Origin of the sequence: Shewanella sp. M16, from assembly GCF_018224605.1 — a bacterium.
GTDB lineage: Bacteria > Pseudomonadota > Gammaproteobacteria > Enterobacterales > Shewanellaceae > Shewanella > Shewanella oncorhynchi.
Map to the genome: position 1 here is coordinate 173,015 of NZ_JAGTUL010000003.1, position 57,671 is coordinate 230,685.

At 46.2% G+C, this 57,671-nt stretch carries 45 protein-coding genes and 1 riboswitch (2 of these 46 running past the window's edge); of the genes, 32 read left to right on the forward strand and 13 right to left on the reverse strand.

The window, feature by feature from the left end:
- The 12 genes from KFE26_RS03280 to KFE26_RS03335 form a co-directional block, all read left to right on the forward strand.
- Positions 1-577, forward strand: the final stretch of a protein-coding gene (locus tag KFE26_RS03280) for a cytochrome bc complex cytochrome b subunit (protein ID WP_105250274.1). The gene continues 638 nt to the left of window position 1, outside the view; the window shows 577 of its 1,215 coding nt (coding positions 639-1,215); its start codon lies off the left edge, out of view; its stop codon occupies positions 575-577.
- On the forward strand, positions 577-1,275 hold the full coding sequence (locus KFE26_RS03285; RefSeq protein ID WP_212599650.1) for a cytochrome c1: 699 nt from the start codon (positions 577-579) through the stop codon (positions 1,273-1,275). Before KFE26_RS03280 ends, KFE26_RS03285 begins: the two co-directional genes overlap by 1 nt.
- A gap of 96 nt (positions 1,276-1,371) precedes the next feature.
- Positions 1,372-2,001, forward strand: a complete 630-nt coding sequence (gene sspA, locus KFE26_RS03290; protein ID WP_006080065.1) for a stringent starvation protein SspA — start codon at positions 1,372-1,374, stop codon at positions 1,999-2,001.
- Entirely contained in the window at positions 2,001-2,438 is a 438-nt protein-coding gene (locus KFE26_RS03295; RefSeq protein ID WP_105250272.1) for a ClpXP protease specificity-enhancing factor, read from the forward strand. Before sspA ends, KFE26_RS03295 begins: the two co-directional genes overlap by 1 nt.
- Positions 2,439-2,616: 178 nt before the next feature.
- Positions 2,617-3,201, forward strand: coding sequence for an aminodeoxychorismate/anthranilate synthase component II (locus tag KFE26_RS03300; protein WP_212599651.1), 585 nt, complete (start codon positions 2,617-2,619; stop codon positions 3,199-3,201).
- Positions 3,202-3,380: 179 nt separating this feature from the next.
- Positions 3,381-5,861, forward strand: a complete 2,481-nt coding sequence (locus KFE26_RS03305; RefSeq protein ID WP_212599652.1) for a prolyl oligopeptidase family serine peptidase — start codon at positions 3,381-3,383, stop codon at positions 5,859-5,861.
- A gap of 205 nt (positions 5,862-6,066) precedes the next feature.
- Positions 6,067-7,212, forward strand: coding sequence for an HDOD domain-containing protein (locus tag KFE26_RS03310; protein ID WP_105250269.1), 1,146 nt, complete (start codon positions 6,067-6,069; stop codon positions 7,210-7,212).
- Positions 7,213-7,266: 54 nt separating this feature from the next.
- On the forward strand, positions 7,267-8,178 hold the full coding sequence (locus KFE26_RS03315; protein ID WP_212599653.1) for an alpha/beta hydrolase: 912 nt from the start codon (positions 7,267-7,269) through the stop codon (positions 8,176-8,178).
- 308 nt (positions 8,179-8,486) lie between these two features.
- Positions 8,487-9,704: an aspartate aminotransferase family protein gene (locus KFE26_RS03320; RefSeq protein WP_105250267.1), complete on the forward strand. Its 1,218-nt coding sequence runs from the start codon at positions 8,487-8,489 to the stop codon at positions 9,702-9,704.
- A gap of 127 nt (positions 9,705-9,831) precedes the next feature.
- Positions 9,832-10,851 carry an arginine N-succinyltransferase gene (astA, locus tag KFE26_RS03325; RefSeq protein WP_105250266.1) on the forward strand — a complete coding sequence of 340 codons (1,020 nt, stop codon included), beginning with the start codon at positions 9,832-9,834 and terminating at the stop codon, positions 10,849-10,851.
- Positions 10,852-10,860: 9 nt separating this feature from the next.
- Positions 10,861-12,321: a succinylglutamate-semialdehyde dehydrogenase gene (gene astD, locus KFE26_RS03330; protein ID WP_212599654.1), complete on the forward strand. Its 1,461-nt coding sequence runs from the start codon at positions 10,861-10,863 to the stop codon at positions 12,319-12,321.
- 209 nt (positions 12,322-12,530) lie between these two features.
- Positions 12,531-13,334, forward strand: coding sequence for a DUF1338 domain-containing protein (locus KFE26_RS03335; protein WP_212599655.1), 804 nt, complete (start codon positions 12,531-12,533; stop codon positions 13,332-13,334).
- A gap of 102 nt (positions 13,335-13,436) precedes the next feature.
- Here KFE26_RS03335 and KFE26_RS03340 read toward each other — a convergent pair whose 3' ends face one another.
- From KFE26_RS03340 to crp, 4 genes are all read right to left on the reverse strand, one after another.
- Complete coding sequence (locus KFE26_RS03340) at positions 13,437-14,765, reverse strand: ATP-binding protein (RefSeq protein WP_212599656.1); 1,329 nt, start codon at positions 14,763-14,765, stop codon at positions 13,437-13,439.
- Positions 14,762-15,436 (reverse strand): response regulator transcription factor, encoded by a 675-nt coding sequence (locus KFE26_RS03345; RefSeq protein WP_131523983.1) that lies wholly within the window; start codon positions 15,434-15,436, stop codon positions 14,762-14,764. Before KFE26_RS03345 ends, KFE26_RS03340 begins: the two co-directional genes overlap by 4 nt.
- Entirely contained in the window at positions 15,417-15,764 is a 348-nt protein-coding gene (locus KFE26_RS03350) for a PepSY domain-containing protein (RefSeq protein WP_105250261.1), read from the reverse strand. The genes KFE26_RS03345 and KFE26_RS03350 overlap by 20 nt, the downstream gene beginning before the upstream one ends.
- An 82-nt stretch (positions 15,765-15,846) precedes the next feature.
- A complete protein-coding gene (gene crp, locus KFE26_RS03355) occupies positions 15,847-16,482 on the reverse strand; it encodes a cAMP-activated global transcriptional regulator CRP (RefSeq protein ID WP_006080082.1) in 636 nt (211 codons plus the stop codon).
- 431 nt (positions 16,483-16,913) lie between these two features.
- On the opposite strand from crp, the gene KFE26_RS03360 reads away from it, so the two are divergent.
- Positions 16,914-17,693 (forward strand): tetratricopeptide repeat protein, encoded by a 780-nt coding sequence (locus KFE26_RS03360; RefSeq protein ID WP_105250260.1) that lies wholly within the window; start codon positions 16,914-16,916, stop codon positions 17,691-17,693.
- 123 nt (positions 17,694-17,816) lie between these two features.
- Here KFE26_RS03360 and thpR read toward each other — a convergent pair whose 3' ends face one another.
- The gene (gene thpR / locus KFE26_RS03365) at positions 17,817-18,362 is read right to left on the reverse strand and encodes an RNA 2',3'-cyclic phosphodiesterase (RefSeq protein ID WP_212599657.1); all 546 of its coding nucleotides are present in this window, start codon (positions 18,360-18,362) and stop codon (positions 17,817-17,819) included.
- A gap of 200 nt (positions 18,363-18,562) precedes the next feature.
- Here thpR and KFE26_RS03370 point away from each other — a divergent pair, with 200 nt between their 5' ends.
- The 7 genes from KFE26_RS03370 to KFE26_RS03400 all read left to right on the forward strand — a co-directional run bounded on the left by KFE26_RS03370 (position 18,563) and on the right by KFE26_RS03400 (position 28,299).
- Positions 18,563-20,782 carry a putative bifunctional diguanylate cyclase/phosphodiesterase gene (locus KFE26_RS03370; RefSeq protein WP_198571945.1) on the forward strand — a complete coding sequence of 740 codons (2,220 nt, stop codon included), beginning with the start codon at positions 18,563-18,565 and terminating at the stop codon, positions 20,780-20,782.
- Positions 20,783-20,885: 103 nt separating this feature from the next.
- Positions 20,886-23,459, forward strand: coding sequence for an ATP-dependent helicase HrpB (hrpB, locus tag KFE26_RS03375; protein WP_212599658.1), 2,574 nt, complete (start codon positions 20,886-20,888; stop codon positions 23,457-23,459).
- 91 nt (positions 23,460-23,550) lie between these two features.
- Entirely contained in the window at positions 23,551-25,869 is a 2,319-nt protein-coding gene (mrcB, locus tag KFE26_RS03380) for a penicillin-binding protein 1B (RefSeq protein WP_168827694.1), read from the forward strand.
- 160 nt (positions 25,870-26,029) lie between these two features.
- The gene (locus KFE26_RS03385) at positions 26,030-26,308 is read left to right on the forward strand and encodes a peptidylprolyl isomerase (protein ID WP_006084190.1); all 279 of its coding nucleotides are present in this window, start codon (positions 26,030-26,032) and stop codon (positions 26,306-26,308) included.
- 79 nt (positions 26,309-26,387) lie between these two features.
- Positions 26,388-26,783, forward strand: coding sequence for a DUF2391 family protein (locus KFE26_RS03390; protein WP_105250257.1), 396 nt, complete (start codon positions 26,388-26,390; stop codon positions 26,781-26,783).
- Between the two features lie 159 nt (positions 26,784-26,942).
- Positions 26,943-27,173 carry a hypothetical protein gene (locus tag KFE26_RS03395; protein ID WP_105250256.1) on the forward strand — a complete coding sequence of 77 codons (231 nt, stop codon included), beginning with the start codon at positions 26,943-26,945 and terminating at the stop codon, positions 27,171-27,173.
- 424 nt (positions 27,174-27,597) lie between these two features.
- Positions 27,598-28,299, forward strand: coding sequence for a DUF3581 domain-containing protein (locus KFE26_RS03400; protein ID WP_131525486.1), 702 nt, complete (start codon positions 27,598-27,600; stop codon positions 28,297-28,299).
- Positions 28,300-28,382: 83 nt separating this feature from the next.
- On the opposite strand, the gene KFE26_RS24175 is transcribed toward KFE26_RS03400, so the two are convergent.
- The 4 genes from KFE26_RS24175 to dsrO form a co-directional block, all read right to left on the reverse strand.
- Positions 28,383-29,687 carry a PAS domain-containing methyl-accepting chemotaxis protein gene (locus KFE26_RS24175; protein WP_113939130.1) on the reverse strand — a complete coding sequence of 435 codons (1,305 nt, stop codon included), beginning with the start codon at positions 29,685-29,687 and terminating at the stop codon, positions 28,383-28,385.
- Positions 29,688-29,990: 303 nt separating this feature from the next.
- The gene (locus KFE26_RS03410) at positions 29,991-33,098 is read right to left on the reverse strand and encodes a tetrathionate reductase subunit A (protein WP_212599659.1); all 3,108 of its coding nucleotides are present in this window, start codon (positions 33,096-33,098) and stop codon (positions 29,991-29,993) included.
- 35 nt (positions 33,099-33,133) lie between these two features.
- Complete coding sequence (nrfD, locus tag KFE26_RS03415) at positions 33,134-34,216, reverse strand: NrfD/PsrC family molybdoenzyme membrane anchor subunit (protein WP_105250252.1); 1,083 nt, start codon at positions 34,214-34,216, stop codon at positions 33,134-33,136.
- On the reverse strand, positions 34,206-34,988 hold the full coding sequence (gene dsrO / locus KFE26_RS03420) for a sulfate reduction electron transfer complex DsrMKJOP subunit DsrO (RefSeq protein WP_011790755.1): 783 nt from the start codon (positions 34,986-34,988) through the stop codon (positions 34,206-34,208). The genes nrfD and dsrO overlap by 11 nt, the downstream gene beginning before the upstream one ends.
- A gap of 281 nt (positions 34,989-35,269) precedes the next feature.
- On the opposite strand from dsrO, the gene KFE26_RS03425 reads away from it, so the two are divergent.
- The 7 genes from KFE26_RS03425 (at position 35,270) to KFE26_RS03455 (ending at position 46,364) form a co-directional block, all read left to right on the forward strand.
- Entirely contained in the window at positions 35,270-37,282 is a 2,013-nt protein-coding gene (locus KFE26_RS03425) for a PhnD/SsuA/transferrin family substrate-binding protein (protein WP_212599660.1), read from the forward strand.
- A complete protein-coding gene (locus tag KFE26_RS03430) occupies positions 37,282-37,893 on the forward strand; it encodes a response regulator transcription factor (protein ID WP_212599661.1) in 612 nt (203 codons plus the stop codon). Before KFE26_RS03425 ends, KFE26_RS03430 begins: the two co-directional genes overlap by 1 nt.
- Before the next feature lie 368 nt (positions 37,894-38,261).
- On the forward strand, positions 38,262-41,936 hold the full coding sequence (locus KFE26_RS03435) for an ATP-binding protein (RefSeq protein ID WP_212599662.1): 3,675 nt from the start codon (positions 38,262-38,264) through the stop codon (positions 41,934-41,936).
- Positions 41,936-42,589, forward strand: coding sequence for a hypothetical protein (locus KFE26_RS03440; protein WP_011790751.1), 654 nt, complete (start codon positions 41,936-41,938; stop codon positions 42,587-42,589). The genes KFE26_RS03435 and KFE26_RS03440 overlap by 1 nt, the downstream gene beginning before the upstream one ends.
- A gap of 48 nt (positions 42,590-42,637) precedes the next feature.
- Positions 42,638-43,858, forward strand: a complete 1,221-nt coding sequence (locus tag KFE26_RS03445) for a phosphoenolpyruvate carboxylase (protein WP_131525493.1) — start codon at positions 42,638-42,640, stop codon at positions 43,856-43,858.
- The gene (locus KFE26_RS03450; protein ID WP_212599663.1) at positions 43,846-44,718 is read left to right on the forward strand and encodes a Wadjet anti-phage system protein JetD domain-containing protein; all 873 of its coding nucleotides are present in this window, start codon (positions 43,846-43,848) and stop codon (positions 44,716-44,718) included. The genes KFE26_RS03445 and KFE26_RS03450 overlap by 13 nt, the downstream gene beginning before the upstream one ends.
- Before the next feature lie 401 nt (positions 44,719-45,119).
- Entirely contained in the window at positions 45,120-46,364 is a 1,245-nt protein-coding gene (locus KFE26_RS03455; RefSeq protein ID WP_212599664.1) for a dicarboxylate/amino acid:cation symporter, read from the forward strand.
- A gap of 117 nt (positions 46,365-46,481) precedes the next feature.
- Here KFE26_RS03455 and KFE26_RS03460 read toward each other — a convergent pair whose 3' ends face one another.
- Positions 46,482-46,973: a TIGR00645 family protein gene (locus KFE26_RS03460; protein ID WP_105250244.1), complete on the reverse strand. Its 492-nt coding sequence runs from the start codon at positions 46,971-46,973 to the stop codon at positions 46,482-46,484.
- Positions 46,974-47,369: 396 nt separating this feature from the next.
- Here KFE26_RS03460 and KFE26_RS03465 point away from each other — a divergent pair, with 396 nt between their 5' ends.
- Complete coding sequence (locus tag KFE26_RS03465; RefSeq protein WP_212599665.1) at positions 47,370-47,939, forward strand: DUF7010 family protein; 570 nt, start codon at positions 47,370-47,372, stop codon at positions 47,937-47,939.
- Positions 47,940-48,156: 217 nt separating this feature from the next.
- Entirely contained in the window at positions 48,157-48,504 is a 348-nt protein-coding gene (locus KFE26_RS03470) for a BON domain-containing protein (protein WP_105250242.1), read from the forward strand.
- A gap of 854 nt (positions 48,505-49,358) precedes the next feature.
- Here the strand turns inward: KFE26_RS03470 and drt2 are convergent.
- Complete coding sequence (gene drt2, locus KFE26_RS03475) at positions 49,359-50,642, reverse strand: antiviral reverse transcriptase Drt2 (protein WP_012588592.1); 1,284 nt, start codon at positions 50,640-50,642, stop codon at positions 49,359-49,361.
- Between the two features lie 821 nt (positions 50,643-51,463).
- On the reverse strand, positions 51,464-52,456 hold the full coding sequence (locus KFE26_RS03480; RefSeq protein WP_212599666.1) for a class 1 fructose-bisphosphatase: 993 nt from the start codon (positions 52,454-52,456) through the stop codon (positions 51,464-51,466).
- Positions 52,457-52,722: 266 nt separating this feature from the next.
- On the opposite strand from KFE26_RS03480, the gene KFE26_RS03485 reads away from it, so the two are divergent.
- Positions 52,723-55,035 carry a S9 family peptidase gene (locus KFE26_RS03485; RefSeq protein WP_212599667.1) on the forward strand — a complete coding sequence of 771 codons (2,313 nt, stop codon included), beginning with the start codon at positions 52,723-52,725 and terminating at the stop codon, positions 55,033-55,035.
- Positions 55,036-55,125: 90 nt separating this feature from the next.
- Here KFE26_RS03485 and arcA read toward each other — a convergent pair whose 3' ends face one another.
- Complete coding sequence (arcA, locus tag KFE26_RS03490; RefSeq protein WP_006080127.1) at positions 55,126-55,842, reverse strand: two-component system response regulator ArcA; 717 nt, start codon at positions 55,840-55,842, stop codon at positions 55,126-55,128.
- 588 nt (positions 55,843-56,430) lie between these two features.
- Here arcA and KFE26_RS03495 point away from each other — a divergent pair.
- Both KFE26_RS03495 and lysC read left to right on the forward strand, forming a co-directional pair.
- Positions 56,431-56,865, forward strand: coding sequence for a DUF3293 domain-containing protein (locus KFE26_RS03495; RefSeq protein WP_173247481.1), 435 nt, complete (start codon positions 56,431-56,433; stop codon positions 56,863-56,865).
- A 100-nt stretch (positions 56,866-56,965) separates the two neighbouring features.
- Positions 56,966-57,140: riboswitch (Lysine riboswitch) on the forward strand.
- A gap of 150 nt (positions 57,141-57,290) precedes the next feature.
- Positions 57,291-57,671, forward strand: partial view of a lysine-sensitive aspartokinase 3 gene (lysC, locus tag KFE26_RS03500; RefSeq protein ID WP_212599668.1) — the beginning only. 975 nt of this gene lie beyond the right edge of the window; only the first 381 of its 1,356 coding nucleotides appear in the window; it begins with the start codon at positions 57,291-57,293; its stop codon lies off the right edge, out of view.

Here is a 57,671-nt window from a genome sequence, read left to right on the forward strand (position 1 = left end):
TAACAACCCTGACGGTATCGAAATCAAGAAGAACAAAGACGAAAATGGCTGGCCAGTTGACGGTATTCCATTCCACCCATATTACACTGTAAAAGACATCATGGGCGTCGCGGGCTTCCTGATAGTGTTCTGCTATGTGTTGTTCTTTATTCCTGAAGGCGGTGGTTACTTCCTTGAAAAGCCAAACTTTGAAGCGGCTAACTCGATGAAGACTCCTGAACACATTGCACCCGTTTGGTACTTCACTCCTTTTTACGCCATTTTACGTGCAGTGCCTGATAAATTGGGTGGCGTGATAATGATGGGTCTGTCGATTGCAGTACTATTCGTATTGCCTTGGTTAGATCGCTGTAAAGTGAAGTCAGTTCGCTACCGTAGTACGCTACATAAGCTGAATATTGCTCAATTTGCTATATCTTTCATAGTATTGGGTTATTTAGGGGTAGTGCCTGCCACGCCGACGCTGACGATAGTTGCACAGGTGTTTACTTTCACTTACTTTGGTTTCTTTGTGGCGCTGTGGGTATACAGCAAGAATGAAAAAACTAAACCTGTTCCAGCGAGGTTGACACACTAATGAAAAAATTATTGATTGCATTAGTTACCTTGTTGCCGACGTTGGCTATGGCCGCGAGCGGACATAAAATTCATTTAGAAGATGCCAATGTTGATCTGCATGATAAAGCTTCTTTAGAGCGTGGTGTGGACCTGTTCCAACATTACTGTTCTGGTTGCCACAGCACTCAGTATCAACGTTATGAACGTGTAGCGACCGATATCGGTATCTCTGCGGATGATATGCGTAATAAGTATATGTTCACCGATGCTAAAATTGGTGAGTTGATGCAAAACGCTATTCCACCTAAAGATGCTGCTAAATGGTTTGGTGCTACACCGCCAGACTTAACTTTAATTGCTCGTGTGCGTGGTGAAGATTGGGTTTATTCCTATCTGAAAGGCTTCTATAAAGATCCAAGTCGCCCATTTGGTGTGAATAACACAGTATTCCCATCTGTTGGTATGCCACATGTACTCGAAGAGTTACAAGGCACACCAGTTAAACAAGAAGATGGCACTATTGTGGTGACTGGCGGTAAATTGAATGCGGAAGAATACGACCAAGCAGTACGTGATATCACAGGCTTCTTAGTTTATTCGGCTGAACCTGTTAAGCTAGAGCGTCAAGCTATGGGCTGGTGGGTACTCGGATTCCTATTTATATTCTTTATTGTGGCCTACCTCTTGAAGAAAGAGTATTGGAAAGATGTACACTAGGCACCAATAACGGGTAAAATGTAATATCCGCATAGTGTAAACGGGGGGCTTTGCCCCTCGTTTACTTTTGTTTTATTTCGATTCTGGAGGGTATCAATGGCTGTTGCTGCCAACAAACGCTCTATCATGACACTGTTTTCAGGTGCTGATGATCTGTATAGCCATCAAGTACGTATCGTGTTAGCTGAGAAAGGGGTTACTGTTGATGTTTTACAGGTCGACCCTAACGAAATGCCTGAGGATTTGCTCGAAGTAAATCCATATAACTCAGTGCCAACTTTGGTAGACCGTGAACTCGTTTTATATGAATCACGCATTATCATGGAATATTTGGATGAGCGTTTTCCTCATCCGCCTTTGATGCCAGTTTATCCAGTGTCTCGCGGCCAAAGCCGTTTGATGATGCATCGCATCGATACTGACTGGTATTCGCTCGTTGACCGTATCCGTAAAGGTGATCGTGTTGAAGCGGCTCGTAAAGAGTTGACTGAAAGCCTGATCGCAATTGCGCCTATCTTCGGTGAAGTGCCTTACTTCATGAGCGAAGAATTTGGTCTAGCGGATTGCTACCTTGGCCCATTGTTGTGGCGCTTACCTGTATTAGGTATTGAGCTAGATAGCCGTGTAGCTAAAGATATCAAAGCGTATATGACACGTATTTTTGAGCGTGAATCGTTTAAAGCTTCTTTAACTGAAGCCGAACGCGAAATGCGCATGGGTATGTAATGAAACCTTTGACTCCAAATCGTCCTTATTTACTAAGGGCTTACTATGATTGGTTGATGGACAACCAATTGACTCCTCACGTTGTGGTTGATGCCTTTGTTGAAGGCACTCAAGTACCGCAGCAATACGTGAAGGATGGCCAGATAGTGTTAAATATCGCTGCTGGCGCAGTGGGCAATTTGCAAATTAGCAATGAGTGTGTGGAGTTCAATGCGCGTTTTGGTGGTGTTCCTCAGCAGGTGATGTTGCCAATGGCGTCGATTGTCGCTATTTATGCCCGCGAAAACGGTGCTGGCACTGTCTTCGATATCGAAGATGCTTACCTGATGGACGATGAAGTCGATTCATCTTTATCCGTTGTTGAAACAACAGATAAAGCGTTTGAACCGACAGATGAGCCCCCTAAGCGTCGCAGTCATTTAACTGTGGTTAAATAACTGTGGTGAAATGCCCAAGTCGTTTAAAAACTAAGCCAGTCTAATGACTGGCTTTTTTGTCGCTGTATTTTATCGCCGTAATTGGTTAAACCTTAAGTACAAGGTGTGATAGCATTTGCGCCCGCATTCATCCGTTAGATATGCGTTACCTTTACCCATTTAGACCAATGGATCTTGTATGTTGCTAATGATCGATAATTACGACTCTTTCACCTTTAACTTAGTGCAGTATTTTCAGCAGCTAGGGCAAGAGATAGTGGTTAAACGTAATGATGGAATTAGCCTAGCCGACATTGAGGCGCTTGCGCCTAGTCATCTGGTGATTTCGCCCGGACCTTGCACACCTAATGAGGCGGGGATCTCCCTCGCGGCGATTGAACATTTTGCTGCGCGCATGCCAATCTTAGGTGTCTGTTTGGGACATCAGGCGATGGCACAGGTTTTCGGTGCCAATGTAGTGCGTGCCGAACGGGTAATGCATGGCAAGGTCAGTGCAATTACGCACACTGGACAGCGGTTATTTAAGGGATTAAATCAGCCTTTAACCGTGACACGTTATCACTCGTTACTGGTTGATGCTGTGCCTGAAGGTTTTGTACTCGATGCTTGGTTTGACGATGCAATTCACGGCCGAGAAATCATGGCCATGAGCCATCAAGACTTACCGCTTTATGGGGTGCAATTTCATCCCGAATCAATTCTCACCGAGCAAGGTCTCGAACTGTTAGCCAATTTTTTAGCGCAACCGGCTGTGCCTGTATAATTTCCTCGCCTTAAAAACTCTCCACATTATCAATTTCTGTTACAAGATTTATCCTTCTTTTAAGCAAGTTTAGCGATTAACTATGCTATAACTGCCGCAAAACTACGCGAATAGGCGAAACCAGCAGATAAGTAGACTGGGTTATTTAGCCATTGCGATAACAATAAAAGGAAGGATAAATGAGAAGCGTAATGCGAAATTTGGGTTTTAGTGCGTTAGCGGTTGCCGTATTGGCTGGGTGCGCAGCGACATCGACTGAAACTGCAACTCCCGTAATAGCTCCGCCAGCATTCCAAGTTCCCTTAGCCCAACCGCCACAAGTTTCACAGGCGCTTACGCTTAATCAAATTATGGCAAATCCTGATTGGATGGGGATCTTTGCCAAAGAGGCTTACTGGAGCGACGATAGCCAAAGCGTGCTGTTTGCCCGCCAAGCGAGTGCTTCACCTCTGCGTAGCTATTATCAGCAAGGCATCAATGACAGTCGCGCCGTCGAGCTAGCTCTCGATAAGTTACATGCGGCAGATCAGCAGTTTGGTGTGTTTGACCGCACTAAGTCCTACAAGGCTTACCTATATCAAGGCAACATTTTTGTTAAGCAATTAAGCACGGGTAAAATTAGCCAATTGACTCGCCAGCGTAGCGCCATTGATGGTGTGCGTTATCTCAATAATGGCGATATTGCCTATTGGCAGGGCGACAATGTTTTCCAAATTCATCAAGATTCAGGCTTAGTCGAGCAACTTGCTGAAATTAAAATGGCGAAAGCACCAGAAGCGGTAAAAGAGCCGACGTCTTATATTGCAAAACAACAGCACAGATTGATTAAGTATGTGGCGCTGCAGCAAGAAAATGCTAAAGCTAAAGCGCAGTACCAAGATGAATTACAAAAAAACGATCCGACGCTCGCCGCCAGCACTTGGTATTTAGGCGATAGCGAAGTGGTGTCAGAGCTGAGTTTATCACCCGATGGCCGCTATATTTTAGTCGCGCTTACAGATAAAAATTACACAGGTAGCAGCGAACACGACATCATGCCTAATTACTTAGGTAGTGAAGGTTATATCGACCCAGTGCCAGTGCGCGCGCGCGTGGCTGAAGATACGCCACCAGGGCAACGTTTTGTGGTGCTTGATTTAAACCAACATAAAAAAGTCGATATCACAATCGAGGGCCTTACTGGTTTTGATGAAGATGTGCTAGCCAAAGTGAAAGCTGAAAATGCTAAAGCGAAAGGCGAAACTTATCAAAGCACTAAATCGCCACGTAAAATTCAGTTGATGCAGGATTGGGGCTGGACTCAGAGTGCGATTCAATGGCATGAGTCGGAAAATAAATTAGCCCTGATGCTAGAAGCAACTGATAACAAAGATCGCTGGATCGCTAGTGTCGATCTTGCTAAGGGTAAATTTATTACCGAACATCGTTTACATGATGATGCATGGGTGAATTACGACTACAACCAATTCGGTTGGTTACCGGATACGGATACCTTGTATTACTTGTCAGAAGAGTCCGGTTATTCGCAGCTTTATATTAAAGCTCAAGGCGAAAAGCCGCGTGCGTTAACCCAAGGCAAGTTTGTGGTGAGTGATATTACGCTGTCACCGGATGCCAATTACATCTATTACAAAGCGAACCAGAGTCACCCCGGTATTTATAATGTTCACCGCGTGAATCTTGCCACAGGTAAAAATGAGCAACTAACTCAGTGGGATGGAAACTTAGATTACAGCTTAAGCCCCGATGGCACTCAGCTATTACTCAATGCTTCACGCCGTACTCAGCCAAATGAGCTTTATGTTCAACCCATTGGCGGCGAGTTAAAGCAGCTGACGTCTTATACCAGTGATGCCTTCAAAAATTACCCATGGCAAGCGCCAGAAGTGGTAGCTGTACCTTCAAATCATGGTGCTGGCAATGTGTACGCTCGAGTTTATCTGCCGCAAGGCTATGATAAGTCCCGCGCTGAGAAATACCCTGCGGTGATTTTCAACCACGGCGCAGGTTATCTGCAAAATGCTGACTATGGCTTTAGCGGTTATTTTCGCGAGTTTATGTTCCACAACCTGCTGACTCAACAAGGTTATGTTGTGATGGACATGGATTACCGTGGCTCTAAAGGTTACGGCCGAGATTGGCGCACCGCTATTTATCGCAATATGGGTCATCCAGAAGTGGAAGACTTAAAGGATGGCGTGACGTGGATGGCGACTCATACCCATGTCGATACTAAGCGTGTCGGGACTTATGGTGGCTCTTACGGTGGGTTCTTAACCTTCATGTCTTTGTTTACCGCGCCAGACTTGTTCCAAGCTGGAGCGGCATTGCGTCCTGTGGCGGACTGGGCACATTATAATGCGCCTTATACCTCAAATATCTTAAATACGCCTGATGTCGATCCTATCGCCTATGAGCGCAGCTCTCCTATTGAGAATGCCCAAGGATTAACTAAACCACTGCTTATCATGAGTGGCGTAATGGACGACAACGTTTTCTTCCAAGACAGTGTGCGTATGGTACAGCGCCTCATTGAACTGGAAAAACCAACCTTTGAAATGGCGATTTATCCTGTTGAGCCCCATGGTTTCCGTCAACCTTCTAGCTGGTTAGATGAATACCGCCGCATCTATAAGTTATTTGAACAAGAACTCAAATAATTCAGTTCGATTTCTGTTAAAGGTCTCCTAGTCGAGGCCTTTTTATTGGGTAACTGACTAGGAAATATCCGATATAACTCTTTGTTTGCGTTCTGCGACTTTGCATTATTGCTAAGATTAAGTGTATGTGCTGAAATTGTAATGATTTTGAGAGTTTGATTGTGTTGACGTCACTCGGGCATTAGCGATATAGGAAAGATTTATAGTGGCGATTTCGGTTGCGGGCGGTGTAAGACCCGGCAAAATTATAGAGATAGAACATAGACTCTATCAACAATTGATCCTCGGAAAGCAAAAAGCGAGCCCGACTCTTTTGGATGAACTCGACCTTGAATTAGAGGCCGATGCAAATAAGTTAGATGTTGAACGCGAAGCGATTTTGGTGCGTTTGATGAAACAAATTAAAGCTAAAGAAGTGTTTGAAGCCGTATCGAGCCAGTTGCATGAAACTGTCATTAACGCCATCGAGCATCAACTCGCGTCCCCTGAATCTGTTCTGGCTAAGTCAGACATCAATGAGTCGCAAATCCTCTTGCTGGAATTATTGCTGGCAAAAAATCTCGATGCAACGCGATTAAGACCACTGATCAGTAACTTAAGTTGGTTGTGCCGCGACTTAACTAACATGGTCAACAGCCCATCTTTTCGCGCTCGCCGGTCTCAGAGCTCAGATGTGCGGGTCACTGATATCAAATTAGTGATGAATTACATCGGTATCGAAAACCTTCGCACTATTATCCCTTACTTTTGTTTGCGAAATTGGCTTCCTAGTGGCAATGCTAAGTTGTTATGGACTACCCGTAAATTATGGCGCTACAGCATAGTCAGTGGCATAGCGGCAAATGCTTTAGCTCAGCTTCATAATACTGACTCAGCCTTGGTTTATAGTAGTGCCTTACTTAATCAGTTAGGCACATCCGTTGTATTGAGTTTAAGTGCCCGTTTATTCGACCAAACATGGGGATCTTGGATAAGAGAAGCCAGTAGCAGCCGTGATAAGGAAGTGTATGATGCGGTGATTGCCACTGAGTTTCCTGCTAAGGCCGTGTTTGAACAAGTGTTAAGCCATGGCCTCAAACTTAATTGGCAATTATTAGAGTTACTTAAGTTTGAAGCGAGTCCCTTAACTCGGTTGTTAAAGGAGTTAGACCAAACCTTAAGTTATCGAGAATTGTCGCCTCAGTCGGCATTAGTCGCGCGGGCAAACTGTTATGCTAAGGTGGTATTACTCGAAGAAATGCGTCAAATCGATCCCCAAGAAAAGCGCTTAATGTTTGATTATTATGAGTTAACTGAGCAAGAAGTACTGCGCTTAAAAGCACAAAACTATAGGAAGTTAGATCTGCTGTAATCCTCGGTCTGCTACGTAGCGCCATGATTGCGGCGTTTAAGTAGAGGAAGGGATATGCCAAGCTGGCAAGCATCTGTACTAAATACCATTTTATCCTATGTCGCTAGGCCATCCATCAGTCGTGGACAGGCCAAAATGCCCTTAGCGCAAGTGCGTGAAAAGTTGCTTGAGCTTGATAGACGTTGGATCCCTTGGCCGGATAAGTTAGTCAGCGCTACCATCCCCTTACAACACTCAAACTTGTTACATTATGTGCTTCTCAACGAACCTCCTCGCCTTGGAAGTCTGTTTTATATCCGTGGTGGAGGCTTCTGTTTTAAAACGCCCCATGCCCATGCAAGACTGGTCGCAGATATCTGCCAGCGTTGTCAATTAGATGCTTATATTCCTGATTATCGTCTCGCTCCTGAGCATCCTTTCCCCGCGCCATTTGATGATGTGCTTGAAGCCTATAGGCGGTTAGTTGAGCTGAAAGGCACGGAGAATTTGATCCTCATGGGTGACTCGGCGGGCGGCAATTTAGCCCTGAGCTTGTTGCTGGAATTAAAGCGTTTAGGCCTGCCTTTACCGACCGCCTGTATCTTGCTATCGCCCGCGTTAGACTTAGCTCTTACGGGGGATACTGAGTTGATACTCGCAGCCGACGATCCCTTCTTCACCATAGAGGCATTGCTGCGCTTACGTGGCGCTTATCTTGCGGGTGCCGATCCTATGTCGGCAAAAGTTTCCCCCTTACAGGGAAACTTGGCAGACCTGCCGCCTATCTTAGTGATTGCGGGTACGCGGGAGTTATTATTACAGGATTCTGAACGTTTAGTCGCCCAAATAAAAGCCTGTGGTGGTGAGATAACAGGCTGCTTTTACCCTAACATGCCCCATGTGTTTCCTCTGTTCAATTTATTACCCGAAGCCCTTGAAGTGAGGTCGAAAATTGGCCATTTTGTGCTTTCACACTTGATTCGTTAAAATGGTGTAGTTATTCACATTCAGTGAATAGCTAGCAAAATGAGGGGTAAATAACTTTTTTTCTGACTAATTATGCTACAAGCCACGGGCTTAACCGCTTGTATAGTTCTTAAACTGCAATCTTTATGCACTTTGGGTGGAAGTGCGTGGATTGATGTTTGTGAAAAACTGGTATTTTGATCACATTTTCGCTAATAATGGTTATTAATAGACACAAGCAATCCCAGTATCACTAACTCTAGATAAAGATACCTATGGGACTCTGACGGTGCAAGGCGCCGTTAAACAAACACAAAGGACGAAGAAGAATGAGCGTTGATATGAAGTTGGACCGTGCCCAGTTTGACGCAGTGATGGTGCCTAATTATGCGCCTGCTGCCGTGATTCCTGTTCGTGGCGAAGGAAGCCGAGTTTGGGACCAAGAGGGTAACGAGTTTATCGATTTTGCTGGCGGTATTGCGGTAAATTGCTTAGGTCACTGTCATCCAGCCCTTGTGAATGCCCTTAAGACACAAGGTGAAAAATTATGGCATCTGTCAAACGTAATGACGAATGAGCCTGCCTTGGCATTAGCGACTAAATTAGTTAATAGCACGTTTGCCGACAAAGTGTATTTTGCCAACTCTGGCGCCGAAGCCAACGAAGCCGCATTAAAACTTGCCCGTCGTTATGCCTTAGAAAAACATGGCGTTGAGAAAGATGAAATCATAGCGTTCGATAAAGCTTTCCACGGCCGTACATTCTTCACCGTTAGCGTTGGTGGACAAGCTGCCTATTCCGATGGTTTTGGTCCTAAGCCGCAGAGTATTACTCACCTGCCATTTAACGATGTTGCCGCCTTAGAAGCCGCAGTAACCGATAAGACTTGCGCCATCATGCTTGAGCCGCTGCAAGGCGAGGGCGGTATTATCGATGCCGATCCTGCATTCTTGAAAGCCGTGCGTGAATTGGCTAATAAGCACAATGCCCTAGTGATTTTTGATGAAGTCCAAACGGGTGTGGGCCGTACTGGTGAACTTTACGCTTACATGGGTACTGAAATCGTGCCTGACATCTTAACCACAGCTAAAGCGCTCGGCGGTGGTTTTCCTATCGCAGCTATGCTGACAACGGCTGAGATTGCCGAGCATTTAAAAGTGGGCACTCACGGTTCTACCTACGGTGGTAACCCATTAGCCTGCGCTATCGGTAATGCTGTGTTAGATGTAGTGAACACACCTGAAGTGTTAGATGGCGTAAAACATCGCGAGCAGTTATTGCGTGATGGTTTGAACAAAATCAATGAAAAATATCATGTTTTTTCAGAAGTACGCGGTAAAGGTTTACTCTTAGGGGCTGTTCTTAATGAACAATACCAAGGTCGTTCACGCGACTTTTTGGTGGCCTCTGTCGCTGAAGGCTTAATGAGCCTGATGGCGGGTGCTAACGTGGTGCGTTTTGCTCCTTCTCTGGTGATCCCTGAGGCAGATATTGCTGAAGGTCTAGCTCGTTTTGAACGTGCTGTGGCGAGCATAGCTGCCGCCTAAATGACCAAAGGAGTGCTGAATTTATTCGCACTCCTTTTTTGTCAGGGAATACTTACCTGCATCACTGCCTGTCTTTTTGAAGAGAGGTGCCTTGATGCACGGTAAGCCAAAGTGAGGAGACACTAAGATGTTAATCATACGTCCTATTCAGGCTGGCGATTTTGAGGCCTTATATCAAATTGCCGAAGAGTCTGGTCATGGTTTTACGTCATTACCTGTGAATGCGGATCTGCTCAGACATAAAATTGCTCGAGCAGAAGCCTCATTCGTCAAAGCCGTAGAGACTCCCTTCGATGAAGGTTATCTGATGGTGCTGGAAGATACCGATACCCGTGAAGTGGTGGGAACGTGCGCCATCGAAGCGGCGGTGGGAATGGAAGATGCGTTCTACCATTATCGACTCGGTACCGAAGTCTATCATTCCGAACAAATTGATGTGCGTAACGAGGTCGAGACACTCACCCTTTGCCATGACTACACTGGTGCTGCTGAGATGTGTACGCTGTTTTTGCGTGAAGCGTATCGCAAGGGCAACAATGGCCGCATGTTATCCCGCAGTCGCTTTCTGTTTTTAGCTCAACATGCGAAGCGTTTTGGCGAAACTGTGATTGCCGAAATGCGCGGTGTAAGCGACGCCGAGGGGCATTCACCTTTTTATGGTTGGTTGCAAAAACACTTTTTGGGCATAGATTTTATTCAGGCGGATTATCTTTCTGGCTTAGGTAAAAAGGCATTTATGGCCGAAATGATGCCACGAAATCCTGTCTACGTTTGTCTGTTGCCGGAAGAAGCGCAGAAAGTGATTGGCGAAGTGCATACCAATACTCGTCCCGCATTAAGTTTACTGCAGGCCGAAGGCTTTCGATGCCGCGGTTACGTGGATATTTTTGATGGTGGTCCAACGGTTGAGTGTCGTTTATCGGACATTCGCGGCGTGCGTGAAAGCCGTTTATTGACCGTCGATATTGGTGACATGGTCGAAGCCGACACTCAATTTATTATCTCAAATACCCAATTAGCCAATTATCGAGCGACGTCTGCTGCACTGGCCGTGGACGACAAATCCGAACATATCATCATTAGCCCTGAGCTGGCCGCGGGTTTGTTACTCGCAAAAGGCGATCAAATCCGTATTTTGGCAATGTAGGAATAACCAATGACACATTATATTCAAGGCCAGTGGCATGCTGGCAAAGGTCATGACGTGACCTCAATTAACCCTGCCAATGCACAATCTATTTGGACCGGTAAAACGGCCACTGCAGAACAAGTTAATGCCGCCGTTGATGCCGCGCGCGCCGCACAGTTTGATTGGTTTATGTTAGGTTTTGATGCGCGTTTAGCCATAGTTGAAGCGTATCGCAGCCAACTCGAAGCCAATAAAGCGGAACTGGCTGAAACAATTGCCCAAGAAACCGGTAAACCTCAGTGGGAAACCGCGACTGAAGTCGGCGCCATGATAGGCAAAATTGCTTTATCGGCCGCGGCTTACAATAAACGTACGGGCACAGAAGCCAATGATACGCCAGCAGGACGCGCGGTTATCCGTCACAAACCCCACGGTGTTGTGGCGGTGTTCGGTCCTTACAACTTCCCCGGTCATTTGCCGAACGGTCACATAGTGCCTGCGCTGCTGGCGGGGAATACTGTGATTTTTAAACCTTCTGAATTGACGCCTAAAGTCGCTGAGCTGATGGTTAGCCTATGGGATAAAGCGGGTCTGCCTGCTGGCGTGCTTAACTTAGTCCAAGGTGAAGTGGATACGGGTAAAGCACTGGCTTCTCACCCGCAACTCGATGGTCTGTTCTTTACTGGCAGCTCACGCACAGGCCATTTTTTACATCAACAATATGCGGGTCATCCGGGCAAGATTTTAGCACTTGAGATGGGTGGCAATAACCCACTGATCATCAAAGGTGTGCAGGATATCAAAGCTGCCGTGCACGATATTTTGCAGTCGGCTTATATCTCCTCTGGCCAACGTTGTACTTGTGCGCGCCGTCTATATGTCGAGCAAGGCGAGCAGGGCGATGTCTTGATTGCCATGTTAGCCGCTGCGGTCAAACAGATTAAAGTTGCCCCTTGGAACGCGCAGCCACAACCTTTTATGGGCTCAATGATTTCTGAAACTGCCGCCAAAGGTATGGTTGCGGCGCAGACGAATTTGCTGAACTTAGGCGGTGTGTCTTTGGTCGAGTTGACCCATCTAGAAGCGGGTACAGGCTTAGTGTCTCCTGGCCTTATCGATGTGACAGCGATCGATGCATTGCCGGATGAAGAATACTTTGGGCCTTTACTGCAGCTGGTGCGTTACAGTGATTTCGATCAAGCGATCAAATTGGCTAACCAAACGCGTTACGGCTTGTCTGCGGGATTACTTGCCGATAGCCGTGAAGATTATGACTATTTCCTCGCGCGTATTCGTGCTGGCATTGTTAACTGGAACAAACAAATCACTGGCGCATCTGGCGCGGCACCTTTTGGTGGCGTAGGGGCTTCGGGTAACCACAGAGCGAGTGCTTTCTATGCCGCCGATTACTGTGCTTATCCGGTCGCTTCGGTCGAGGCTGATGCCGTGAGTTTACCCGCGACATTAAGCCCAGGTTTGAGCTTGTAAGCGGGTAGATATTTGACTTTTATGCGGTAAAGAATATGTGGGAAAGAGGAGGAAGGACTAATGTTCTTCCTTTTTAATAACAAGCAGTAACGTTACTTAAGTTTCTACTGTGGGTATGTGTGACGCTGCAACAGTGGCATTTAGGTCGTTACATTTAGTGTTCGCGGCAAAATAACAGCAATAACCGCAGCACAATAAAAGGAGTTTTTATGCATACCGACATCAACGCGTTATTTGCCGCTCTGTGGCAAGACTATATTCAAATGACCCCTTCTGCGGCAAAAGTGCACGCGTTGTTGGGTCATGGTAAGCCGATCATCAACGACCATATTGCCCTGCGTACTTTCAATATCGCTAAGGTTAATTTGGATGTACTCGCTAAGCATTTCACTTCGTTAGGTTATGTACCTTGCGGTGATTATAAGTTTGAACAGAAAAAACTGATCGCTAAGCATTTTGAACATCCAGACTCGACTCAGCCTAAAGTGTTTATCTCTGAGCTGTTAGTTGAAGAATTTAGCCCTGCGTTGCAAAAAACTATTCAAGGCTTAATCGCCCAAGTGGATGCTGCTGCGACTACCGCTGACAACTTTATTTACTCAGGCCGTCATTGGTCTTTAGATGCTAAAACCTATCAGGACTTATTAACTGAGAGTGAATATGCAGCTTGGGTAGCGGCTTTTGGTTATCGCGCTAACCATTTCACTGTGTCTATCAATCACCTCGACGGTTTTGAGACTTTAGAGTCAGTGAATGAAGCTCTGAAGCAAGCGGGCTTTGTGCTTAATAGTTCAGGTGGCGAGATCAAAGGTTCGCCAGAAGTCTTGTTAGAACAGTCTTCGACTATGGCCGATAAGATTGGTGTTGAATTTACTGACGCGACAGTGGAAATCCCAAGCTGTTTCTATGAGTTTGCGCTACGTTATCCTATGGCTAATGGCGAGCTCTACACAGGCTTTGTGGCGGCATCTGCCGACAAGATTTTTGAAAGCACCAATGTGAATAAAGCCTAACGTCCTCAAATTGCTTTCTGCATAAAAAAACGCCATCAATTCGATGGCGTTTTTTATGGATATTTCAAACAAGGTATTTAATACGATTGGCATAACCTGGGGCTAGCTAAAGGTCAGCTCGATCCTCAATCCACCTAAGCGAGTGCTGTGATTAAAGTGCAGCTCAATCTCGTATTGCTCGGCAATTTCTTTCACTATTGATAATCCTAAACCGTGACCCATCACAGACTCATCAAGCCTTGTTCCTCTTTGTGTGAGCTTATCTAGCTCATCATCAGCAACCCCTGGACCATCATCATCGATACAAAGGCAGAGACGCTCTTGCTGACGCGATAGCTGAATGCTGACTCGGCTCTGGGCCCATTTAAAGGCGTTGTCTAGCAGGTTACCTAAGAGCTCCATGCCATCTTCCCTGTGAATAGGCAGTCTGAGAATATTGGGATCGAGTTCGAAATCACATTCAATGGACTTGTTGCGGTGAACCTTATTTAGCGTGTTGGCTAGGCTATGTAAATCCCTAGGGATCACCAATTGCGCTGCGGGGAGCATGTCGCCAGTGATCCTCGCGGCAGCCAGTTTACGCTCGACCATCTTGTGAATCGAATCAAGTTGCTGCTGCAGGGCAATGGCAGTTTCAGGATCTTTGAGGCCAAGAGCTTCAACCTGTTGCTGCATCACGGCAAGTGGCGTTTTGAGCCCATGGCTCAAATTACCTAAGTTATTGCGGCTACGTTCAATTTGCTTGGCAGTATACTCAAGTAGTTCATTATAGGTTTTTGCTAATGGTTGTACTTCGGGGGGAATATTATTGAGCTCCAGCGCGTTAATTTCCCCTTGTCTTAGCCGAGAAAGTGCGTGCTGTATGTGCTTAACTGGCTTAAAGGATTGACGTAGGATCAAGAATATCCCCGCGATCATAGCAACTAACATCGCCAGATTGACACCAAGCTTAGTGCCATAAACCTCGCTAAACACACGTCTACCGATACTCAAATCTTGCGCAACGGTTAAGGTGGCGCTGACATTGGCACTGCTGGAATTTAATCCCAGTGATAACAACTGCATATCGTTATTTTTTGGCCCTTTAGCTTGCCAGACGCGGGTTTGATTCGGTGCCAGTGGCTCGATATCTAACTGCATATCCCACAGGGAGCGTGAGCGAATCACTTCATTTGGCAGGTTAAGCTGAAAATAACGGCCTGAATAGGCGGGCTTGTAGAAACTGGAAAGCTGGCTTTGATCTATGCTGATCTCCCCATCGTGGATATGGGTTGCCAGCATGATATGTTCGAGATCTTCTTCTAAGCGATTGATAATAGAGTCGTGGAAGGCCTGACGTAGCATGGACTCAAACAGTATCAGTCCAATCACAGTACCTAACACGAGTAAGCCAGTTAACCATAAACTGAGCTTAGTGCGGATCGAGATCATTCAATAATGCCGTGGAAGATGTAACCTTGGCCGCGACGGGTTTCGATCGTGGTTTTACCCAGTTTCTTGCGTAGATGGGTGACATAAACCTCGACCACATTACTCTCTTTTTCATCGTCAAACTGATAGAGCTTATCGGTTAGCTGCGTCTTAGATAGCAGCTTCTTAGGTGACATGAGGAAGATTTTTAACAGCCTGAATTCCATTGCTGTGAGTTCATACAGTTGCTCGGCCACTTTTACCGTTTGCTCTGCTTCATCTAAAACCACGCCACCATAACTCAATTGTTTACTTGAGGTGTTTAGACGACCATGTGCACGGTGGATTAAAGCTTGGATTCGGGCCAATAATTCCTGGGCGTGGAAAGGTTTACCTAAGTAATCGTCGGCGCCAGCATTAAAACCTTCTACTTTTTCATGCCATTGGCTGCGGGCAGTCAGCATGATGACTGGAGTGCTGATCCCTTGATTTCGCCAGCCTTCGAGCAGTTCGAGGCCGTTGCCATCGGGCAAACCTATGTCTAAGATTACGCAATCGTATTGGGTTTCTTTGATCAGATAATCGGCTTCAAGCGCTTTGTCTGTAATATCGGTTACATAGCCAGCGAGTTTGAGTTGTTTCTCCAGCTCGGTGACTAGCATTGGGTTATCTTCAACGAGTAACAGTTTCATGTTTTCGACATTCGCTCGGTAGTGCTATTGATTGATCGGCTTGACCATTTGTTGCATCAATACTGAGATTAACGATTTGGCCACGCTGAACTTTGATTTGCAAATCATAGCGCCATTTATGATCTTCTTGATAGAGATGAGCATCAATTAGTTCACCTTGGCAAAATTGGTTTACTACGGCGAGTGTACCGTTTAAGGACAATATTTGCCCAGAGTTAACTAACGCCTTGGCTTGATAATGTTCTAATTCAATAGGTTCGGCATGCAAGATTATTGGATGCACCAGCGTGAATAGGCTGAAAAAACAGATTAAAAACAGCCGTTTCATTTGAGCTCCCCAATAAAAAATGGCCTAGAATTTATTCTAGGCCACTTTAATAAGGCAGGCTTAAATCAAGCTGAAGACTAACTTAACGGGTACCGTATACCACGATTGTCTTACCATGAGCTTGGATCAAATTCTGTTCTTCTAACATCTTCAAGATACGACCCACAGTTTCCCGTGAACAGCCAACGATTTGACCTATCTCTTGACGAGTGATCTTAATCTGCATGCCATCAGGGTGTGTCATAGCATCAGGTTGTTTAGCCAGATGTAATAGAGTTTGAGCAATACGGCCTGCAACGTCTAAGAATGCAAGGTTACCCACTTTCTGGCTGGTACTTTGTAGGCGATAGGCCATTTGCGCAGACAGCTTCATCAGAATTTCAGGGTTAACTTGAATTAACTGTCTGAATTTCTTATATGAAATCTCAGCGATTTCACAAGCTTGCTTAGCACGAACCCAAGCGGTACGTTCGGCTTGTTCTTCAAACAAACCTAGTTCACCGATAAAGTCACCTTGATTCAGATAAGAAAGGATCATCTCCTTACCTTCTTCATCTTTAATCAATACCGCTACAGAACCTTTTACTATGTAATAAAGGGTATCTGAGTCTTCACCAGCATGGATAAGAGTGCTCTTTGCAGGGTACTTATGAATGTGACAGTGTGATAAAAACCATTCCAAAGTTGGATCAGGTTTTGGCTTACCAATCAGAGCCATGTTGGTGTTCCTCGATTGATTAAAACGAAAGTAAGAGTATTCTAAATAAGCATTTTACGTCAATTAAACTCACAAAAACTTGATGGAAGTCTTAGTTTAGAATAAGTGAATAAATGCAATTAACCATCTAAAATTAGAGCTTATTTTGCTACTTTAGTGATTTAAGTCAACTAAATCGGTATGAAACTCGCTGGATTCACTTAACTCTGTCGAGTTAATCACATCTTACCAGTCTATTTCAGCAGTTTTATTATAGATTATGAATAAAATATGCCACTAAATTACACAATAACATGTTTCACTTTTTAAATTTGACATTCCATTTGGCTTAACTTCCCCCATTATCCTGAGGTTTGTGTGTATTTAGGCTCGACTTATGGGGTTAATTCTGGCTAACTTTGAGGGCAGTTGTTTTTAAGAGAGGTAAGCAAGTGAAATACAGATTATGGGTTTTAGGTGCAGGTTTAAGCTTAACAATAGGGCTGAGCTCTGCGGCGCACGCATTTTCTATCCCGCAGCCAGCTGCTGAACTTGCGGCCAGTAAGTTTGTGCATATTCAGGTGACGGCAGAGCAAGGTGATGCCGATGCTCAATTTTTGCTGGGATTAATGTATCTCTCTGGACGTTTTGTGTCGCAAGAAGTGCCGACTGGATTACATTGGATCTCACTTGCCGCCGAACAACAACATGAAAAAGCGCAGCAAACCTTAGCGGATCTGTCATTTGAAGGCCAATTGATCAAGCGTGACTTGTCAGTCGCTGAGCATTGGTATAAAGCGTTGAGTGAGCAGGGCAGTCGTTGGGCTCAATTCCGTTTAGGCTTTATTTATGCGTCTGGCGGTGACGGTGTGCAGCGCAACTGCGGTAAAGCGGTCGAGCAATTTTCCCAAGTGGGTGATGATGTTGCTTTGGGTAATGTGGCGTGGATTTTAGCAACTTGTCCCGAAGCAGAATATCGTGATGGCAATAAAGCGGTCGAGTTGTCCTTAAAATTACTCAAAGTGAATGAAAACGATCCTACAAATCTTGATAATTTAGCCGCGGCTTATGCGGAGTTAGGCGATTTTGGTGCTGCTATTTCGACGCAGCAGAAAGCGATCGAAGCGTTGAAAATGAATGCTGAAATGACTAAGACTGATGAGTTTATGCTGCGGTTACAAACCTACGAGCAAAAGCGTGCCTATCGCGAAACCTTACGTTTACTCGAATAGGTATTTCTTCATCATCGCTCTCTAGTTAACTGCTATTTTTATTTTAGTATTGATTAATGCATTGATTCATAAATTGAAAAATAAAGCCTGAGTGGATACTCGGGCTTTTTTTTTTGATTAAGGTTAACCGAGTGTCCAAGAATTTAGGATGTGATATTCGACACCCGTGCTTGTGCTTTTTGAATGGTATAAATGCAAATTATCGGGCATTAACGTCAGCGTATTCATACCATTGAGTTGCAATAAAGCCGACTCATCTAGTGTCCATTGTTTTGCTTTTCTAAATAAACTGATGTGCGGGCAAAAGCTGTGCTCACTCCGATGTAATTGCAGTAGGTCGGCAATTTCTTGCGTCTGTTTAGCTAATTGCGCTAACGGCGGCTCAATATCATCACCTTTCAAGCAACATACTTGCGCATTAGGCCATACATCGAGCTGGTTAAGCCGAACGCTAAATCTTGGCTTCACTAAGCGGTCAACCGCATCAAGGAGGGCGATTTTTTGCTCGCTGTTAGCTTGACCCATAAAGCAGAGCGTTAAATGCAGATTGCTGACACTCACCGCTTTCGCCTCAGGATTAAGGTGGCATATCAATTGCTGCTGCAATTCACTTAGATATTCCCTTTGACTATCTGTGGGAGCGAAGCCGAGGAATAGCCTTTGTTGCATCGGTTTATCATCCTTTTGGAGGGCTTAATATGGATTATCTTAGCGAGCACTTTGACGTTAAGCGCATTTGAGCGTTAATCTAGCTGTTGAATTTATCAGCTAATTTGTGACTCAAGCAGACGTTTAATTCACTGTGAGCCTATACTTAATGCACGTCGATAATACCTTAAATGGATTTTTAGGTAAGGAAGAGACTTTTCATGTCAGTAGGTTTAGCTAATCCACTCCAACAGGCTTTGGTCAGTATTTTTAGTGAATCCCCGCTAGAAACCTTAGAGCAGAATGTTGACAGAGCGCTTGAGACTATTACTTTGCAACTGCATTGTGACGGGGTATTTGTATTAACCGGAAGCCAGTCACTGGATCGTTTACGCACGCGTAATCTGTATTTAAAACCTCAATTTGCCCAAGGCCAACAAACCCGAGTCTGGCCCTTGGCACGAATGCCATTTTTTCGCTCTCTTGTCCGTACTCCGCGTCTATTAAATCTGGCTGATGTGAATACCTTGCCTGCCGATGCTCAGGCTGAGCGAGCTTTATTAAGGGATTGGGACGTCAAGAGTCTATTAGTATTGCCGCCAGTCGTGTTTGGCGAAACCCGTATTGCCTTGGGGGCCGTCAATTGCTCCGAATGCTGTGAATGGAGCGAAGAGTTTATAAGTGAGTTTAATCACGCCGCTGTGATGATTGGCTCTGCGATGGAATTGACGCGTATCGCTTTGAGCATGCTTGCCAGTGAACATAAATACTGTGAAGTATTCAACCAGTTGCCCTTAGCTTGCGCCTTGTTAGATAAGCATGATCAATTGACTATGCTGAATAAAGTCGCTCTGCAAACCCTGCCAATTCAACATGGTTATGATTTATTCGACATGGTGCGTGAGGAAGAACACGCCATGCTAACCGATACCTTACATGTGGTACGAGAAGGTGTGCTCGGCCAAGCTTGGTGTGAATTACCTTTAAAATCAATTCATCAATTAACTTGGTTGAAACTGAGTTTTAGCCAGATTAGCGGCGATAAAGATACTTTAGTCATGATTGCCGAAGATGTCAGTGAAAAGTACCGCTTAGCCGATGAGTTATCCTTCCATGCCAATTATGATGCACTTACGGGTTTACCTAATCGGCTACATTTCGAAGCCCTATTAGAAAACCTACTACATGCCCACGACGATATGCCTATTTGCGTGGCATTTCTCGATTTAGACCAATTCCAAGTCATTAACAATATCAGTGGCCATCAGGCGGGCGATAAGCTGCTTTGCCAAGTCGCATTACGTTTGAAACAGCTCGTACGTAAAGGCGATATTGTTGCCCGTTTAGGGGGCGATGAGTTTGGTATCCTGATGCATTACTGCAATGTGGACTCTGCGAAACAGATTGCTAAGCGGATTTGTACCCAGTTAGCAAATCATGAGTTTATTTGGGAAAGTCGTAGTCACAATGTCAGTGTTAGTATGGGGATTGCTAGGCTAGATAAAAAATCCGCCGATATTTATACCGTCATGAGTCAAGCTGACGCTGCTTGTCGATTAGCGAAGGATCAAGGCCGAAATGGCTGGCATTTATACAGTGCGAGCGATCCTAAAATGAACCGTCTCTACACCGAGATGATGGCCTCTGTTGATATCGTCGGCGCACTCGCGTTAAACCAATTCGAGCTTTATTTTCAAAGCATAGTGCCGTTAAACCGCGAGGAAACTGGCTTACATTTAGAGATCCTACTGCGTATGGTGCAGACTAACGGCACTATAGTGTCTCCAGCTATCTTCTTACCCGCCGCCGAGCGATACAACTTGGCTTCTAAGGTTGATCTTTGGGTGATCGATAATTTGCTCAAGTGGGGTGGTAGTCATTTAGATATTTGGCAGCAATTGGATCTTGTGTCTGTGAATCTGTCGGCAACTTCTTTGGGCGATCATGAGTTTATGAATTGGCTAGAAATGCGCTTGATGGCCGAACCTGAGCTGGTGGATAAGCTTTGCATCGAGATCACAGAAACCGCGGCTGTGAGTCAGCTCGATCAAGCGACAAAGCTACTCGAGATACTTCGTCCGCTCAATTGTAAATTAGCCCTCGATGATTTTGGTGCAGGCTTTTCTAGCTTTGCTTACCTTAAGCGCCTCAATGTGGATTTTGTAAAGGTTGATGGCCAATTTGTCGTCAATATTTGCGAAGACTCTGCGGATCAGGCGATCGTAAAATCCATCTGCCAACTTGGTCAAGATATGGGGTTTGATGTGGTTGCTGAATTTGTCGAATCCCAAGAAATAGGGTGGAAATTGCAAGCCTTAGGCGTCGACTATGCTCAAGGTTACGCCATCAATAAACCGATACGCTTAGCTGAACTACAGTCAGGGCTTAGTCAACCTTGGCTCGAAAAGCGTGAGATTTTTGCTCCCTATCCACAGCTGTAATCTTGGGCATGGCAGTCTTGAGCTGTTACTTATGTCAGCACTGACTTGATAATGTTTGCTGCGAAATGGTACTCAAAGCCGATTGTTAGTACACTGACGCCCTGTGTTGGCCGCTGATGTCTTTTTCTTGAACTCTCTACCTATTCATAGCTTATTAGCACCGCTACGCGCGGCTTTTTCTCGTCACGCTCAAGTGATCCTCGAGGCACCGACAGGTGCGGGTAAATCAACGGCGTTACCTTTGGCTATGTTGGATTGGCCAGAAATCAGCGGACGCATTTTAATGCTCGAACCGCGGCGTGTCGCGGCGCGGAGTGTGGCGCACTATATTGCCAGCTGTCGCCAGCAAAAGGTGGGACAAGAAATCGGCTATCGCGTCCGCGGTGAAGCTAAAATCAGCGCCAATACCCGTTTAGAAATTGTCACCGAAGGCATACTGACGCGAATGATCCAACAAGATCCCGAGTTAACTGGGATTGGAATGATCATCTTCGATGAAATTCATGAACGTCACCTCACCACAGATTTAGGTCTTGCCCTAGCGCTCGAAGTGCAAGCTTCACTGCGGGACGATTTAAAGATATTAGCTATGTCAGCGACTCTATCTGGTCTTGCCTTAGCTGAACTCATGCCAGAAGCGGTGACCTTGCACAGCGAAGGCCGGAGTTTTCCTGTCGACATCGAATATCGCCCTGTGCCAACTCAGCAGCATTGGATCGATCACCTCGGCCGCTGCGTGCTCGAACTGGTCTCGGCCAGCAGCAGTGCCAGTGTTGATAAAACGGCTGCCAATAATGCCGTGCTCGTGTTTTTACCCGGTAAAGGGGAGATCTTACGATTACAGCAGTTTTTGCGCGAGCGCTTAGCGGACGATGCTTTTTTGATTTGCCCTCTTTATGGTGAACTTTCGGGTGCCGAGCAAGATAGCGCGATCGCTGCAACTATAGATGGCAGGCGTAAAATTGTGCTAGCCACTAACGTGGCGGAATCGAGCTTAACCATTGAAGGTATAGGGTTTGTTATCGACAGTGGCTATAAACGACAAGCGAGTTTTAACCCTAAAACCGGCGTCACCCGCTTAGGTTTGAAACGTATAAGCCAAGCTTCGGCAACTCAGCGTAGTGGTCGCGCCGGGCGTTTATCAGCGGGTGTGTGTGTTCGCCTGTGGAGCCAAGAAGAACATGGCCGCATGCTCAGGGCCGATGAACCTGAGATCAGCCAAGCGGATCTGGTGGCTATGGCCCACGATTGTGCTTACTGGGGCGCAAAATCCTTTAGCGACTTGATGTTATTAACGCCGCCACCAAGTGTGCATGAGGCGCTGGCGTGGAAACTGTTACAAGATTTAGGCATGGTCGATACTCAAAATAAACTCACTCCCCACGGGAAAGCGGCCTACGAGCTAGGGTGTCACCCAAGGCTTGCTCATATGTTATTGGGCGCAAAAAGTTTGGGCGCAAACAATGGGGGGGTCAATAATGCTAACGAACAAGCAACGCAATTGGGCAGTTTGGCCTGCTTGTTGTCGGGGGTTTTAGAGGCGCGCGGTTTGCCTAAAAAGGGCGCCGATATCATGAATTACCTGCACTTTGCCTGTAATGGACAAGCTGGGCAACAGGCAAAACAGTGGCAGAAAAAGCTAGGATTAGCGGCGGATTTGTCTAAGATAGCGACCCATGCACACCACAGCGATGTGGGGTTATTATTAGCACTTGCGTATCCGGATCGTATCGCTAAAGCCCGCGGTGTTGAGGGCTACCAATTAGCCAATGGTACTGGCGTCGTGCTCGCAGCCGATGATGCATTGGCGCAAACGCCGTGGATGGTGGTGGCGGATTTTCAAGAAATTGAAGGCAGAAATGCTGGGCGGATTTACTTAGCGAGTCAGCTTCAGCCAAGCTTGTTCGACGGCGAGCTAAAAGGTTTGCTGGACATTCATGAGATCTGTGGCTGGGATGAAGCTAAAGGTCGAGTGATTGCGCAGCGCCAATACAAGGTCGGACAAATTTTAGTAAAAACCGAGACGATTGCTAAGCCTGAACGTAAGCAAATTGTCGCGGCCTTACTGGGCTATATTCGCCAGCAAGGATTACAAATCCTTAATTGGAACGCTAACTTAGAACAGTTTCAACACAGGCTCAAACTGGCAACTGAGTTTGACGCGGGTAGTGACTGGCCCAAGGTTGATGATGAAGCATTATTAGCGAGCCTAGAAACTTGGCTGGCGCCTTACCTCGAAAATGTGAATAATCTGCCGCAATTAGTTAAGCTTGATTGCTTTGGTTTTGTGGCAAACTGTTTGAGCTGGCAGCAGAAACAGCGACTTGAAGAGTTATTGCCAACCTCTTGGCCGTTAGTGACTGGTACCTCTGCGCCAATAGCATACGACGAGTCTGGGCGTGCGCTACTGCGTGTGCGTCTGCAAGAAACCTTTGGCATGGCGCAGAGTCCTATGTTGGCGCAGGGCAAACTAAAGGTGACGATGGAATTACTCTCTCCGGCCCAGCGTCCATTAGCCTTGACGGCAGATTTAGCCAGCTTTTGGCAGGGACCTTATGTGGAAGTGAAAAAGGAAATGCGCGGTCGATATCCAAAACATCTGTGGCCAGACGATCCTGTGAATACACTGCCGACAAAATTTACCAAGAAGAAAACCTTGGGTTTAGCTCAGCCCTAGCACCACGCCGCTGGTTTTATAACATTTTGTTATGAAGCACTTTGATTCGCACCACGTTAGCTTTGTGCCTATGGCTGATGTCTTTAAATGCATGAATGATGAAGTAGATATGACAACTAAGACGACAAAAAAATCACCCGCTTCCCGTCGGGCTAATCATGGCCGCGGTTTATTTCGACGAATTTGGTCTATCAGTTGGAAATTAGGCTTGGCTGGATTAGCTGTAGTGACTTTCTACAGCATTTATCTTGATCAAATTATTGCGCAAAAATTTGAAGGCCAAAAATGGCATTTGCCAGCGCAGGTGTTTAGTCGTTCTATGGCGCTGTACCCCGGTGCGGCAGTCAGCCATCCGCAAATGATGGCTGAGCTTAAGTTGCTCGGCTATCGCAAAGTCGCTAACCCACGCCAAGTGGGAGAGTTTTCGGCATCGAGCACTCGTATTGAATTGTGGCGTCGGCCGTTTTTGCATCCTGAAGGCGATCAAGTCGAACAAAGAGTCATGATCAGCTTCGACAGCAATGGCATCAGTTCGGTCACTCGAGTCTCAGACAAGCGTCAACTCGCCGTATTCCACCTTGAGCCTGTATTGCTCGACCGCATTATTACTGGCGACGGTGAAGACAGGCTATTTGTGCCGACCGAAGAAATGCCAAAGTCGATCGTGCAGGCGTTACTGCTGGTGGAAGATCGTAGCTTTTATGAACACCATGGTGTGAATCCATTCGCGATTGCGCGCGCGGCTTTTGTGAACATCAGCGCCGGTCGCACTGTGCAAGGTGGCTCGACGTTAACTCAGCAGTTAGCGAAAAACTTTTTCCTTTCGAGTGAGCGTTCCTTGCTGCGTAAGGTGCGCGAAGCTTTAATGGCGGTCATTATTGATTTTCGTTACAGTAAAGACGAAATCCTCGAAGCGTATCTTAACGAAGTGTATATGGGGCAGGATAAATCCCGCGCCGTCCATGGTATGGGGTTGGCCTCACGTTTCTATTTCGGCCGTCCTATCAGTGAGTTGACTATTTCCCAGCAGGCATTCTTAGTGGCTGCGATTAAGGGACCGTCTTACTACAATCCATGGAAATATCCGGATCGTATTCAAGAACGCCGTGATCTAGTATTGCGTTTACTCATGGATGCGGGGGATTTAACCACGGCTGAGTACAAGGTGGCGGTAGAGTCCCCCTTAGGGATCCGTAATCTCAATAAACCAGCACATCAAAAATTGCCTTCTTTCTTCGCCTTGGTAAAACAGGAAGTGAACGAGCGTTATGGCGATGCGCTATTGAAGCAATCTGGGGTGAAAATCTATACCACGCTCGATCCTATGGCCCAAGAAGCCGCCGAAATTGCGGTGACTCAAACCCTCAAAAGCTTAGATAAGAGCAATAAATCATTGCAGATTGGTATGGTCGTGACCGACAAATACACAGGCGGTATTGCGGCTATGGTCGGCGATAAAACCCCAGGATTTGATGGCTTTAACCGCGCGGTTGAAATTCGTCGTCCTATTGGTTCGTTAATTAAGCCTTTTGTGTATGCTACGGCTTTGGCACCTAATAGCCAATTTACCTTAGCGACACCTCTTAAAGATCAACCTATTACCTTAAAAAGCGAGCAAGGTAAGACATGGTCACCACAAAACTTTGATAAGAAGTTCAGTGGTCAGGTGCCTTTGTTAACGGCATTGAAAAAGTCGATGAACGTACCGACGGTAAACCTTGGGATTGCTGTGGGTGTGGATGCGGTTGCAACAACATTGGCTAAATCGGGTTGGCAGGAGCCGTTAAACGAGTATCCCTCCATGTTACTCGGCGCCGTCAATGGCTCGCCATTAATGGTAGCGCAAGTGTACCAAACCTTAGCTGATAGCGGTGTTTATCGTAAGTTAACCACAGTGACCGCTGTGCTAGATTCTGATAAGAACCCATTACCAGTGACGCGATTGCCTAAAGAGCAAGCTATAGCACCTGAGACAGATTTCTTAATTCAATTTGCTATGCAGCAAGTAGTGAATACGGGAACGGCGACGCGTTTAGGTAATGCTTTCCCTGGCGTTGGACTGGCGGGTAAGACTGGCACCAGTAACGACAGTCGCGACTCTTGGTTTGCGGGCTTTGATGAGCGTAACGTCGCCGCCATTTGGGTTGGTCGTGACGATAACGGCAAAACCAGTTTGTATGGTAGTAGTGGCGCCATGGCCGTGTATCTTGCCTTCTTAAAGGAACGTCCACCTATTAGTCTGCGCTCAATCCCTGTGAACGGCGTAGTGAAGGGCTTTTTTGACCGAGATACAGGTGTGGCTAAGGAATCCACTTGCAGCAATGTTGATGCGCTTCCGGCATTAGCTGCGACCTATCGTCCTGTGAATAACTGCGGCGACCCTTTGCAGTGGTGGCAGAAAATTTTCTAGGTTAATAGGGTCGATAATGGGCCAATAACGCACTTATGCGTTGGATCTAAAACCTTTTAGTCAGTAGAACCTACGCCGATGGAAGTGGTGTGATCGAGGACAAAACTCGGGGCGCCAATCTTCCCTTTGCACGGGACGTTAATCCAAAGTGAGAAATGACATGTTTAAAACCGCTGCCGCTGTGCATATTTTAGTTAAACACAAAGAACAGGCTGAGGATATTGTTAAGCAGCTGAATAATGGTGCTAATTTTGCTGTGCTCGCTAAGCGTTTTTCCTCTTGCCCCTCGGCCAAAAAAGGTGGCGATTTAGGCGAGTTCAAAAAAGGCCAAATGGTGCCACAGTTCGATAAGGTTGCATTTTCAGGTGAATTACTGGTGCCACATATAGTGAAAACCAAGTTTGGCTGGCATGTGGTTAAAGTGCTGTATCGCACTTAATACCCCAGTAATAAGCGCATCTTCACCGAACGTTATTTTCGACTAATCAAATAGATTGGAAGATTAGGGAGCGATCAGCATGAAATTTAGTTTTAACACCGAAGATGCGAGTCAAGTTTGCGTAGGGGCTTTTGCCCTTGCGGTTCCCGTTGCATTTTCTGAGGAAGCGTGGCATCTCGGTGAGACTTTACCTTTATTAAATATCGGTATGCTTTTTAGTTTATCGCTGCTCTTTCTTGGGGTATTCACCTATCACAGCGTGTTCCAACAGAATATTGCTTCCCGCGTTCCTGTGTTTATTTTTCGTATCGTGGTGGCGTATTTGCTCACAGCCCTCGTGGTTTTCCTCGTGCTGCTTTGCCTCGATAAAGTGCCATTTTTTGAGGACCCACTAACCTCTATAAAACGGATCATAGTGATCACTATGCCAGCCTCTATGGGCGCTATTGTTGTGGATAGTTTTGATAAAGAATGACACTGTTTCGCTAAATCTCATGACTTTTGTCACTGGTTGATTGCGGTTGTCTTGCGCATACTTATTTCCATGTTCTGACTTTGACATTGATTAAGCGTCATAAGCAGATCTAAATTTTGAGCTTGATAACGATAACGCCAATAGATAAAGGAAATGACTATGAACACTGGTGCCCTCGCTTTACTTATCCCAATATTTGCAATTGTTGGCGGATATGTGGTCGCTATAATGAAAATTCGCAACAAACAAGGTGTGTCGACGCGTGAGCAAGTGGCAGAAAACCAAGCTTTTCAGACCGAGTTAGCCATCCTTCGTCAGCGTATCGAAGTGCTAGAGCAGTTAGCCACTGACGATGGTTTTCAGTTAAAGCGTGAATTTAAAAAGGTCTAACGATTTATTCCTTGGCTTATCGGTGGCTAGGCAATACTTACGTTTTAGATGTTATTTGTTCTGACAAGGTATTGCTCGCCAAACGATAAATGATGTTGAGTTATTTTAAATGAGTCACGAGTGATGAAAACGGCCTTATTTTGCTAACATTTCTGCGGCATTATCGGCTGTTATATGTCGCGTCATCATGCTATACAGGCTCTATCTTGCATAAAATTCCGCCTAATATCTGCAGAATAAACCTGAAACGTCAACAGATCCTGATACCCCTGTCATTTGTTTGGCTTTACAAATGTGGGCAGGGTGTTACTTTGTACGCCTTACGTGGGTCAAGTCATCGGGTGAGTTAAATACCTATTTTAAGGTAGACTCGTGATAATTTTGTTATCCATCCCTGTATTGAGTTATTACAAATAGAGTTTATATGTTTCTAGCGCCTTATTTTTCTAAGCAAAATCAAGCTATTTCCGTTTCAGCACAACAAGCCAGTGACTTCGCGAAGAAAATTGCGCAGGACTTTAATCCTATCCACGATGTGGGGGCAAAACGCTTTTGCGTACCGGGAGATTTACTGTTTGCCCTAGTATTGACTCAATATGGTTTGAGCCAGAGCATGAAGTTTAGCTTTGCGGGTATGGTGGGTGATAGCGTCGAACTGCAATTCCCTGAACAAGTGAGCGAGAGTTTTTCGATTCGCGATAGTCGTGAAAAAACCTATCTTAATGTCAGCCGTCATGGCGATGTGAGTTGTTGCGATGCGCAGACCGAATCCTTTATTCGTCAATATGTTGCTTTCTCTGGGCATAATTTTATCGATATTCTGATCCCTTTGATGAAACAACATCAAGTGATGATCAACCCAGAACGGCCTTTAGTGATTTACGAAAGTATGTCGTTTGACTTAACCACCCTCGATTTTGTGCAAGTGACCTTATCCCTCGTTGGCCAAGATTTAAAAATCGATGGTAAACGTGGCGATGTGACATTGCACTTTGAATTACACAGTGGCGACACTTTAGTTGGCACAGGTATCAAAACCTTAGTGATGAGTGGATTACGTGCTTACGATGAGGTTCTTGTACAGCAAATGCGCGCCACCTATGAAGGTCGTAAAACTGATTATTGATTGACGTAAAAGCAATAGGTTGGCGTTTTGTCTTTTAGATAAAGCGCCATGCAATCCTTGATAGCGCGATTAAATGCTAGCAATTAATTGTTATTGACTGATAGCTGCGACACGATTGCTGAGACGTTTTCCGCGCCGCTACGTATTTCTCCCATCACTAATGTTACCTCTGCTAACTGTTGTTTTCCTTCCAGTGCAATACCTTCAACTTCGTTCATCATGCTAGTTGCACTTGTGGTGAGTTGTGTATTTTTAGTGACGACGGCGGCAATCTCACTGGTTGATTTACTGGTTCTGGAAGCAAGCTGCCTTACTTCATCGGCGACAACGGCAAAACCTCGGCCTTGTTCCCCCGCTCGTGCGGCCTCAATTGCGGCATTTAATGCTAGTAAATTAGTTTGATCGGCAATCGAACTAATGGTCGCGACTATGGCTTGAATACTTTGAGATTGTTCATTGAGTTGAGTTATCGCCAAGGTCGCTTTATGGGTTTGCTCGGCAATAGCATTAGAGGTATTTACCGTCGCATTGAGTAAATGTACGCCTTGTTCTGCTTGCTCGACGGTACGTTGTGACGTGGTCAGTGCAATATTGGCGGCTTCACGTACAGCGTGGCTTTGCTCGATCCGCTTGCTGATATCGCTCGCAAATTTAATTACTTTAACCACTTTACCTTGCTCATCCATAATAGGATTGTATGCCGCTTCTAACCAAATCGAATCGCCATAAGCATTTTTACGTTCAAAGAGACCGCTGCTATATCGACCTTGCTTTAGATCGTCCCAAAAGTGTGGATTTTGTCGATAAAACTCATCAAAACAGAAAATACGGTGGTGTTTACCAATAATCTGCTCTTTGCTAAAGCCCATTGTCTTTAAGAAGTTAGTATTGGCTTTCAAAATCGTGCCATCGGTAGTGAATTCAATAATGGCTTGCGAGCGATTCAAGGCATTAAAAATGGCCGCTTGGTCGTCAAGTTGGTGCTTATCTTGGGTGATATCAGCGGCTGTTTTCATTATTTTAACGACTTTACCTGCCTGTTTGATTGGGAAGTAAGTGGCTCTAAGCCAGATCTCTTGGCCATTTTTATTCACTCGTGCAAAATTGCCTTCCTGTGGATGACCTGCTTTTAGATTGCTCCAAAATTGCTGGTAGGTAGCAGAATTACCATAAGCCGCTGAGCAAAATAGTTTGTGATGTTGGCCTACGACTTCATTAAGTGAATAACCTACCGTTTTTAAAAACAACGCATTAGCATCGAGAATTATTCCATCAGGCGTAAATTCTACTGTGGCAATACTGTGCTTAATCGAGTCGATGATCGACTCCGCCTCTTGGCGTTTACTTTCGCTCACTTCTAGGCTTTTACGTAATGAAGAGTTGAACACTGAGATACTCCTGATGAGTCTAACTGACTCAAAAACTGCAGTTCTTTATTGAAAGCTCGATATTTCGAGCTAGATATACTGATAAATATAGCTGTGATTTTAATATGTGGTTTATTTCTATGAAACGCGTGATCGGGATCTATATACCTAAATTGAGTAAAAAAGATCACTATTCCTCGGTTTATTCACGAATAGGCATAGCTAGAAAACATTAATGAGGCAATTCGGCTTAATCAGATTGAATTAACGCCAAAGAAAAAGCTGCCAAAGGGCAGCTTCTTAAGTGTCATCTTTGCTCGGCGATTAGCTTAGTTTTTCAATCTTAGCTGGCAGGCCTTGTCTGGCCGAAGCGCCACTTGCCCAATCCACCAGCGGGTAGCGGCCGTGGCGACTCGGATCAAACAGATTCAAGTCGTTCATATTGATGCCGACTCGGATCAGCGGATTGGCGGCGATTTTAAGGTTGTCGATCACTACGTCCCGCGCGCCGAGTTCCTTATGGCCATAACCGTGTTCGATAGCGATGCAGTCAGGGTGCACTCCGGCAACACATTCCACTAAGGCAATAACGCTGCCGTTGGGCGTGCTGATCTTGACCGTGTCACCTGTGCTGATCCCAAGGCGACTGGCGGTCTTCTCGTTCAGTCGCACTGGATTATTAGGGTGCACTTGGCGCAAACGATCCGAGCCAATACTCATAGAGCTCATGGTGTGGGATTTGTAACTACTGATCAGCAAAGGCCATTGTGATTTATTAAACGCCTTATCGAGCGGTGTGCCATTGGCTAAGGCGGGTTGATATAAGCGTGGGCAGCCACTCATAAATTCCCCTGTGAGACTGTTACGGCGACTGCCCACTTCGGGATTCCACAGCATCATAGGTTTTGGCCAAACCTTGGTTGGATTCCCCACTTCATCCCGTGCACCGCTCATATTTTCAAAGCGGCCGCCGCGGGCAAATAAGTAGCTAACTTTTTTGACTTCATCTGGCTTGAGTCTGGTATTGAGTTCGGCTTGAATGCGACTCACACCGCTAAGATACATGTCCTCAGCGTTAATATCGGCGACGGCTTTACCCAAATAGGCCACGTTGGCGGCGCCATAGAGTGAGTAATCCGCCGCGCGCGTTAACGGATGTAAGCTGCCATCGGCGGCCTTAACGGCATTTTCGCCAAAGCCGGGTAGTTGCAGTTTCATCGCCACTTGGCTTAAGAAAGACTCCATGCAGACCACATCACCACTGGCAATTTTTGTGACCCTTGGTTCGACAATCGGCCAGCGACCTGTCGTTTCTTTCGTCAGAGTACCATGCCACGAAGGGCTCCAACCCCAAGACTCATACGTTAATGTGTCGGGCACGATATAATCCGATAGCGCCGAGGTTTCGTTAATAAAGCTGTCGATACTGATAAACAGTGGTAGCACTTTGGGATCTTTCAGTTGTTCACCAATGGCTTCACCTAGGCCCGCTTGACCATAAATCGGATTGCCCATGTGGTTAATCCATGCTTTGAGTCGATAGGGATAACCGTGCACCGCCGCGGTTAAATGTTCGCCAAGCAAGGGTGATGAAATCGGAAACCAAGGCTCCTTTGCAGGATAAGGCGATTCGCCCGCTTCGACTTTACGGCGATACTCTGAGGTTTTCTCGTAGGGGAATTTAGATCGCGATAGGAATACGCCCTTAGGCTCGACCATGCCGTCAAACTCCTGCAGATTATACCTTGGGCCTTTACCAAAGGCAGGGAATGAACCGCCGGAAGCTAATGCGCCACCTTTTAAATTGATGTTACCTATCATGGCGTTGAGCATCATGATTGCCCACGCGCTATAAAAACCATTGGCGCTCATTGTGCCGCCGTGGGAGATCACCGCGGCCTTAGTGCCATGGCTGGTAAATTTATCCGCGAGGGCGATAATTTGCGCCTCGCTGATATCGCACTCCTTGGCATAGTGTGCCATCTCGAAGCTCTGCGCCGCTTCACTTAACAGTTGGAAGCTAGATTTAACCGCAATCGCCCCCTTAGGTGTGTCGACGCTTTGGTCAACGTCGAGCTTAGCTTTCTGACTTTGGCTAGCCAAAACTATCTTGCCACTCGCGGCATCGACAACCAACTGCGAGTCTTGCTCGCCGTAGGCTTTACCGTCGAAAGGTAAGCCAAGATCGCTGGCAAAGAGATATTGACCATATCTTGGATGGGTAGGTTCGCTGACGATCAAGAATCCTGCGTTACTAAAACCAAGGTAACCTGATGCTTTTGCGGCATCGACATTGGGCGCACTCAAAAAATCGGCGGCGTAGCGCTGGTTATCGATAATCCAGCGCAACATGCCCATGGCGAGGGCCGAGTCGGTGGCGGGGCGGATCGGCAGCCAAGTATTGTTACCCGCGCAAGGTTGATTCGAGGTATTGGGTAGCATGGGTGACACCACCACATAACTGAAATTGCTGTTATTCACCCGCGCGTTAGCCAATTGTCTTGCTTGGCGTTTAAAGGGATTGCCCGATTGCTGCGGTGAAGTGCCGATAAAGAGTAAAAATTCACTATGGTCCCAATCGGGTTTTAAGTGGGCGTATTTTTTCAAATCATCCAATAAAGCGCCCGCTCCAGCACGGTAGGTAAATCCACAGTAAGCGCCGTGGTTGGCAAAGTTGCGCGTGCCAAAGCTGCTGAAGGTGAAGCGTTTGATAATGGCATCGCGGCCTTCATCGGAGGCGTTTGAGACCAGTAACTGGTTGGCCTTAGGGCCGTATTCTGGATTATTGGTATCGAGTGGCGTGGCGATATCTCGAATCGCTCTTAAGCCTTCGACTTGGCCCTCACCAAATAAATCACCGCCTTCGACGACTTCATTTAGCAATTGCTCAAAGCTAATGCTCTGCCATTGGCCGCTGCCGCGCTTACCCACGCGTTTAAGGCATTGGGTGACGCGATGTGGGCTATCTAATTGTTCTAGCATGGCATTACCGCGGGCGCAGGCGGTGGAACGTCCTTGCAGACCCTGTTCTTGAAAGGCGCTAAGCCCAACAAAGGCGGTTTTGATCGGCGTATCGAAATCGATATGTTCCCGCGATGACAACGGATGATAAGGATTACCGCTGATACGGATGATTTTATCGGTTTTTTGATCGATACGAGCGCGCACGCCGCATTTGGTCCAGCAACCTAAGCACATAGTATTGGCGATGCGTTGATCGTCATTGCTGATTAACTGGCCTGACTGTAAATCGACTTTGTATTCAGGTGCTAAGGAATTGCCATGCAGCGGATCTTGGGTTGGTTTTCCTGAGGTACCATTGACGACACCTTTACCTATTTGCGCTAATGTATGGCTATAACCCGCGGCAAATAATCCCACACCACCCGTTACAGCGGCCCCTTTGATAAAACGACGTTTACTCTTATCCATGATGGACTCCTTAATTCTGTAAACTAATTGGGTGCTCAGCGAGCAAGTTTTGCCGCAGGCGTGTGGCGAATAAGTTCGGAGACCAGCGCCATTAATGCTAACCAAAGGCCGAAGGTCCCAGCTATGCCTAATAGCCCTTCGGGTCCCCAAGGCAGTTGATAGAGATAAGTCCCCGCGCCGTATTTAGGATCGGTTTGCGCTTGAATTAGCACTATCCAGCGAAACCCCCACGCAAGGTGAATGGCCGTGAGGCTGACGACTAGCATTGCCACATTGGGTAAGTGACGAATGGCGAGCATCAGTGCCAGCACGGCGAGTGTGACCAGTACCCAAATTGCAGCAAGTTGCCAGCTTGGGCTGGTTTCAAGCAATAATGCGGCTTCGGGGGCCGAGCCCTTATCGAATAACGCCCAGCCGATAAGGCATAGGGCGAATAGACCAAAACTCGCTCTTACCCAGAGTAATAGGCTGTCTTGGGTGCGCTGTTGGTAGCCCTTTAATAGTCGATTCAGTACCACCAAAGTGCCGCAGGCGGCGAGCAGGGCACTCATTGCCATCAAAGGTGGCAGCCAATAGGTATGCCACAGTGGCCGCGCCTTAATGGCCATGGTTTCCATGCCAGTGTAGAGGGCGATACTGCAGGCACTCAGGGCCGTGATCAGGGCGATCGGCTTGATGAATTTGTCACTGTTCCAATCACCGAATCTCAGTAATTGGCCTATTTTATTCACCCAATCTGAGTCTTGATTCGTGGTGCGCTTAGGCAGATATTGACGCAGTAGCAGCCAAGCAAACACTGCGCTGGTGCCCGAGAATACGGGCAGTAAAAAGGCGCCATACCACATCCAAGAATCAGGGCGAACTTGCGCATAAAAATGCCAAGCCCGTAGCGGTTGGTGTAAATCGGCGAGTAAGGCGATAGGGGCGACTATGCCTGCGGTTAACATTAAACAGGCGCAGAGCTTCAGCAATCTGTCATCGGGTTTGGGTTGGCTAAACAAATGTATTGTCGCTACCCATACGCTGGCGTAGGCGAGCCCCATCATAAAAAAGTATTGTACTGCCCAAGGTAGCCAAGTAATGGCGATATCTGGGGTAAAGATTTCTTTAATGACCATGGTGGATCTCCTCGCCAGTATCGGTAAGTAAGGTTCTAACGGGGGCTTGGCCGCTAATCTTGTCCTCAAAAGCGCTGCTCATGCCGATGTAGAACACCCGTGGCGCAGTGTTGGCCGTCGGTTTGAGCACCTTGATATCGGTTTTGTTGGCGGCGAGCAGTTGGCTTATCTGGCTGTTGGGATTATTCAGATCGCCAATCACACGGGCTTCTCCTACGCAGGTTTCGACACAGGCAGGCAGTAATCCTGCATCTAACCTATGGGCGCAGAAGGTACATTTGTCGGCGGTATTGGTGTCGTGGTTGATAAAGCGCGCATCATAGGGGCAGGCTTGCACGCAATAGCCACAACCAACACACCATTCATTGTTGACGACCACTATGCCGTCCTTGCGCTGGAAGGTCGCGCCCGTAGGACAAACTGGGATGCAGGGCGGGTTTTCGCAGTGATTACAAAGTCTTGGTAGCATTAAAAACGCAGGCGGAGTGGTATCTTCCTGCTGCGAGACTTCATACTGCTGCACTGTGGTGCGAAATTGCCCGAGGGGCGGTTGATTCTCGATAGTGCAAGCGACGGTACAGGCTTGGCAGCCCACACAGCGGCGTAGATCGATCACCATACCGTAACGTTTACCCACTTGGCCTTCGCTGGCACTGTGCATTTGAGGGCTGCGCTTATCATCCTGTGCATACACTTGCACGACAGGGATGAGTGCGGCGCCAACACTGACGCTGGCCATTTTGCCGAGAAACTGACGTTTACTCTTGTCCATACAGATTTCCTTCACTACTTGCAGATGGCGAATAAACTGGCTCATAGACCTAGAGTTAAGGTTTATGGCGAGGTTTACAGGCATTCTGTAAAAGGGGAGGCGGCATAACTATAGTGGTTTTCCACATATCGGGTGTGGACTTGATCTAGCGCAACAAATATCCGTTAGAATAGCCTTCAAAATGCTAGGGTTTTATTTTTTGTTACTTGAGTTTGGCCTTTTCTTAGCTTGAGTTGGACTTGATTTTAGTGTGAGTGACTGGGGATAAAGGATTGCACTTCATGTTATTGAGGATGATGAAAACTGTGTTTCGCTTAGCTGTATCGGTCAAGTGGCCGTTATCGATTCTGAGCACTCCACATTCCGTGGCAATACCGAGAAAAAAGCCAAGGAACGCAGTGTTATTCCTATGCTTGCTGGCTTCGGTTAAGGTGTTTGCTGCGGAGCCACTAAATCAAAGTGCGCATTCGGGATTAACTGACCCTGAGGTTGTTGCTCAAGTTGCTATCGAAGAGCCCAGTTATCAAGTGGTCGATGTGGGCGTGTTAGCCATCCGCGGTTATAAGGCAACCATCAACCGCTGGCAACCTTTGATGGGGTGGCTCGAAACCCAAATTCCCAACAGTTACTTTAGGTTACATCCTCTCACCCTCGATGAGCTAGCTAAGGGCGTTGAAACCCAAAGGCTCGATTTTGTGATCACCAACCCAGGGCAATCCGTGTTGCTGGCGCGGCAATATTCCCTTACTTGGTTGGCGACCCTGCGCAGTCCGTTAAATAATGGCGCGGCGATGCAAGTGGGTTCGGCGCTGGTGGTGCGCGCCGATTCGCCCTATCAAACCTTAGCTGATCTCAAGGGGCGTCGGCTCGGGATCGTATCGAAAAATGCCTTTGGTGGTTACTTGACCTTAGTGTACGAAGCGCAGCTAAAGGGTATAGATTTGCCTCGCTTTGTGGGTGAGATTATTCCGCTGGGGTTCCCGCTAGATAATTTGTTGTATCAGTTAGATAACAAAAAAACTTCCACAGAGCGACATCAACCGTTAGACGCTGCGGTCGTGCCTGTGTGTCAGCTTGAGCAGATGCAAACGGAAGGTCTTATTAACATCGCCCATTATCGAGTGCTCGATAATCAAGCGCCGGTGGGATTTAATTGCCAAGTCTCGACCCACCTTTATCCCAACTGGTCTATGGCAAAGACCAATCGCGCCTCCCAGTCTCTGGCTAAAAGTGTGACTCAAGCTTTGCTGGCGCTGCCCGAAGATCATCTCGCCGCTAAGTCTGCCGATTCTGCGGGCTGGACCACGGCAGTGAGTCAGCTTGCGATCGATCAACTGCTTAAAGATCTCGATATGCATCCTTTGCAGGCACCATGGTGGCAAAGGGCGTGGCAGTGGATCAAGTTACATCAACAATGGGCTTGGCTTGTGTTGGGGATTTTGGTTTTACTCAATGTGTATCATTTTTGGCTTGAATACCGCTTTAGTCGTCGTGGCCGTGAGTTGATTAACACTCAGCGCCAGCTCAATGAAAACCGTGCGTTACTGGAACATGCCCAGCGTATTGCAATCGCGGGCGAGCTTGGCGCGAGTCTCTCCCATGAACTCAATCAACCTTTGGCGGCGATTGGCCATTATTGTCATGGCGCCGAAGTGCGATTACAGCGGGGGACGAGCCCTGAGGAGTTGCAATCGGTGTTGACGCTGATCCAGCAGGAAGTCACGCGCGCCGATAGTATTATCAGTCGCTTACGTAATTTATTGAAGAAGCGACCTGTGTCGAAACAGCCTTTGTATTTGCATGAGTTGGTCAATGATACTGTGCCGCTGCTCGCCTATGAGTTTGAACAACATCAGATAAACCTTGCCGTCAATGTGAATGGTGAACCTTATTTACAGTCCCTCGATGAAGTTGGCATGCAGCAGTTGTTGCTTAACTTGCTGAAAAACGCCTTTGACGCCTGCGTTCAGCGGTTAGAGCTTGAATCCAGTGGCACCGAACAGAGCATCACGCAAAAGCCATACACACCCACGATCGATATCGATCTTCGCTATCAAGAATGTACGCTCTTGCTGACAGTCACAGATAATGGCACAGGGTTAACCGAAGAGACCAGTCTGCTGATGCAAGCATTTTATTCCACTAAATCAGAGGGGTTAGGTTTAGGCTTAGTGATTTGCCGTGATATTGCCGAGAGCCATGGTGGTACGTTTAGCCTAGAAAGTGCTATGGGTGGCGGTTGCCAAGCGCAGGTGGCTATACCGCGTAAACCTGAACCCAATGGAGCACAATAATGAGTCTTGCCTTACCTGTGTATTTAATCGATGACGATGACTCAGTGCGTCGTTCTTTGCGTTTTATGCTTGAAAGTTATGGCCTTAAGATCACCGACTTTGATAGCGCCGAAGCCTTTTTTACCGCCGTAGACTTAACACTACCGGGTTGTGCGCTAGTCGATGTGCGAATGCCGGGTTTGAGTGGCCCACAGTTGCATCTTGAATTAGTGGCAAAAAATAGTCCGCTAGCGGTGATTTATCTCACCGGCCATGGCGATGTGCCTATGGCGGTAGATGCGCTTAAATTAGGTGCGGTGGATTTTTTCCAAAAGCCCGCCGATGGCGCTAAGTTAGCCGAAGCGGTCGTCAAAGCGTTGGAACATACCAAGGCGCATCATCAAGACAATCAGTATCTTGAGACTTATCAAGCGCTCACGCCAAGGGAGCGGGAAATACTCAACCTGATTGCCCAAGGCCTGAAGAACCAAGAGATCGCCGATAGTCTCTGTATTGCCATGCGCACGGTTGAGATCCACCGCGCCAATTTGATGAAAGGCATGCAAGTGGGATCGCTGGCGGAAATGATGCTGATCTACAGTCGGATTGCCGAACGCCTGCGTCTCGAATAAATCCGCTGGAATTTACCTTTTATCGCGCTAATTGCCGCTTTGTTAGCCGCCTATTTTGGCTAAGTTGTCGTATCATTGGCCGTTTGATTTGAGCCTAGCTATAGGGTTATGTTTTTGCTGAGCAATGGGCTGAGATGTGAGCCAAGGCATTAGTGCATCGCCGCTTAATTGCCAATACACTGTGATTGCCTTATTTTAGGGGCACTATTTTTAGGCCACGATTTTTAACATCACTTTTTAGTCACTTTTTAAAGTGTTTATTTACAGTGACGATTTTAATGTCAGTGGCCCTCTTGGATTGTTTTCTCTTATTTGTGTAGAAGCTTCTGCAGCTTAGATAAGACTCTCCTGTTTGCATAAGGAATGAAATGGCAAGCTTGATTCGTATTGTGCTGATTGATACGCACCTTCCGGGCGTGGTGGAACTCGCCCTCAATGGTCATACCAACATTTGTGGTACTAACGCCTCGGGTAAAACGACATTACAACGTCTAGTCCCTGTTTTTTATGGTGAATACCCAAGCCGCGTGGTGCCTTCTACCCGCGACAGTTTCGAGCGTTGGTATTTGCCACACGATTCAAGCTACATCATTTACGAATATCAAAAGGCCGATGGCTTACTGTACCAAGCCGTGCTGGCCTCTGCGGGCGATGGTAAGGGCGTTAACTATCGCTTTATCGCCAAAGGTTTTGAGCTAAGCGATTATATTAAATCGCAAAATGGCGACACTATTCTGTGCCACACCATGGCGGAATTAGGCCGTGATTTAAAACGTGCCGGCATCGCCACCACTAATTTGCTTAATACCCGTGAATATCGCGCCATTATTCAAAACGATCGCACCCTATTAAGCACGGGCAGCAACCGCAGCGAACTACGCGGTTATGCACGCCAATTTGCCCTGTGTGAGGGTGAGCATTCCCTGCGCCACATCGAAAAACTCGCCAAAGCGGTGCACTCCAAAGAAGGCAAGATGGAGACAGTCAAATCCATGATCGCCGCCATTTTAGAGGAAGATGGGGTTAATCCGCCCAGCTCACGTTTGAATCCGCAGCGCGTTGAAGCGTGGATCCGTGAAAGCCAACTTATCCAAGGCTTTGAAGTTATTCGTCCTGAGTTTGAAAAACTCGAGCAAGAATTTAACCAACTGCTTAGCGCCGAACTGCGTTTATCGAGTCTGTCTCGCGGTTATCGCAACGATGAAACCTTAGAAGCCGATCGCCAAGATATTCAACAAACCTTATCTAAGGAACTGAATTTAAAACTCAGATTGCTTGATGATGAATGGAAAGAGCAGCGCGATGAGCTCAATCTCGATTTATCGGCAGCTAAGGGCGATGTGGCAAAGTGCGAGTATGAGCTCGATGCCATTGAAGATCAGCATGCTGCCTTTTTAGATGCCAACATAGAGCAAGCCAAGGCCGATCTTGAGATGCTGCCGAACTGGCGCACCGATGTTGAAAACCTAAGTGAACGCCATAAGCTGCAAACCGAGAAGCACCAAGACATTGAGGCGGCGTACAATGCCCGTCGCAGTAAGATTGGCGAGCAGTTAAACCGCGAGCTTGAAGGTTTGCATGCCGACCAAGACAAGCAGCGTGAAGCCCGCGATAAACAACGTGAAGTGGCGCGCACCGATATTGACGCCTTAGAGCTGCAATGGCGCAACCAAATGGATGCGGGCAAGGCTAGCTTTAGCGAGCAGGAATACCAATTCAAACTCACTGCCGCCGAGCTTAAATTGCGTGTTGATGGCGTGACTTACACCGAAGAAGAAAAGCTGAGTCTCGCGATTTTCGACGAACGTATTCACCGCGCCGACGAAGAACAAGAAAGCTGCAATGCCAAGGTTGAACGCTTAAGTAGCGATGAACGCAAGCTCAGAGCCAAACGTGACCAAGCTAACGAAGCCTTGCGTATCGCCACCTTAAGGGTGAACGAGCGTCAAACTGCGCTGGATGAATTGCACCATATGCTGTTCCCGCAATCCCACACCCTATTGGAGTTTCTGCGTAAAGAATCCCAAGGCTGGGAGCAAAGTTTAGGTAAAGTGATCGCGCCTGAACTACTGCATCGCACTGATTTACATCCAAGCTTAGTGACTGAATCGAGCGAAGCTTTCTTTGGCGTGCATTTAGATCTTAAAGCGATCGATGTGCCTGAATATGCCGCCTCCGAGCAAGAGCTGCGGATTCGGTTAAGCAAAGCCGAAGAAGCCCACACTAGCGCCCAAGAAATGCAGGCCGAGGCCGAATCTCAGCTGGTGGCCATTAATGGCGAGTTGGATAATCTCAGCCGTGAACTGACCTTTGCCCGCACAGCGTACAAAAATAGCCGTGACGATCTGCGTCGCCTATTTGATGAAAAGCGCAGCGAGCAAGAGAAAATCAACAAAGCATTGAGCGAGCGCAAAGCCCATGCGGGACAAAGACTGACTCAACTCGATGGTGAGCTAAAACAGCTTAAACATCAGCACGAACTCTGGCTCGAAGAGCAAAAAGAGCAAGCGCTCGAAGCGCGCATGGAAAAACAAGCCTATTGGCAGGAAGTGATCGGCGCGCTCGACAATCAACTCGGCCAAATTAAAGCGACCATTGAAAGCCGCCGCGAAAGCGCCAAAATCGAGCAGAAAGCCTGCGAGACCTGGTACAAAAACGAGCTTAAATCCCGCGGTGTGGATGAGGAGAATATCCTCAAACTCAAGCAACAAATTCGTGAGTTAGAAACCAAAATCAGCCGCGCCGAGCAGCGTCGCAGCGATGTACTGCGCTTTGACGATTGGTATCAACACACTTGGCTTGCGCGCAAACCTAAACTGCAAACTCAGCTTAGCGATGTGAAGCGCGCGGTATCGGAAATAGATCAACAGCTTAAGGCGAAAACTCAGGATGTTAAGGCCCGTCGTCAACAACTTGAAACCGAGCGTAAAGCGTCCGATGCGGCGCAGGTTGAAGCTTCTGAAAACTTAACGAAGTTACGTGCCGTAATGCGTAAACTCGCCGAGCTTAAGTTACCGACCAATAACGAAGAAGCCCAAGGCAGCCTAGGCGAGCGTCTGCGCCAAGGTGAAGACTTGCTGCTGAAACGTGATTACCTGATGGGGTCAGTGAAGCAATATGTGGAGCATTTTGACTCAGTGATCGCCAGCAAGTCAGGTTCGGGCCTTGCCGAAACCTGGGAGCGTGCCCGCGAAGAATCGAGCTTTATCAATGACAAAGGTATTCGTCTGCTGGATTACCGCAAGTTAGTGCCACAGCTTGAGCAATTGCTGAACGTAATAGTGCCGCAATCGATTACAGCGCTGCGTGAGCAAGGACGGATTTTTGGTGTCGACTTAACCGCCTTCTACGATGTGTTAGCCGATATCGACCGCCGCATTGCCTCCCAAAGTGCGCGTATTACCCGCGAAGTGGGCGAAGAGTTATTCCTCGATGGCGTGTCTGAATCGGCTGTGCGTATTCGCTCGCGCATCAGTGAGTTAGAGTTCTGGCCTGAGCTTGAGCAGTTCGTCAAAGCCTTTAAACATTGGAAAGCCGATGGTTTTAATGGCTTGCCCGATGAGGATTACACCAACAGCATGCGCCGCGCCTTAGACATTATCGGCCGTGCCGCGTTAACGGGGGGCATCTCTAAGTTGCTGGAAATCGAGCTGCGCCTCAAAGAAGGTAACAGCGACTTAATCATCCGCACCGATAGACAGCTTAACGAATCCTCAAGTCACGGTATGGCGTATCTGATTTTGTGTAAGTTCTTGTTGGCATTCACGCGCTTGCTGCGTGGACGCGCCGATGTGACCATTCACTGGCCAATTGATGAGTTGGGCACTTTGCACCATACCAACGTGAAGAAGATTTTCGACGCCTGCGAAAACAATAATATTTGTGTGCTGGGCGCCTTCCCGAACCCTGAGTCTGAGGTGCTGAACTTGTTCGCCAACCGTTACATTATCAACAAACAAACTAAGAAGTTGCAGGTGGTGAAGCCTAAGGTCAACCCAATTGCCGACATGTTGAATAAGCGTTTGTCGAAGGAGGCCATCTAATGAGTGATGCAACCCAAACCGTATTAGTTGGCACTGGCGCTTTGATTGAACTGTTACTCAAGGGCGAGTTTATTTGCCGCACCACCAATGAAGAAGGCTGGCGCGCCCTTAAAAATAGCAGCACCCGCGAGCGGGTTGAAGCCTACTTAAACCAGATCAACCGTACCGTGGCGTCTGCCGCCGAAGGTGATGTGTTCTTCTGCGGTTATTTGCAGCTCGGCGATGCCGAACGCAAAGTGATTTCATCGCAGTTTAAAGATATCTGTCAGGCATTGATCCCGCTGGTGGAATGGTTGGTATTAGTGCAAGAAGCCAGTGGCCAAGATGCGCCGCTGAGCGAAGGTGCGCCCGTGCGTTTGACCGAGCTGCAAAGCCGTATCGAAGACACGCCGGCGTTTCGTGAGCAGTTAGCCAAACTCAGCCAATATCGTCTATTTGGCTCGACCAGTACCAACAGCGATGCGCAAATCAAATTAGTCTTCAAACGCTTAGTCGAACTCGGCTATTTAGTACGACCCAATGCAGAGAAGCAAATCTATATCGCCACGGGTAAGCTGGATTATCTGTATGAAGTCATTCGTTTTATCGATGAAACCGAAGGTTTAAGCCTAGAAGCGCAGGCGGAAACAGCGACCCAGCGGGACTTAATCTAATGTTGGCACGATTAAACCTAGGTAAAAGCTGCGACCAAGGAGGCCGTGATGAGCAGTAACTTACATCAGGCGGGGGTTAAGCTGCTCAAGCAGTTAGGTCGCCATGCTGACATCATTATGGACACCTATTTGGCGGGCTCTCTTAACGAGGATGCGCACGATCCAAGCGTGGTTGAAAAGCTTAAACAGGCAGGGATTTTATGGCGGCCAGAGCCAGATCAGGAACTGCGGCTTAAGCGTTCTGTGCGTGCCTTACTCGAAGAAGGTTTAAGTGATGAGCGCAATCGTCAAATCGACTCTAATGTCGGTTCGGCCTTAGCCACGATTAAAACCTTGGCCGATCATTATAAAGAGGCGCGTCATAGCTCAGACTACAGCGCCGCTGAGGCCTATTTATCAGATTTAAGCGAACATGTTTATAGTTTCGCCGACAGTCTGCGTTATTCGATCCGTGTGCTCTGGGGCCGGATCAATAACGAGTTCGGTTACGTCGGTACGATCAACGCTAAGATCCGCGAAAACGAATTAGCTCAAAGCCAAGTGTCTGAATTGCTTAATGGCTTAGAGATGTTCCAGTTTAGTGAGCTAGGCGAAATTGCTGGCGATATCCGTGAACTGCGAAAGCTCTTAGTGACGACTTTGCAGGAAACTATGAGCGACTGCGCCCAGGAACTGAGCGTAGTGCAGGGGCGTTTACTCGAACTCTTAGGCCGCTTCAGACAAATCCGTGGCCGTACCCGTTTACTCAAGGGCTGGTTGCTCTACACTGATTTGCATCCGGATTATCGGCCTGCAGACCATGTGTCCCACAAGGAAATCCCGAGTCTATTCAATCGCGCCGAAATCTTGCTCGCGCCTGCTGCGGTAGATGTGCATAACGCCAGCCAAGAACTGGAGTTGATGGGCATAGTCGCGCACATTAAAGCCATCAGCCGCCATCCTGTGATTGCGGCTGTGCGTGAGCATGATGTGTCCGTTTCTATCACCCAAAGTGAAGACTTCGATGTGCCGGATAATCCGCTCAAACAAGCGGTGGATGAGTATTTCGTCGATGTGATTGAGTCTGGCCTGCGCCAATCGGCGCTGGAATATCTGGCGGATAAAGCGCTGCCTTGGGACGCCGAAAGCTGGATTTATCAAGTCATTGGCGGCTATGAAGGCCTACCCGATGAGCACAAAGCTTATTTTGAGCTTGAGCCATTGGGTGAACCGCATCCCATCTATAGCGGCAACTTTATTATTCGCGATGTTGAGTTATGGCTCGCCTAGGCCAGCAACAATTACAATTGTTGGAGAACGCTTTTATTAAGCGTTCTCCCAAGGTTAAGCTCACGGCTAACTGGCGTGCGATTTATCGCGAGTTAGAAGTGGGTGAGTTAGACGAGTCTGAAAAGTATCTGTGTTTTGCGCCCAAAGATTTCGAACTGCTAAGGCAAAGCGTGTTGGCGTTAATGGGGCTTGATTTAAGGCAGCTTGATTTTAATGTCGATCGCATGTCGATGTCCGCCAAAAGTCACGATGAAAAGCTCGCTAAGATCCGCCCTGAAGCCGAATACGTTTTGATGAAGTATCTGGGTTTTGAATCTTCACCAACTGGGATTTCAACACGCACATCACTGCGTATTCCTTTGGATGAAGCACAAAAGCATTGCCATGAACTCAATGTCGCAGCCATCCTAGTGATTGAAAACTTAGATGTATTTGATGTTATCCATCAAGCGCGTTTGCCACAGGATTTAACTCATGTGATGGTTATCTACCGAGGTAGCGGTCATCATTCCCCGATTGGCGTGCGGCATTTTTTGCAAGCGATGGCAGATAAATTACCGATCATTGCCTTTACCGACTTAGATCCCGCAGGGCTACAAATCGCCCATACCTTAATGGGTGTGACCCATTGCCTTGTGCCACAACTTGCGCTGACAGCACCTGCTGAGTTATTGGCAATAGCACAAATTAATTCTACTGATGATTTCGACAAGCAAGCGAAACAGGCTAAATATTTGCAAAATGCCGAGTTAAAGCATTGGCAAAAATTAGCCGTTTGGCTAAATCAACACCGTATTAGTATCAAACAGCAACACCTGCTGGCTCGCGGACTTGAACTAGTGTTAGTGCCATATATTTAGCTGTCATCCCTTTCATCTCTCTGCTTTATAATAATTAACTGGTTTTAAATCCTGTTATAAATTTAAATTCAGTTATTAAGTCTGGGTTTTATCTGGCTATTGTTTCTTGTATGTTTAATTTGATGTTATTTGGTGTTTATTTTGTTTATTTATACTGGTTTAAATATATTTTGTTAGTGCTCAAATATTGTGCTTATAAATTTTTTATGGTTTAAAATCAGTTTATTACTATTTTTCTGTGATGGTGTTAACTTAATTCAAGATGAAAAAATGAAATTTATTCATTGAATTAACGGCTAGCATGTTTCACTATCCCCGCCTGAGCCAAAAATGGATTGGCAATTGTGCTCATCATGGAAGATGAATAACAAATAAATGACCTTTCTGGGGAAATCACAAGCATGATGAAATCACTTTCGACGCGGATCTTTATTGGTCTGTTTGCCGGCCTTATTTTCGGCACAATAGTGCAATACTTCTTAAACGATATCGGTTTTTTCTCGGGTAATTTAGTCGAGCTTGCCGGTGGCGTTGGTACTATGTTCGTCAATATGATCATGATGTTGGTTGTGCCACTCGTGTTTGTGAGCATCGTTTGCGGTGTCTGTGAGCTGCAAGATCTCAAAAGTTTTGGCCGCTTGGGCGGTAAGACCTTCGGTTTTTATATCATCAATACTGTCGTCGCAATCGCGACAGCATTATTAGTGGCACTGCTACTCGAACCCGGTAAAGGTGTAGATATGAGCAGCACGGATGGTGTAGCCATTACCGCTACTGAATTGCCAAGCCTGATGGCATTAGTTGTCGACATAGTCCCACGTAATCCTGTGACGGCTTTTATGTCGGGCAATATGCTACAAGTGATCTTTATGGCCTTGTTGCTTGGCGGTGTGATTAAGTCCCTTGGGGAGCATGTTGCGGGTGCTGTCCAAGGTTTTCAAACCGCCAATAAAATCATGATGAAACTGATTTCTGTGGTGATGAGTCTTGCGCCCTATGGTGTATTTGCCTTGATGTTTAAACTCGGCGCGACCTTAGATGCAGGTGTGTTTATGAGTGTGGTTGAGTATATGGTGCTGATCCTCGCGCTGCTGCTACTGTGGATTTTTGTGGTTTATCCTATGGCTGTGGGGATATTTACCCCAATCTCAGCCAAAACCTTCCGCGAGAAGACCCAAGAGCAAGTGCTGTTTTCACTCTCGACTGCAAGTTCAAATGCGACTATTCCCGTGACCATGCGTACTTTAACGGACAAGTTAGGCGTGAACCGTGCTGTTGCTGGTTTTGGCGTACCGCTGGGTGCGACCATGAACATGGGCGGTGTGGCGATTTATATCACTATTGCGATTTTCTTTGTCGCCAACGCCTTTGGCATGCCCATTACCACTGAGCAATTGCCTTCGCTGTTATTTAGTGTTTTCCTATTATCTGTCGGTGCGGGTGGTGTTCCCGGTGGCGGCATGGTGATGATAGGTGTGTTAATCCATCAAATGGGTTTACCGATAGAAGCCTTTGCCATAGTGGCGGCCTTAGATCGGATTATTGATATGGTGCTGACATCCTGTAACGTGGTTGGTGATACTGCGGTGTTGACTATAGTGGATCAAACCGAGAAAGTGCATCAGCTTGAGTCAGCGAAGAGTTAATGTGCCACTAAGTCGTATTCTATAAAAACAAAAGCCACTGAAAACAGTGGCTTTTGTTTAATATTCTCTATGCTGGTATTGATGTGTTGCTAGGTTAGCATCAACAATGTTAGCCCATTACTTAGTGCGAGTAATTTTATCCAGATAGCCCATGGCAAAGGCTGATAATACAAAGGTGATGTGTATTAACAGATACCACATGATTTTGTCGTTATCGATATTCTTCACATCCATAAAGATTTTCAGTAGGTGAATAGACGAAATCGCCACAATCGACGCCGCCACTTTGTTTTTCAGTGAGCCAGAATCTAATTTACCCAGCCAACTTAGCTTCTCACTGTCTTCGCCTACATCCAGCTGCGAGACGAAATTCTCGTAGCCAGAAAACATCACCATCACAATCAGGCCGCCCACGAGGGTGATATCAATCAAGGACAGGGTCACCAGCACTAAATCCACTTCAGTCATCTCAAAAATGATCGGCAGAATATGGAAGATCTCTTGGAAGAATTTAATGCCTAAACCCAATAAAACAAAGCTGAGTCCTAAATAAATTGGCGCCATAATCCAGCGCGATGCATACATTAATTTTTCAAATATTTGTTCCATAATCCATTAAACCCTTTATCTAAAATGCGGTAAAAAATCGAGTCACTAATGACTAAAACAGTAACATAATGCACTTTATGCGCGCTATTACCCAATCACAAGGGCGTGAGTTATATGCTGTTATTGTGTTTTTTTTGTAACCTCTGTGGTTATTTAACCCATATTTGGGTGTTAGTGGCGCCACATCGTTTAATGTGCACAGCCTTTGATATGTCTGATCGTCGCTTTTTTCAACCTAATACCAAGCAAATTCAGCCATGGATGATCATTTTTCTTGGCATTTTAGGGCTTTGATGAAGGAAGTGACATTTGTCATCCTAGATTGCTGACAACTCACACTGCCGTGATGGACATTTTACGCAGATACTTAAGTCATCTAAACAAGGAGGCTTAATCATGCAACATAAATCACTGGACCAACAATTAATCGAATACCGTCAACAACGTGCTTTAGCTATGCCCTTATCCGGCATGATTGTGTGGATCCTACTGTTTGTATTGAGCCTTGTATTACCTCCTTCGCAGTTGGTGATGGCGGTCTTTATCGGTACTGGTTCTATTATCTACCTTGCCATGGGTATTTCGCGGCTGACAGGCGAGAATATCTCGTTTAAGAAAAGCGCTGAGCGTAATTGGTTTGAGACTGTGTTTCTCGCTGCGATGGGGATGAGTTTTTTAACCTTTAGCATCAGTATTCCCTTTTTTATGGAAAATTATCTGGCTTTGCCTTTCGCCCTTGCGGTGCAAACAGGTTTAATGTGGTTAGTCCACGGTGTTTTAGCAGCGCAAAAGGTGGCCATAGTGCATGCGATAGTGCGCACCTTAGCCTGTGTGGCAGCTTTCATGCTCTGGCCCGAGCTGAGCTTTCAAATTCAGCCTCTAATCGTGGTGTTTTGTTATGGTTTTTCAATTCCCGTGATGCAGCGCCGCTGGAAGATTCAGCAAAATCTGTGTGCTAGCAATTAGTGGGTTATCTTTGGGTTATTGTGTAGATTTTGGCTTTGCGGCCTAATGGCCGAGGTGAATCAAAGTCGTGGGGCTTCAGCCCTGACGCTTAATCAAGAGTCTAACAAGTGATCTCGCCCTAGATCGATTTGTATGTCTGCCAGCGCACAGAGCTCAAACTGGCGTTATTGCATTATGGTTATTACCCTGCACTTTTTGCAGTGTGAAGGAGCTTATAATGCAAACCATGAAACTTACGTTCGTTACCGCTGGTGTTGTTCTCGTTGGTAGTTTGCTGCTTAACGGTTGTGATAGTGGCAATGTGAATACTCAAACAGGTACACCAGACTTAACTGTAACAACCGAGGATGGTACTGGTGATGATATTAAAATTGCCACAGCAGTTAATACTGCGTTGATCGCTGATCAGCAGCTACAAAATTTAGATATTCAGATAGAAACCCGCAAGGGCGATGTCACCATTTCCGGCAATGTAAATAGCCAAGCTCAGAAAGACCAAGCTGAACGGGTCACGGCAGCAACCTCTGGTGTGCACTCGGTAAATAATCGGTTGGAAGTAAAATAGCAATGTCAGTAAAGCCGCCTGTTTGATGTATTCAATTGACAGACGACAAACAGGAGCGGCAGCTCTTATCTGGCTTTAATTCACCGCTTATGCCACAAAATACCAATCCCCGCCAACCATGCTGCGGGGCGTTGGCCTTCTTGATTTATAAATGTGTGAGTCCAGCTATGGTCACTCACGCTGGCCTTGCGGCTGCTGTGGCAGATTTGTGCATTGGAGTTTGTACCCGTCGTGACTTTCTTTGCGCCACATTTCGCACTTGCTACGTAGCTTTTGGCTTTGTGGCCTTACGGCCTAGAAAGTCCTAGGGCTTCACCCCTAACGTTTAATCAAGAGTCGACCAAGGAGGACTGCTCGTCCTTGTCTTTTTAATTGTTAATTCTACTGATGTAGAACCTTCGATTTTTAGTTCACGTCCATATTGTAGTTGCAGATTTATACGGCCTTACGGCCGAGGTGAATCAAGGTCGTGGGGCTTCACCCCACACCCGACCAAGGAGGACTGCTCGTCCTATCCTCCTTGGATGCTCCATGACGCCCCTAACGGAGTTGAAAGCCCCTTGGGCATTAAGCGTCCTTATGCTATCGCGTCAGACGCTCGTCCCTGATTCGACTGACGCTATCTCGGCATCCATGCCTCGCTCACGCAACGAACGCAAATGCCCTGCGGCAACTCCGAGGGGAGGTGAACTTCTGTGATCTCGGTGTTGACCGTTAATCCCAAAAGAGTTATGCCTGTCCCATCTTTGTACCCAGAAAGCTACGCAGACGTCCTGTCTGCGTCACGTTGTTTTCTTCAACGCCCTTCAGCAACTTCGCAGGGGAGGTAAACTTCTGTTGCTACTGTGTGATTTTTAATCTCTATTTATCTCTTCATGAAAACGCTGCCAAAGAGGTTTTAATTGGCGACGAATTGTTTTGCTATTATCCATTTTTTTTGCTGCTCTTAAACCATAAGTGATAAAGTTTTTAGCACCTAGATGTGTATATCGACTATATAGTTTTTTCTTAAATAATTCTTTTTCTGTTGCGCCTTTGTCAGCCCTAATGCAATTATATTTTCGCATAGTTTGTTTAGCTAAACTGATTCCTCGTTTCATTTTCTCAGAGTAACGAGCTAACGATGAAGAACGTATATATATATTCTCACCGTCGAACATAAAACCAAGGTATTGCAACATCTGTTCTGAAATCAAAGTATCACCAACCTTTTTAAATGACCTCAGTTCAGTTTTTTTGGGATTAATACTCACTTTCAGCGCTTTGACATGTTTTGCTGCAAATCCAGCAACAGTATTACGTAGTTCGGTTGGAACGATAAATAGCATATCGTCACAATATCTGTAGTAATACCCATTATAAATATCAACAAAGCGCTTCATTTCTTTATCAAATTCTAACATGTAAATGTTTGAAAGAAGAGCGCTTATAGGTGAGCCTTGAGGGATGCCATATCTACTTTTGTTCGTTTCGATTAAGCCTTTATCTCTAACCATACTTCTAAATTCGGATGCATTACAAACTCTAAATCTACCATTTTTAGGATTGTTTATGGATATGGAGAGAGCTTTATAGAGAGTGGCTTTATCCACTTTTGAATATTTCGTAAGTGATTTGTAGACATTGAAGTGATCAGTAGGAAGCTTTTGTTTGCCAAGTAAATTTGCCCATGATTTTTTTAACAAATCATGATCTAAAGTGTCAAAAAATTTAGAAAAATCAAGTGCAACAGCACTACACTCTCCAAGGCTTTTTATTCTACAAAATGCTTCATATGCAAAGTCAATATTGCTTTTTCCCAGCTCCCTAAATGCCAAAATAGAGTCTTGTAAGTTATTTTTAATTAATTCTTTCTCATACTTTTCGGAAAGTATTTGAGAGTAGTAAGCATAAATATGACTATCTTTATGGGCAGAATAAGCTATCGGCCTATCCTTTGTAACTACATTTAAGGTTCCAGTTGATTGGTCTTTACTGATTTTCTTAGATAGAACTACGTAACTAATTAGTGGGAAAAACGGATGTTTTGCTACTCTAGAAGGCGAAGTAACTAATAGGGTTGCTTTTTCTTGATTAATTGGTAGGTCGAAATGGAGATAACCTCGGCTTCTATACCATTTTGGAGTTTCTTTTAACATTTATATCCATTAGCAAAACCGGAGCAGACTTAGAACTGCGGCAATTCCACACGCCCTACTCCGGCTTAACCAAGTTGTTTAAACAACCGTTTTGTCCTAAGACGTTGCCGCGTAATGTTAGATATGAATTATAATGTAACTATAACCTTGGAGACATCTATGAAACTTAGGATAACCTTCGTCGAGATGTTGTTATCGTTCCTATCGTTAAGCTTATTCGGCGTCCAGATAGTACTTGACAACATGTTATTTACCTTCTGACCTAATTGGTTTAAATAAATATCCTCATTCAGAAGCAATTCGAAATTAACAAAGGTTTAAATAAAAAGCAACTACATTATTGGTAAGATAAAAAGATAGAACTGACATTAATCTATGATGATTAACAGTTAACACTGAAGCTTCAGGAGTTCACCTTCCCTGCGAAGTTGCCGCGGGGCGTTGGAATAAATTGCGTGAGTCCGGTCATGGATGACCGGCTAGCTTTCGCAGGTGCAGGGACGCATCCTTCGGAAGCGATAGCAATTTATCCATAAGACCAAGGCTAGTCTCTAATGCATGTAACTTCGCTAGGGGTGGCAAGGGAGATCCAAGAGGGAATTGCTGTTGATCCCCTCTTGGTCGGGTGTGGGTTGAAGACCCACGACTTTGATTAACCTCGGCCGTTAGGCCGCATAAACTCCAAATGTGAAACCAATCGCTAAAACTTTACAGATCCCTGATTTCGCAATCACAACTCAAAATTTCGTATTACGCGATAACAAAAAAGCCACTGTAATCAGTGGCTTTAATCATAAAAATCAAAATATAAGCGATTCGGCTTACTCTATATTTGGCTCTTCGCTGTAATCAATACCATGATAGCTCAGGCAAGCGTCGACTTCGTTGCTGCTGCCTAGGATGACGGCAACACGTTGGTGAATTTGCGTTGGTTGAATATCCAAAATGGTTTCATAACCCGTTGAGGCTTTACCGCCAGCTTGTTCGACTAAGAAGGCCATTGGGTTGGCTTCGTACATCAAGCGCAGTTTGTACGGTTTTTTCGGATCTTTATTATCGGTTGGGTAAGTGAAAATACCACCACGGGATAGCACGCGGTGTACATCGCCAACCATGGCCGCAATCCAGCGCATGTTGAATGATTTTTCGCGTGGGCCAATTTTACTGAGCAGTAAATCGGCAATATAGGTCTGCATTGGCGCTTCCCAAAAACGTTGGTTCGACATGTTAATGGCAAACTCTTGGGTATCTGGGCTAATGCTCATGGCGGCATTCGTCAGTAAAAACTCATTGGTTTCTGGGTGCAAAGTAAAGAGTTGCACGCCTTGGCCTGTGGTTAATGCCAGCATGGTTGATGGACCATAAAGTACATAACCTGCGGCTAATTGTGCGCGGCCAGATTGTAAAAAGCTGGTTTCAGTCAGCTCGCCAGCAGGCGCGGGCAGGACGGAGAAAATGGTGCCGACTAACGAGTTGATATCGATATTAGATGAGCCATCTAGCGGATCGAAACACACCAGGTATTGACCATTTTGGCTGACTTCAACCACATGATCTTCTTCTTCCGACGCCAAACCGCGCACTGTACCGTCAGCTTTTAATGCATCTTTGAGCATGTCGTTGGTGATGATATCCAGTTTTTTCTGGGTTTCACCTTGGACGTTTTCTTGCTCAGTCGCGCCTAACACGCCCGCAAGTGCACCGTGGCGAACGGCATGGCTAATGGCTTTTGAGGTGTCGGCTAAGGTTAAAATTAGGTGGGAGAGGGAGTCGTTCACTGCCTGTGAGGTCAGGTGCTGGGCCAGAGTCTGCATGTTATGTCCTTTAGAGGTTCAACAATGAGGTCAATTTCGTTATTTGCCGCGAATGATAACTCAGTTAGTCGACAATTTCAGCGATGTTGCTGATGCTTTTAGCGAATATTGGGGCTTTTTGGGATTATTTGGATTGAGCTTGGCGCAAGGGCCTAATTTGTATCGGCATATTGCATGCTCTTTCTATTTATAGGCGGCCTCTGGCACAATGTCGGCTTGTTTTTAATCGCTGACATCTTAGGCGATTATGCTCCCAAGGAATAATAATGATTAAAAATAGGTTAACTTGGTTCCCTGCGTGCTCACTTAAGGTGCGCGCCGTTCCCCTACTGATAGCGAGCCAAATGGCCATGATTTCGACAGCTATGTTTTCAATTACCCCAGCTTATGCAATGGAAGGCGGCAAACTGCCACTGACGATTGAGCGAATGAACGCCTCGCCCGCCTTAGCGGGCACCAGTCCTCGAGGTTTGAAATTGTCACCCGATGGTCAGCGTGTCACTTATCTTGCGGGCCGTAAAGACAATCAAAACTTTTATGATCTCTGGCAGATGGATGTAAAGACGGGTAAATCTAGCCTATTGCTCAATGCCGATAAGTTGGCAAGCAATGAATTATCCGATGAAGAAAAAGCCCGCCGCGAGCGCCAACGTATTTATGGCGAAGGCATTATGGAGTACTTCTGGGCCGATGATAGCCAAGCGCTATTAATTCCGGCTGCTGGTAATCTGTATTATTTTTCATTAGTGGATAACAGTGTCAGCCAACTTCCCATTGGCGAAGGGTTTGCCACAGATGCGCGCCTATCGCCTAAGGGGCATTTTGTGTCTTTTGTGCGGGACCAAAATTTGTATGTGTTAGATCTGTCGACCAAAAAACTTCAAGCTATGACAACCGATGGCGGCGGGGCAATTAAAAATGCCATGGCCGAGTTTGTCGCTCAGGAGGAAATGGATCGCATGACAGGTTATTGGTGGGCGCCCGATGAATCGGCCATCGCCTTTACCCGTATTGATGAGTCCGGTGTCGAGCAAGTAACCCGTAACGAAATCTATGCTGACGGTATTAAACTTACTGAGCAGCGCTATCCCTATGCCGGCAAAAACAACGTCGATATCGCCCTCGGTGTGGTCACGTTAAAAGATAAGGCTATCAATTGGGTGACCCTGCGCGAAGAGAATAGCGCAGACAAGAGCAAAGATATTTACCTGCCGCGGGTCGATTGGTTGCCCGATAGTAAACATTTGTCGTTCCAGTGGCAGAGCCGCGATCAACATAAGCTAGATTTGCAACTGGTGGCGTTAGACTCGCTGACTAAGCCAAAAACCTTAGTGAAAGAACGCAGTAACGCTTGGGTGAACCTCAATAACGATCTGCACTTTTTAAAACAACAATCGGCTTTTATTTGGGCATCTGAGCGTGACGGCTTTAATCATCTGTATCTTTTTGACTTAAAAGGCAAACTTAAAACCCAATTGACTCAGGGCGAGTGGGCTGTCGATGCGTTGGAATACATAGATGAAACCGCTGGTTGGGTATATTTCACTGGCCGCAAAGATACGCCAATCGAGAAACAACTTTATCGCGTGCCTTTAGCGGGTGGCAAGGTTGAGCGGGTAAGCAAGCAAGCGGGCATGCACGATCCTGTGTTTGCCGACAATCAAAGTGTGTATCTGGATTATTTCAATAGCTTATCTCAGCCACCGCAGATCAGTTTACACGGTGACAAGGGCCAGCAACTGGCTTGGGTTGAGCAAAATGAAGTCAAGCAAGGCCATCCTTTATATGACTATGCGGGTCTGTGGCAAATCCCTGAATTTGGTGAACTAAAAGCCGAAGATGGCCAAGTGTTACAAACCCGTTTATTCAAACCTGTTCCCTTCGATGCGAGCAAGAAATACCCTGTCGTAGTGCGGGTTTACGGTGGGCCGCACGCACAGTTAGTGACTAACAGTTGGAGCGAGCAAGACTATTTTACCCAGTATCTGGTTCAACAAGGCTATGTGGTGTTCCAGTTGGATAACCGCGGCAGCGCCCACAGGGGGACAAAGTTTGAGCAAGTGATTTACCGTCACTTGGGTGAAGCTGAAGTCAAGGATCAAAAAGTGGGAGTGGACTATTTACGCAGTCTGCCATTTGTCGATGCCGATAATGTGGCAATTTACGGCCACAGTTACGGTGGTTATATGGCCTTGATGAGTTTATTTAAGGCGCCGGATTACTTTAAAGCCGCGATTTCGGGTGCACCTGTAACCGACTGGCGCTTATATGACACCCATTATACTGAGCGTTATTTAGCTCATCCCGAGGGGAATGAAAAGGGTTATGAAGCCAGCAGTGTGTTCCCTTATGTGAAAAACTATCAAGCGGGTTTGTTGATGTATCACGGCATGGCCGATGATAACGTCTTGTTTGAAAACAGCACTCGGATTTATAAGGCGTTGCAGGATGAGGGCAAGCTGTTCCAGATGATCGATTATCCTGGATCTAAACATTCGATGCGTGGCGAGAAAGTGCGTAATCACTTATATCGCTCACTGGCCGATTTCCTCGATAGGCAGTTGAAAAACGCCAAATAGCAGGCATAAAAAAAACCAGATCCTAGGATCTGGTTTTTTGTGAGTCGATTCTTATCAAACCAATTAATGCGGATGTCGCTTAGCGGGCGATTAGCCTTCTAAGTTACCGCAAAAACGATAGCCTTCACCGTGAATAGTCGCGATGATTTCTGGCGTATCTGGCAAGCTTTCGAAATGCTTACGGATACGACGGATAGTCACGTCTACAGTACGATCGTGTGGCTTAAGTTCACGGCCAGTCATTTTCATCAGTAGATCGGCACGAGTCAAAATTTTGCCTGGGTTTTCAACAAAGTGCAGCATAGCGCGGAACTCGCTACGTGGCAGTTTGTAAGATTCACCCTGTGGGCTCACTAATGAACGGCTGTTGATCTCTAAGCTCCAATCATTGAAGCGGTAGTATTCTACTGAGCTCTTTTCTTCGACTTCGGCACCAGCGCTGTTGACACGAGTCAGAAGGTTACGAGCACGAATCGTTAATTCACGTGGGTTGAACGGCTTGGTAATATAATCGTCCGCGCCAATTTCAAGTCCAAGAATTTTGTCGACTTCGTTGTCACGACCTGTCAGGAAGATTAGGCCGATGTTGTTGATTTCACGTAGTTCACGTGCCAACAATAGACCATTCTTACCTGGCAAGTTAATGTCCATAACGACCAAGTTAATTTTGTTTTCCTGCATAGCCTTATGCATTTCTGCGCCATCATTGGCCTCAGTTACCACATACCCTTCTGCCTCGAAAATACTTCTCAGCGTGTTACGGGTAACGGCTTCATCTTCAACGATCAGAATGTGCGGATTTTGCATATTATTTACCTAAATTTTAATCAGTTTATACTAACCAATAAGAGCAACTTACTTCGGGCTCTTATATTCATAAAAGCGTTGATACTTCCTTGAACTGCTTTGTGCTCAAAAGGAAAATCTTTACGGTGACATCTATATCTGGATGTAGATTAAGTGCACGTTTAAGTGTAATACGAGAAAACGTAATCAGTACCAACTTCGATAAGCAATAGTTAGAATAAGTTCCTTAACTATTGTTTTTTTTAAATGTTTAAAAGACAAATCAAATGTAGAACAGATTTTAAACAGATGCCCGGTCAGTTCACGTTACTTTAAGCGATATATGTAACAAACTGTATTGAACGATAAGCATCTTGCTCAATCTGTTTCAACTCACCAGTACGTACATTGTACTCGTTTTAGTCATTTGTTAACAAATGAAATGTTAACAAATTTTAGGTGAGCAGGGGTTTTTACCATGATATTTACTTTAGCTATTGATTAGTATAACTAATGTATTTCTTATTCCTGTGAGCCAGTTCACGCCTCTTTGGATTTTACAATCACTCTGCTACACTAGCTTGGGTTCATTTTTCGACTAGACTACCAATGGACAATACGACTCAAAATTTGTGGCAATGTTACCAAGCGCCGTTGTTTTTGCTGACTCAAGCATTATCCTGTGATTTTTCCTTTGCTGTTATTACCGCTCATAATCCCGCTTCAAAGCTTCTCTCTCCTAGCCAAAACCGTTTACTCGATCGCCAACTTCTCCGTGAAATTGAATTACTCGGTAGCCCTTATCGTGCTTTAGTGGGCGCTGCACCGGATTTATCCCACATGGAAAAAAGTTGGGCCGTGTTTATCGATAGAACGATGGCATTGCAATTGGGTAAGAAATTTAATCAATATGCGATTTATGTTGTCGAACAAGGGGATGTGAGCTTAGTGCCTTGCACCTTGGATGGACATGATGAAGTGTGTTTAGGCAAATTTAGAGATTATGTGCAGCTGGTATACGAGCTACCCGATTTGAACATTTAGTTGTTTTCAAAAGATTTTATTTAAATTGTTCATTTGTTATGAAATTAGCATTGACTTCATTAGGGGTTTATTGCTACTTTTTTCGTCCCTTTCCTAGGAAAGGAACAGAAGAGGAGCGTTAACTAGGTAGTCGGTCAGAGGAGCACAAACTCCAGCGATGACTGATGAGGGAGATTAGCGCCGAGGCATAGATATGGTTGCTGCATGTTTATGTCGGTCGCTCAGGCTGAATCCTGACGATTGTCACCTGTAATTGGTGGAGAGCTTCTGGTGACGATTGCTGTTTCCCTTCTTTTGGGGTGCGTTATCATTGAGCACCAGGCTCTTCGAACGAAGTCAGTTCGGAGTGTGATCATGTTAGTTAATCAATATCTTATTCAATTTGTGTTTATTTGTTGCCCTACGTGTTTCACGGAGGTGCGCTAATGTCCCTCGTTGTTGCAAAATTTGGTGGCACCTCAGTTGCCGACTATAACGCTATGAATCGCTGTGCCGACATAGTGTTAGCTAATCCTCATTGTCGTTTAGTCGTGGTCAGCGCTTCGAGCGGCGTGACGAATCTACTAGTGGAATTGACCCAAGAATCGATCAACGACGATGGCCGATTACAGCGATTAAAACAAATTGCCCAAATTCAATATGCGATTTTAGATAAGCTCGGTCGTCCTAACGATGTGGCCGCCGCATTAGATAAATTATTGAGTCGCATGTCGGTATTGAGTGAAGCGCTCGCATCACAACGCAGCAAAGCGACTATGGATGAGTTGTTGTCCCTCGGTGAGCAATGTTCTTCGGCGTTGTTTTCG

Coding starts and splice junctions, on each gene's coding strand:
- KFE26_RS03285 (WP_212599650.1), top strand. CDS start 577: ATGAAAAAATTATTGATTGCATTAGTTACCTTGTTGCCGACGTTGGCT.
- sspA (WP_006080065.1), top strand. CDS start 1,372: ATGGCTGTTGCTGCCAACAAACGCTCTATCATGACACTGTTTTCAGGT.
- KFE26_RS03295 (WP_105250272.1), top strand. CDS start 2,001: ATGAAACCTTTGACTCCAAATCGTCCTTATTTACTAAGGGCTTACTAT.
- KFE26_RS03300 (WP_212599651.1), top strand. CDS start 2,617: ATGTTGCTAATGATCGATAATTACGACTCTTTCACCTTTAACTTAGTG.
- KFE26_RS03305 (WP_212599652.1), top strand. CDS start 3,381: ATGAGAAGCGTAATGCGAAATTTGGGTTTTAGTGCGTTAGCGGTTGCC.
- KFE26_RS03315 (WP_212599653.1), top strand. CDS start 7,267: ATGCCAAGCTGGCAAGCATCTGTACTAAATACCATTTTATCCTATGTC.
- KFE26_RS03320 (WP_105250267.1), top strand. CDS start 8,487: ATGAGCGTTGATATGAAGTTGGACCGTGCCCAGTTTGACGCAGTGATG.
- astA (WP_105250266.1), top strand. CDS start 9,832: ATGTTAATCATACGTCCTATTCAGGCTGGCGATTTTGAGGCCTTATAT.
- astD (WP_212599654.1), top strand. CDS start 10,861: ATGACACATTATATTCAAGGCCAGTGGCATGCTGGCAAAGGTCATGAC.
- KFE26_RS03335 (WP_212599655.1), top strand. CDS start 12,531: ATGCATACCGACATCAACGCGTTATTTGCCGCTCTGTGGCAAGACTAT.
- KFE26_RS03340 (WP_212599656.1), bottom strand. CDS start 14,765: ATGATCTCGATCCGCACTAAGCTCAGTTTATGGTTAACTGGCTTACTC.
- KFE26_RS03345 (WP_131523983.1), bottom strand. CDS start 15,436: ATGAAACTGTTACTCGTTGAAGATAACCCAATGCTAGTCACCGAGCTG.
- KFE26_RS03350 (WP_105250261.1), bottom strand. CDS start 15,764: ATGAAACGGCTGTTTTTAATCTGTTTTTTCAGCCTATTCACGCTGGTG.
- crp (WP_006080082.1), bottom strand. CDS start 16,482: ATGGCTCTGATTGGTAAGCCAAAACCTGATCCAACTTTGGAATGGTTT.
- thpR (WP_212599657.1), bottom strand. CDS start 18,362: ATGCAACAAAGGCTATTCCTCGGCTTCGCTCCCACAGATAGTCAAAGG.
- KFE26_RS03370 (WP_198571945.1), top strand. CDS start 18,563: ATGTCAGTAGGTTTAGCTAATCCACTCCAACAGGCTTTGGTCAGTATT.
- mrcB (WP_168827694.1), top strand. CDS start 23,551: ATGAATGATGAAGTAGATATGACAACTAAGACGACAAAAAAATCACCC.
- KFE26_RS03385 (WP_006084190.1), top strand. CDS start 26,030: ATGTTTAAAACCGCTGCCGCTGTGCATATTTTAGTTAAACACAAAGAA.
- KFE26_RS03390 (WP_105250257.1), top strand. CDS start 26,388: ATGAAATTTAGTTTTAACACCGAAGATGCGAGTCAAGTTTGCGTAGGG.
- KFE26_RS03395 (WP_105250256.1), top strand. CDS start 26,943: ATGAACACTGGTGCCCTCGCTTTACTTATCCCAATATTTGCAATTGTT.
- KFE26_RS03400 (WP_131525486.1), top strand. CDS start 27,598: ATGTTTCTAGCGCCTTATTTTTCTAAGCAAAATCAAGCTATTTCCGTT.
- KFE26_RS03410 (WP_212599659.1), bottom strand. CDS start 33,098: ATGGATAAGAGTAAACGTCGTTTTATCAAAGGGGCCGCTGTAACGGGT.
- nrfD (WP_105250252.1), bottom strand. CDS start 34,216: ATGGTCATTAAAGAAATCTTTACCCCAGATATCGCCATTACTTGGCTA.
- dsrO (WP_011790755.1), bottom strand. CDS start 34,988: ATGGACAAGAGTAAACGTCAGTTTCTCGGCAAAATGGCCAGCGTCAGT.
- KFE26_RS03425 (WP_212599660.1), top strand. CDS start 35,270: ATGTTATTGAGGATGATGAAAACTGTGTTTCGCTTAGCTGTATCGGTC.
- KFE26_RS03430 (WP_212599661.1), top strand. CDS start 37,282: ATGAGTCTTGCCTTACCTGTGTATTTAATCGATGACGATGACTCAGTG.
- KFE26_RS03435 (WP_212599662.1), top strand. CDS start 38,262: ATGGCAAGCTTGATTCGTATTGTGCTGATTGATACGCACCTTCCGGGC.
- KFE26_RS03440 (WP_011790751.1), top strand. CDS start 41,936: ATGAGTGATGCAACCCAAACCGTATTAGTTGGCACTGGCGCTTTGATT.
- KFE26_RS03445 (WP_131525493.1), top strand. CDS start 42,638: ATGAGCAGTAACTTACATCAGGCGGGGGTTAAGCTGCTCAAGCAGTTA.
- KFE26_RS03450 (WP_212599663.1), top strand. CDS start 43,846: ATGGCTCGCCTAGGCCAGCAACAATTACAATTGTTGGAGAACGCTTTT.
- KFE26_RS03455 (WP_212599664.1), top strand. CDS start 45,120: ATGATGAAATCACTTTCGACGCGGATCTTTATTGGTCTGTTTGCCGGC.
- KFE26_RS03460 (WP_105250244.1), bottom strand. CDS start 46,973: ATGGAACAAATATTTGAAAAATTAATGTATGCATCGCGCTGGATTATG.
- KFE26_RS03465 (WP_212599665.1), top strand. CDS start 47,370: ATGCAACATAAATCACTGGACCAACAATTAATCGAATACCGTCAACAA.
- KFE26_RS03470 (WP_105250242.1), top strand. CDS start 48,157: ATGCAAACCATGAAACTTACGTTCGTTACCGCTGGTGTTGTTCTCGTT.
- drt2 (WP_012588592.1), bottom strand. CDS start 50,642: ATGTTAAAAGAAACTCCAAAATGGTATAGAAGCCGAGGTTATCTCCAT.
- KFE26_RS03480 (WP_212599666.1), bottom strand. CDS start 52,456: ATGCAGACTCTGGCCCAGCACCTGACCTCACAGGCAGTGAACGACTCC.
- KFE26_RS03485 (WP_212599667.1), top strand. CDS start 52,723: ATGATTAAAAATAGGTTAACTTGGTTCCCTGCGTGCTCACTTAAGGTG.
- arcA (WP_006080127.1), bottom strand. CDS start 55,842: ATGCAAAATCCGCACATTCTGATCGTTGAAGATGAAGCCGTTACCCGT.
- KFE26_RS03495 (WP_173247481.1), top strand. CDS start 56,431: ATGGACAATACGACTCAAAATTTGTGGCAATGTTACCAAGCGCCGTTG.